A 57,671-nucleotide genomic window follows, 5' to 3' on the forward strand; every position below is an offset into this window, starting at 1 on the left:
GGGAGGGGATGGCACCCGGCACCGTGAACCGCGAACCGCGAACCTGCCCCCGGCACCGTCCGCTTCGCTTCGCTGCATATTGCTGCGCACTGTCCCTAACCGTCGCGCGACGCCGCGCTTACAGTCGAACGTGCCCCGAGATGAGTGCCCTCACATGCGCGCCTATTGCGTCCTACGAGCGCACTCATTAACGCCCGCCGCGCACCGCTTTTGATTGCGTCGATGGGGATGATCGTCATATCCCGTGCGGGCGGTGTTGCGTCGCTCAACAAGGAGTCGTCATGACGTATAGCGCATTTTCCACGCTGTCATACCCGGCTGGTGGCAACATGGGCGCAGCCGACCCGTCGTCGCAATTCACGCGCTCGATTGTTGCGCAGCCGAACGCGTGGACAAACGCCGGCACGGGCACCGCTTTCGACAGCGGCAATAGCGCGGGCTGGAATTCGTCAGACGGCTTTGGCGACAACGCGCTCGAGCAACTCTTCCTGCAATTCCTGCTAAGCATCACCAGTCCGTCGCAGGAATCGTCGGGCATGCCGATGCCCTCCATGCCATCGCTTCCCAGCAGCGGCGGTGGCGTCGCACAGGCGAGCTACCGCCGCTCGTCCGGCACGGGCTCGGTCAGCTCGGGCGGCGCCGTGGAGCGGGGCGATCCCAATGTGCGGCCGGCCGGTTCGGGCAATGCGGCGGGCGTCGCGCAGACCCAGTTGCACAAGTCCGCGGCGAGCATCATGGCTGACCAGGGCGTGCCGATGGACAAGGGCGTCGATACCACGGTGTGCTGCGCGAACTTCGCATCCGCGTGCCTGGTCAAGTCGGGGAAGATCTCCGAGTCGCAGCACACGAACCTCGTCTCGACACTGCACAGCGAATTGAAGGGCGACGGCTGGCGCACCGTGAGCCGCAGCGAAGCCAAACCTGGCGATATCTGCATTGTGGGCGCCGACGAGCATGTCGAGATCGTCGCAAGCAACGAAAACGGCCGCATTACGCTGATCGGTTCGAACAACACGCAAGGCGGCAGCGGCCCACAGGTCGTGTCGTACGACACGTACACCGGCAACCGCGGCGATGTGACGTTCCTGTCGGAGTGAGGGTGATGAGCGATGCGTGGGCATCGCTCACTGCGTGATTGAATGCGCCGTCGCGCGCGGCCGGGCGGCGGCGGGAGACACAACGACGGCCGGGCGCATGCGCAACAGACAACGACGCCAGAACGGTGACACAACAACGCCACCCCAACAACGCCACCCCAACAACGCCACCCCAGACACCACTACCGCTCCACGATCAACCTGTCATACCCATGAAACGAGCCATGCTGCTGCCGCGGCTGCCAGCCTGGCGCGAGTCGCAGCTCAGGCATGCGCCGCAATAGCGCACGCAGCAGCGACTCCAGTTGCATACGCGCAAGCGCGACGCCCATGCAGCTGTGCGGGCCCGCGCCGAAAGTCAGCGCACGGGCGGCTTCACGCTCGAAGCGAATTTCATCGGGCGCGGCAAATACCGTAGGGTCGCGATTGGCGGCACCGATGAGCGGCATCACGCTCTCGCCGCGACGAATCCGGCAGCCGTCGATCTCGACGTCGTCCCATGCGTAGCGAAACACGGACTGCACTGCGGGATCGTACCGATACAGCTCGCGCACCGCTTGCGAAACGAGTGAGGTGTCGTCCACGAGCGCCTGCCAGGCGTGCGGCGCGCGCAGCAGCGCGGCGATGCTGTTGCCGATGGACAGCAAGGTGGTGCCGTATCCGGCAATGAACAGGAACAGAACGTTGACAAGCATTTCGCGCCGGCCGATTCCGCCTTCCTGTTCGAGCCGCAGGAAGCGCGAGGCTGCTTGATCTGGGGCGGCGTCGGGGTCGACTTCGCGCAGGAACGCGTCGACGTTGCCGATGAAAGTCTCGGTCTGCACGGCCGCGAGCGTGCGTTCCTCGGCGGACATCGGCGCGCCGCTGATGAGTTGCCACGCGCCCGTCGACGCTTGCAGATAGCTCGCGCCGTGTGCATCGGGAAAGCCAAGCAGGCGGCAGATCGTGCGCACCGGCAACACACTCGCGATATGCGCGACCAGATCGAAGCGCGGCAGGGCTTCGCATTGATCGAGCAGACGCGCGACTTCACCGTCGATAAACGCTTGCAGCGATAGCAGCGCCTTGCGCGAAAACAGCGGCGCGAGAAGGCGCCGAAGCCGCTCGTGCGCTTCGCCGGTCTCGAACACGACCATGTTCGTGTAACCGAGCGGGTCGTCGAGCGGTTGCGCGCCGGGCGGCGGCCGTGCCGAAAAACGCGCGTCGTCGAGAATACGCGTCACCAGCGCGTGCGACGACGCGAGCCAGACTCCGCTCGCGTCGCGCCACAGTGGCCGTTGCGCGCGCAACCATTCGTAGAGCGGGTAGGGATCGCCCGAACCGGTGCCGATAATGGACGGCAGCACGCTGTGCGAGCCCGGGTCCGCGATCGCGCAGGTCATCTGGCAGGTCATCTGGCAGGTCATGGCAGGTTCTTCGGCGCACAACGGCATGCCCGCACCGGCAACCGGCGGCTCAGACAGCAAGACCGTAGTTGCCCGGCGACTGGACTGGTTGCTCGACGGTCAACGGCTGCACGCGGTTGTTCGGCGTGCCGTTCAGGTTCAGGTCGCCCGCGCCGATGTTCACCTGGTCCGCCGCGAACTTGTACGTGCCGTCGCTCTGTTTCTCGCCTGTGACGAGGCTACCGCTCATGATCAGGTCGAAAGGCGAGCGGCCGTTGGTCATCAGTTCGTTGACTTCTTTCTTGCCGTCGGCCGTGAAGCTGACGCTGCCGTCCGCGCCGATGGTGCCGACCGATTTGCCGGACTTGTCGTACAGATTGCCCGACGGATCTTCGAGCAGGCTTACTTCGCCGCCGGAGCGCGTCGACAGTTTGACCGAACGCAGCGGTGGGTTGCCGTTGGCAGGCATGCCGGGATATTGGCCCGTCGAACCGGGAAACTGGCCGCCGGCATTCTGACTGCCGCCCGGATACTGGCCGCCTGAGATGCCGAGGTCGTTGAGCAACTGCTGGATATCGGCGTCGATCTGTGCCTGATTCGCGCCGCCATACGACTGCCCGCCGGGGTACTGGAAAGTCGGGCTCTGAAAGTACGCGGAGTTCACGTTATTGGTGGTCATGGTTCCTCTCTCAAGGTTGATTCATGCGGATAACGAAGACTGATGAGGTCGCCAGATCGCGCCGACTTCAACACAGACAGACTATGGAAAGCGCACGGGCCTGCGCGAGCGAATGCGAAGCAGGGAGTGGGCGTGCGAAACCCGCGTGCAAAACGTGCGTGCAAAACGTGCGTGCAAATCCCGCGTGCGAGAGCAGCGTGCGCCCTGCACCCGCACAACGCCGCCAGCAACTCCAGCGCCCATCGCGCGCATGCTTCGCGACCGCGCTCCATGCTTCGTGTGTGCGCGATGCCGGCGCGCGACGAGTCCGACAATGCAGAGTGTCGCCTCTCGCCATCGTTGGCCCTGGTACGTGCACATGAAAAACGATCAATGCAGTTTCGCGGTGCTGGGTGTGCTGCTGACGATTTTCTCCGTAGGACTACGGATCGGCGCGCATGCCGATCTGGAGGAACTGCTGCTCGTGTTGCGTCAGCTTCATCCGAATCCGGCGGTCGTCGACATCTGCGAGGTGAGGCTGCTCGTGAATTCGCGGCGCTGGATCGACGCGTTGCGTCTATTGCGACAGATCGACGAGCAGGGCTACGGTTCGCCCGTCGTCACCGCGTTGCAGAGCTGGTGCCTGTACATGCTCGCGGATCGCGACTGGCGACGCTGCGCGGCGGCCGTCTTGCATAGCGGCGATCCGACCGCGCTCGCGATCGTCGCGAAGTTTCTGGGCATAGGCGGGGAGCCGAGTGCCGCGCGCATTGCCGCGGTATTGGCCAGCGAATCGGGCAATCTGCTGGGCAACACGCTCGGCAACGAACTGGGCAGCGAATACAGGTGAAAACGCAGGTGACAACGCAGGTGCCAACGCAGGTAACAACGTTGTTACTCGATTTGCTCCGGGCGAGCGGCGCCGAGGGGCCCGCGAGAGCCGCGCGTTCAGCGCGCCGCAGCGCCGTTGCGCGCCTGAGAGGCTCTGACGATGCGGTCATAGCGGGTCTGCAATTCGGCCGCGCGCCGTGCATCGCCCGCCTCGCTGCAGCACACGATGAGGCCGGTCAGCGCGCGCTCGCGAAACGCGCTGTCGGCACACGCGTTGGCGAGTTCGTAGACGGTTTCCCACGCGGCGATGGCCTGCGCGACAGGCGCGTGAACGAGCGGCAGCGCGCTTGCGAGAATCGCATGAAGGCGCATCTCGTCGCGACGTCGAGGCGTCGCGACGGCCTGCACGCCGGCAAGCACGGCACGGCCGCGCTGCAGATACTCGCGCTCCAGCGAAAGCCGCGCCCACAGCCACGCCGAGCATTCGAGCAGCGCGATTGCCGTGTCAAAGCGCCCGCATTCGACGCACCATTGAAGCGCTGCGCGCAAGTCCTCGAGATCGCTCATGTCGAGCGCGTCGATATGCGCGCGCTCGCCGCGTTTGCGGTGCGCGTTCAGGCGCACGGGCAGGCCGACCGCGAGCGCATGCGCGGTGCGGTCGAGTTCGCCGGCGTCACGCAGCATGTCGCGCGCGAGATGGCGGATGGGCCGCCGGATGTGCAGCATCCACTGACCGCTGCTGTCCAGTTCTTCGACGAGGCCCGCTTCGGTCAATGCGTCGAGCGAGGCGTCCGCGAGCGCGTCGCCTCGAATCGCCTCGCTCATGGCGTTGTGTGTGTCGCTCGGCGTGTCGCCGGACCACTGGCCGCTCGCGGGTGGATCGCATGCGGTGAGCAGACCGATGGCCGCACAGCGCGGGAATTCGCCTGCGAACATGGCGAGCCGCAGAAGGTGCAGGCGCGCCCGTCGGTCGAGCCGCGCGACGTGCAGATCGAAGGCGAGCGCAATGGGTGCCGAGCGCGGATGCGCAACCCCCGGGGTTTCAATGCGCGGTCCGATGAGCGCTTCGAGACACTGCGCGTAGCGGCTCATGGCGGCTTCGAGCGGCTCTCCAGCGCGCAGGTCGTGGTCGATCGTCGCGGCGGCCAGTTCCAGGGCGAGCGGCACGCCGGCAAGCAGTTGCGTGATCGACACGGCTGCGTCTATCGCGGCTTGCGGCATCGTGCCGCCGTCGAGCGCCGCGAGCGGCGCGTTACCGCTCAGGGGGCGCGGCGACGCAGGTGCTGCCATGCGTTGCCGGTCGCGACGCGCGGACAGAATCGAGAGCCGTGCGAAGAGCAGGCGCAGCGCGTCGTATTCCGGTGCGAGCGTCGCGTTGACCTGGGGCTGTTCCGGAGTGCGCAGCGGACCGAGCGTGACCACTTCCTCGTTGCGCAAGCCGAGCGGCGCGCTCGCGGTGACAATGGCACGTACGTTCGGTCCGGCAGTCAGCACTGCGTCGATAATTTCCGCTGCGAGCGCGCGGTTTCGCGCGTGCTCATGCCTGCCATCGTTGCACGCGTTGCAATCGATCACGAGCAGCACGTCGCGCTCGCGCGAGCCGTCGAGCAAACGGGCAAGCGGAGTCTGCGCGGCACCCGCCGGCACGTTCAGTGCGAGCGCGAGGGCACTGGCGAAAGCTTCCTCCGACGCGAGCGGGGATAAGGCGACGGGCACCGCGCCGTCACGAAAGCGCGCGGCGAGGCGCCGCGCCGCTTCGTGCGCGAGGCGCGCCTTGCCTGTACCGGTTGCGCCGACGAGCGTAATGAGCCGCGCGATGGACATGAGGCCTAGCACCTCGGAAAGCTCCGCATGCCGGCCGATGAACGGCGTGAATTGCTGCGGCGTGCGCGCAGTGCCCCCTGAAACGCCGCCTGAAGCGCCGCCTGCAAAAGCCGGCTGCGCTGCACGCGGCGCGCCCGCGCCGGCCGGTTCGCCCGGCAACCGTGAGCCTGGCCGTGGCGCCGCTGCCGCGGTGGTTGTGGCGGCCGCGGCCGCTGCTGTGACGGGTTCCTGCGCGTGAGCCAGACTATTGGTATGAACCTCGGCGGCAAAGCGATAGCCGAAGCCCGGCACGGTGACGATCAGATCGCGGTCGTCGCCGAGCGCGCGCCGCAGCGCCGAAATCTGCACCTGAACCGTATTGACGTCGACATTCAGGTCAGGCCAGCCGCGGCGGCCGAGTTCGGCCTGCGCGACAGGTCGGCCGCGCGCTTCGACCAGCGCGATCAGCAGCTCGAGTGCGCGCGCACCGAGTTCGACCTCGAGGCCGTCCGCCACGAGCCGCGGCGGCTCCTGAGACAGCGTGAAGCGACTGAACGCTATGACCGTTTCGTTCGGTCGTAATGACGGCATTGTGGATCTCCAGCGGAATCGGCAAGCCCAACGCTTCTGGGCGGTGCCGCGTGCGGCGGATCAAATGCTCACCGGCGATCGTCGTCGGGGCGGCGTGCGCAGCTGCGCGCTCGCGGCGCCCGCATGCTGCGGGTAACCGCGCTCAACAGTTTCGCCGGGCGATGGATTCGTCAGCTTATTGCGAGTTGCATGGTTCGGCAATAGGGTGCAGCGCGCGGGTCTACGAACAACCGGGTGTTTCGCGCGAAGCGCTGACAACGCTTGCAGTTCCCTCCGACATGTGTTGCGCCGTGCGAATCTCAACAGTTCTCAAATCGCCCTCAACGCTCAGATTTGTTGAAGATGTGCGCCGCATATCTGCATAGATTAGGGGATGCGCACGATGGTGGCATACGCAACCATCGGTTTGCAGCAGGCGTGCGCCCCGTAGCCGTGGGCCGCGCGCGCATCGACGAGGAGTAGCGCAATGTTCGTGACGCTTTACTTTCCCCTGGCGGCTTCGTTGTCCGTTCACGATCTGCCGGACGGCTTTCTCAACAAGGTACGCGACGGCGATCTGCAGCCTGCGGGCGCGCAGGCGAGCCGTTGGTCCGAGCTCGCGCGCGGGGCCGCGGGTTCGTCCGAATTGCTGCGTCTGCATGCCGACATGCAGATGACGCTCGGCATCTGCGACGAGGCCGAGGAACAATATCGCCGCGCGCAGAAGGCAATTCGCTCGCCGCGCCACGCGATCCGCGCGGCGTCGTGCCGCAATGCCGGCTGGCAGGCGCTGTTCAGGCACCGGCTTGCGACGGCGCTGTCGTGCTTCGCCCGGCTCGTCGACGAGCCGGACGTGGACATGGCGCAACAGGTCGAGGCGCGCCTCGGCATTGTCGGCGCGCTGCACGAGCTTGGCCGTTCACGCGATTCCGGCGACGCACTCGACGAACTCGCGGCCGCCACCACAGACCCGTCGCTCGGTCAATGGCGCGAGCTGGTGGCCACCGTGCGCTTCGACATTGCCGTGCAGCGCGAACTGCGCGGCGCGACGCTGCTGAGCGATCACGCGTACTGGCAGTCCGGTCTCACCGAGCACTCACTGCGCGGTGTAGGCGCCGCGGGCGGCTTTCACGCGATGGCCTCGGCAAGCGACGCCGCCGATCTGCACGAAGTCGAGGCGTTGAACGTCTGCACGCCGCTGCTGCGACAGCGCGTCGACTATTTGCGGCAGTTGCGAGCGCTTGCACGTGGGGAACGCACAGCGCTCGAGGGCATCACCGCGCATCTGAACTGGGCGCAGCAGCGCGGCTTCGGCGATTATCTGCGCAGCACGCGGCTCGAGGTGGTTCTCGCCGCGCTCGCTGCCGATGCACCGCAATTGGCCGAGATGCTGCTCGAGCCGCTGCATCGCATCGACCATGCGGGGTCGACCGGGCATCGGCAACTCGAATATCTGTATGCGGTCGCAAAGACGCATCAGGCGCTTGGACGCAGCCGCGAAGGCATGCTGTTTTTCGGCCGCTACGCGCTGATCGCCACACAGTGTCTGCGCGACGATTCCCAGGTGCTGGTGTCGTATGCGGGCAAGGCCGCACGCCAGGCGCCGCAACTCGACGACGTCGCCGCGCGCCTGCCTGCGCGTTACCGGCGTGCGTATCGCTACCTGCAGGAAAATCTCGACCGGCGCGACCTCTCGGTGCGTGAAGTGGCGGCGGAAGTGGGCGTGACCGAGCGCGCGTTGCAAAGCGCGTTCAAGCATTCGCTCGGTCTTTCCCCTACCGAACTGATTCGCCGGCTGCGCATGGAGCGGATTCGCGCGGATTTGCTCGACGATTCGTTCACCGGCGAGCGCACGGTGCTGTTGACAGCCAACAAGTGGGGCGTGCAGAACCGCTCGACGCTCGTGAGCGGCTATCGCAAGCAGTTTCATGAGGCGCCTTCGGAGACGCTGGAGCGCTGACGCGTCCGTGCCGCAGACGCGGCATGGATTCCGCGTGGATCCGCGGGCCGCTCACGCGCCGCGGCGCGTCACGCCGTCAGCACGTATTGCAGATCGGCGAGGCGGCTCGACATTTGCGGGTCGCCAGGGCGCTCGAAAGTGTTGCAGAACACGACGGTGGCGTCCTGCGCGGACTGCGTGTTCCTGATCGCATCGATGGCGCCGGACTGCGAGGTCTGCAATTCGTGCTTGAGGAAGCCGTAGTTGGCTTGCTCGCTCGACGGATCGAGGTGGTTCGCGGAGCAATAGTCGAGATAGTCCTGCTTGCGCGAGCCTGTCCATTGCGCAATGCCGAAGCCGGATTGCAGGTTCGAATTGGGCGCGCCAATCGCGCCGCCCTGGTTGATACCCGGATTCATTCCGCCGCTTTCGTGCCACAGGTTCGCGACAATGCCGGCGGCCTGGTTGCGGGTGAGGCCGAAGTCGCGTTGCAGGTTCGTCATGAAGTATTGAACGGTTTTCTTCGCTTCGGGCGTGCTCGCGGAAGTGGATTGGCCCGAGCCGTCGCCGGCCGGCACGCCCGCTGTCGAGGCCGTGCTTCTATAGCCGGCGGGGGAGGCGCGGCCCGCGCTCGAAGACATGGCGGGCATGGCGGGCAGCGAAGGCATTGAGGGCATGCCGGAGCTCGACGATCCGCTGTCGCTGAAGAGCTCCGCGAGAATCTGCTCGATCTCGCGTGCTATGTCCTCGTCGCTTGCGCTACCCGAGCCGGAGCCGCTCGGGCCGAGTTGATGAATGAGCTGGTCCAGTCGTTTGAGTTCAGCGGCATCGATCATGGTGGTCTCGCTCGGGAGGTGTAGGACGAGATCGGTTGGGCAGGCAGGATCGAACCCACTCTAGCAGCGCGAATTGGGCGGCTGACGCGCGGGTCGGAAGTTGGCGCTGAGGGAGCGAAGCGGTGAGGAAGTGAAGCAGTGAGAAGTTGAGAACGCGAAAGGCGCAAAGGCGCAAAGGTCCAATGGAGCAAAGGCCCAAAGGCCCAAAGGCCCAAAGGCCCGGCGCGGCGACCATGCGCAATCGCCGTCACCGCCTGGCTGCCGCACAACTGCCCCCTACGGCCTCGTGCGTTTGCCCAGCCCGAGCTTTTCCATGCCTTCATGAGCGTCGATCACGATGGTCGCAATTTCGCCGACCGTCACACGCAATTCGGTCGCGCGCGAGCGCATATGTTCGTACGCTTCGCTCTCGCTCAGCCGATGCGCGTCGATCAGGATACGCATGGCCCGCTCGATGTGGCGGCGCGCCTTGATGGCTTCCTCCAGCTTGCCGATCTTCGCGTGCAGCCGTTGCTGGTAGCCCGACGACGCCCGCGCCAGTACGAGCGTGCTGAGCACGCCGGTGGAGCGGTACGGTTTGGTGATGACGCCGTGCGCCTGCGTATCCAGCAGCATTTTCAGCGCAGTGGGGTTCTCGTAGTCGGAGAGCGCGATCAGCGTGGCCTGCGTGTCGGCGGCGCTCCAGTTGCCCGCGTTCCTGATCTCCGGGCCGACCAGAAAGAAGATCACGTCGGCGTCCGTCGGCAGATGTGCAGGCAGCGGCCAGACCGCGCGAACCGGGCAGCCTATGCGCCGCAACTGCTCTTCGAGCACGCTGCGGTCGTCGCCGGGCGGATGGATCACCACCACGCGCAGCGTGCGCAGATCGTCGAAGATGCGGCGGGCGCCCGCGTTCATACCGGCTCTCCATCAAGCCAGAATTCGGCGAAACCGTATGAAGTCAGATAAGGGTCGGGCTTCACCGGATGACGGCCTTCCCACACGATGTCGAACGCGCCGTCCGGCCGGCACACGGCAATGCGCGGCGTGAGAATGGCGTGATTGTTCGCGCGGTCGATCCGCAGCATGCCCTCGGGCGAATCGAATTCCACCTCGTACACTGCATCGACCAGCTTTGCCGTATCGAGGCTGCGGGTACGCGCGAGCGCAAGTGCAAACAGGTGCACCTGGTTGTACGCCATTTCCGACCACATGCTCGCGGGCTGTTCGCCAAAGCGGGCGCGCCATGACTTGAGAAAGCGCTGGTTGCCATGCAGTGGGAGCGTGTTCACATAGCTCGCTGAAATGATATGGTGGCCGCACAGTTCAGGACCGATCATCCGCGTTTCGCCCTCGGTCATCGTCAAGCTTGCAATCGGGATACGCGCGGGATCGATCCCGTGCTCGCGATAGAGCTGGTAGAACGCACGCGCGCCCCGGCCAATCAACGTGGAAAATACCACGTCAGGCTCAACGGCCCTGATCTGCTGAACGACTTCACGCAACGCGGCGGGCTCGGCGTCGCTAGGCAGATAGACCTCTTCGACAATCTCGCCGCCATGCTGCTCGACCATGTCGCGCATGATCCGGTTCGATTCTCGCGGATAAATGTAGTCCGCGCCAACCAGAAAAAAACGCCGGCCATGATTGCGCAGCAGATAAGCGGCGAGCTGCATGCTGTTCTGATTGGGCACCGCGCCCGTGTAGATCACGTTCGGCGAGTACTCGAATCCTTCGTAGATCGAGCAATACCAGAGCAGCGCGTTATAGCGCTCGATAACCGGCAGCACCGCTTTGCGGCTGGACGACGTCGAGCAGCCGAAAATGACCGTGACCTCGTCTTCCTGCAACATGCGCGAGGCAAGCCTGCGGTATTCGTCGGGATCGCTTTTCGGATCGTAGACGACGGGGTCGAGCAGACGCCCGTCGATGCCGCCCGCCGCGTTGATTTCCTCGATTGCGAGAACGGTGCCGAAAAAATGCTCGGACTCCGTCGCCGCCGTCACGCCCGTGCGCGAGAACAGCACGCCGACGCGCCAGCCGGCTTCGGCCGGCAGCGCTTTGGCGGACTGTAGCGGATTCGTCTCCATTCAGTGTTCTCCTCGCTGCATTTCGCGACCGGCTAATGTGTCGCGCGCCCGCCCGGCGCAGCCGTTGCAATGATTGCCCGCTCGACGAACGCGGCCGCCTCGAGGCAGTGCGCGTCGTCCCACGGCCGGCCGATGACCTGCACCCCCACTGGCGCGCCGCGCGCGCCGGTGAGACCCGGCACATTCACGCACGGACAGCCGAGCAGGGTCCAGTTGCGATTGAAAGCCGGGTCGCCCGTCGACGCGAGTCCTTCCGGGGCTTCGTCGGGGGCGCTCGGGGTGAGCAGCATCGTGACGCCCTCGAACAGTTGTGTGAGCCTTGTTTTCGCGTGATTCATCGCGGCGCATGCGCTTTCGTAGGCCGCGGCATCCACGTTCGAGGCGCGCGCGAGAAACGCGAACAGCATAGGCGAAAGTTGTGCGCGATGACGATCGTACTCGAAGCCTAGCGTCTGCCATGCTTCATAGCTTTGAATCGTGTCGTGCGCGGCGATCAGTTCGGCCATCCACGGCTCGAAGCGCACCGGGCGCACGCGGCCACCCGCGCGTTCGACGGCGCGTACTGCCGTCTCCAGCACGTGGCTCGCATTGGCCGACGGCTCGGTCCATGGGTAACGCTCGGGTACGCCGAAGACGGGCGGCTGCTCGTTGCCTCGAATTGCGAGCGCGCGGCCGCTCAACACCTGCGCGAGCAAGGCTGCGTCGCGCACGCCGGCGGCAAAGAGGCCCACCGTGTCGAACGACCAGGAGAAGCATTTCATGCCCGCCGTCGGCAGCATGCCGAAGGTCGGCTTGAAGCCCGCGACGCCGCAATACGACGCGGGACGTATGGTCGAGCCGCCGGTCTGCGAGCCGATCGCGAACGGCGCGATGCCGGCCGCGACCGCCGCTGCCGAACCCGACGACGAGCCGCCCGCCGTGCGGTCCAAAGCGGCAGGGTTGTGCGTGACGGTGGGCGCCATATACGCGAACTCGCTCGTCACCGTCTTGCCGATCACGACCGCGCCGTTGCGCCTGAGCAAGGTGACGATGGCCGCGTCTGACTTTGGCTGATGGCCTTCGTAGATGGGCGAGCCGTACGAGGTCACGAGGTCGCTGGCGTCGAAGATGTCCTTCACCACGACCGGCAGGCCGGCAAGCGGGCCTGCCGCGGCAGCGGCGTTGGCGAGCGCGGTGTCGCGCGGCGCGACGGCGGTCATCGCGCGAATTGCGGCGTCGACTTCGTCAATACGCGCGAGCGATTCGGGCACGAGACGGCTGCGTTCGGCCGGATCGCGGGCCGTGCGCTCGAGCAGCGCATGAGCGGAAAGTGGTCGATAGAATGATTGTGCAGTGGTCATGACATGAGTATCGCGAAACTGCGGCGCGTCAGACGCGCAAATGTTCGTAGATCGATTCCGCGGCGGCCGCGTCTTTCGCATTGCCTTCGTCGACAATTTCGCCTTGCTTGAGCACTGCGTAGCGGTCGGCGACCTTGAGCGCGAACGGCACGTTCTGTTCGATCAGCAGCAGCGTGGTGCCGTGGCGGCTGCGCTCCCACAGCAGTGCGTCGGCCAGCCGGTCGATTACCGACGGTTGCAGGCCCTCGGTAATCTCGTCGAGCAGGATGATGGAAGGGCGCATCATCAGTGCGCGCGCCACCAGCAGCATCTTCTGCTCGCCGCCCGAGAGCGTGCCCGCGTACTGACGCAGGCGGCTGCCGAACACCGGAAAGATCGGCTCGATCTGCGCAAAGCGCTCGTCGAACACGGAGGCGTTCGCAAGCCCCAGCCGCAGATTGTCGCGAATGCTGAGGTCCTGAAAGAGCGCATGTTCCTGCGGCGCATACGCGATGCCGGCCCGCGCGATGCGATGTGGCGGCACGCGCGTCATGTCCTCGCCATGCACGTAGACAGCGCCGCTTTGCTTGGGCAGATAGCCCATGATGGTTTTCAGCAGCGTGGTCTTGCCCATGCCGTTCTTGCCGAGCAGCGCGACGGCCTCGCCGTTGGCGACGCTCAACGACAGCTTGCGCAGCACGACGGACGCCTTGTATCCGCTCGTCACGTCCTTCAGGTTCAACGCGATCTGGCTTTCGTTCACGAGGCCTCCCGTTGTGTTGCCGCGCCGACGGCGCTATCGCCTTGCGCGGTGCCGGCGTAAATCGTCCGCACGAGTTCGGAGTTGACCACCTCGTCGAAATTGCCTTGCATGACGATGCGCCCTTGATGCAGCACCACGATGCGCGTCGCAATGCCGGCCACGAAGTCGAGGTCGTGTTCGACCAGCAGACAACACAGGTTATACCGGTGTGCGAGCGCTGCAAGCACGTTGCCGATTTGCGTGCGCTCGGTCTTCGTGAGACCTGCGGTCGGCTCGTCGAGCAGCACGATGCGCGGTTCCAGCGCGAGCACCATCGCGAGTTCGAGCGCCTGCTGTTCGCCATGCGAAAGGTCCTTTGCCACGGCGCCGAGCTTGCGCTCGAGGTTGGTCGCGCGAACCACCTCCAGCGCGTACGGCGGTAACGCGAGCGTGCCTGAGCGTCGAACGAACGAGGGCCGCTCGATCAGCGTGCCCGCAATGCGCAGGCACTGCGCCACCGTGAGCGTCTCGAAGATATTCGCGTTCTGGAACTTGCGCCCGAGACCGAAGCGCACGCAGCGGTCGGGCGGCAATTGACGGATGTCGTTGCCGCACAGCATGACCGTGCCCGCCGAGCGCTCGGCGCCGTCGCTCATGCAGCGCATCAGCGTAGTCTTGCCCGCGCCGTTCGGGCCGATCAGCCCGACCAGTTCGCCGGCCTGCGCGTCCAGATCGATGCCTTGCAGCACCTTCAGGCTGCCGAAATGACGCGCCACGCCGCTCATGCGCAACGCTGGCGCGCCCGCATCCGGCGCATGGCCTCTCTGCACCGGCCGCTCGACGAGCTCCGGTTCGCGCGACTCGCCCGCGAGATGACGCAGCGGCGTGAGGAGCAGCGGCACGAGACCTTGCGGCAACAGCACGATGACGGCGACGAACGCGGCGCCGAGTATCAATTGCCACGCGAACGGCATGATGCCGCTCAGATACGACGTGCCGACGTTGATCAGCAGCGCGCCGATCACCGGTCCCCACAACGTGCCGCGTCCGCCGAGCGCGACCCAGATGATGAGTTGCGTGCCCAGCACGAAGCCGGTCAGTTCGGGGGCGACCACGCCGCTGAACGAGCCGTAGCCGAAGCCGGCGAGCCCCGCGACCGCCGCGGTTGCAACGAGCAGCACGATTTTCACGAGCGAGGTGTTGATGCCCAGATACAGGCAACGCGATTCGTTGTCGCGAATCGCCGCAAGCACGCGGCCGCCGTCGCTGCGCACGAAGATCCACGCCAGCCCCACGACCACGACGAGCGCCGCGCCTGCGATCCAGTACCACGCTTCGAGCGAAAGATCGAACGTCTGGTATCCGGTCAGCCCGGAGCTCGAGCCTGTCCATTCGCCGCCCGAGAGCAGCAGCTGACTGAGCACGATGGGCAGCACGAGCGACATGACGGTGGCGAAAAACGGCGAAGCGCCGCGATAGAACGACAGCCAGCCGAGCAGAGCGGCGACTCCGGCCGTCACGGCAAGCGTTGCCGCGAGCGCGAGCAGCACATACGCCGCTGAAAAGCCGCCGTGCGTGAACACCAGTCCCGCCGCGTAGGCGCCGAGTCCGAAGAACGCCGATTGGCCAAACGTCAGATAGCCGGTGTAGCCCCAGAGAACATCCACTGTGACCGCGACGATCGAGAAGAAGAACGCCTGGATCAGCACATTCAGCAGATACGAGCCGAACAGGAATGGACCCGCCGCGATCAGCAGAACACCGAGCACGCCGATTGTTGCGAGACCGCGTAACGGCCTGGACCGGCTGCGTTGCCGCTTGCCGGCGGGCGACGGTTCGCGCCCGCCGGCATGCCCCAGCGACGCGTTGACTTTAGCCATGAGAGAACCCCTGCGGACGAATACGCAATGTGAGCGCGGCGAGCACCGCGATGGTCAGCCCGCCGAGCACCGGGCTCACGAACGTGCTGACGAGCACCTGGCACGCGCCGAACACGAAGCAGGTGACGAGCAGGCTCAGCATCGAATGGCCCGAGACCATGACCAGCATGAAAGCGCTCACGAGCCACGGCAAACCCATGTCGGGGTCGACGCTCGATAAAGGCGTGATCAGCACGCCGGCGAGCGAACCGAAGGCCGCGCCGAGGCTGAAGGTAATGAAGCGGATGCGGCCCGAGTGAATGCCTAAGCCGCGCGCGAGGTCTTCGTTCATGATGACCGCGCGTGTTTTGACACCGAAGCGCGTGCCCGTCAGAAGCACCGTCATGATCGCGCAGATGCCGAGCGCGACCGGGATCAGCAGCAGGCGGTAAGCGGAATAGTCGGTGCCGGCAACCGGGACGACGCCCTTGAGCGGCGTTTCGACGAACTGCACTTCGCGGCCGAACGTCATCACAATCAGTTGCCCGATGACGATGCCGAGGCCCCACGTGGCGAGAATCGCGTCGAGGGGACGCTTGTACAGAGGCCGCACGATGATCCACTCGACCAGCATGCCGACCACGGTGCCGACCACGACGGCAAGCGGCAGACCGAGCCACGGGTTGAGCTTTAACTGCGTGACGACGAAGCTTGCATACGCACCCATCGTCAGCAACGCGCCGTGTGCGAAGTTGACGATTTTCATCACGCCGAAAATCACCATCAGGCCGGCCGTGACGATGAACAGCACGGCCGTGGTGGTCAGAATGTCCAATGCGAGAACCATGGTTGTCTCCAGTCGCATCCGCCAGATCGCGGGGCATCGCGCGGCGGCGCCGCGCTCAGGCGAATGTCGTGTTGCCGGTAGCGCCTACTTGATGTTCGGGCACTGCGCACCCGGATCGACGTCCGGGAAAGTCTGCAGGATCTTCACCGAGCCGTCCGACTGGATCTGGCCGAGACGCATGGCGAGCGGCGTATGCCGGCTCTTGACCATTTCGATCTGACCGCGCGGACCATTGAACGATACCTGATCGAGTGCCTTGATGACCTTCGCGGAATCCGTCGAGCCTGCTTTTTCCACCGCGGCCTTGTAGAGGAAGAACGCCTCGTACTGCGGCTCGGAAAGCTCGTTCGGAGTCTTGACGTCCTTGCCGAAGCGCTTGTCCATCGCGGCGAGAAACTTCTTGTTCGCCGAGGTATCGATGCTCGTCAGATAGGAGCCCGACATATAAATGCCGGTGGCAACGTCGCCCATGCTCTTCGCCGTGCCTTCGTCGATGGCGAGGTTGCCGTACGGCAGCGTCAGGCCCGAGCCTTTCAACTGCTTGGCGAGCGACACGTTGGGCGCGCCGCCCGCGGTCGCGCTGATCAGCGCGTCCGGATGCGCGGCGCGGATCTTCGAGAGAATCGGCGTCCAGTCCGTGCCGTCGGTGGGCAGATACTCTTCACCTACCACCTTGCCGCCGTGCGCCTCGATGTATTTGCGCGTGAACTGCAGCATGCCGCGGCCGAATGCATAGTCGTTGCCGACCAGATAGAAAGTCTTCGCGCCCTTCGCCTTCGCGAAGTAGTCGACCACCGGTGCAACCTGCTGCTCGGGCACCCAGCCGTTGACGTACATCCACGGATTGCACGAACGTCCTTCGTAGAACGATGTGTAGATGAACGGCTTCTTGCCGCGCGCGACGATGGGCAGCGCCGCATTGCGCGCCGCGCTCGTTTCCATCGAGATGATCGCGTCCACGTTCTTCTGGAATACAAGCGTGTCGTACGCCTTTTGCGCACCGACCGCGCCCGATGCGTCGTCGGTGATCTCGAGCTGGACGGGCCGGCCGAGGATGCCGCCCGACGCGTTGATTTCATCGACGGCGAGTTGCGAGGCCTGCACCACCGCAGGCGCGACCACGCTGTTCGCACCGGACAGCCCGACCGCTACGCCGATGCGGATCGGCTCGGCGGCGAACACGCCTGCACCGGTCCCGGCGCCGGCGATTGCCGCGACGGCGGCAACCAAAAAGAATTTGATGACTGGTCTCATGATGTCCTTCGCAGTGGTTGTGAGTAAGGTGAAGCTGCCACGAGCGCGGTAGCCCTCAGGTCTGGAAAGCAGGCCAGCGCGCGCCCAGCATGGGGTCGTACACATCTGCGCGGCGATCGCGCAGCACGTGATTGAAAGCGTTGAGCGTACGTCCGGCGCGAGTACGCTTGACGTCGATGCTTGCGTACAGCACTTCTTCGCGGTCGGTGCTCGCGGGACCGGCGAGCGGCCAGCCGTCCCCGCCCACGATCAGGCTTTGACCGATGAAGAGTTGCCCGCGCTCGGTGCCGATGCGGTTCGCGCAGGCGATCGCCATGCCGTTGCTGTGCGCGGCCGCCATTGTCAGCGTGGCGGCCATTGCGGAGCGGTTTTCCGGCTGCGAGGGCATGGGCACCCAGTTGGTCGGCACGCACACGATGTCCGCGCCCTGCATGGCCGCGAGCCGGTAGGTTTCGGGAAACCAGCCGTCGTAGCAGATTGCAATCGCAATGCGGCCGAGCGGGGTGCCGAACACGGGCACGCCGCGATCGCCCGGTTCGAAAAAGCGGTTTTCGTTATTCCACAGATGCAGCTTGCGATAGATGCCAATGTGACCGGAAGGGCCGGTGAAGAGTGCCGAGTTATACAGGCGTTTGCCGGCGCGTTCGGCAATGCCCGTGACGATATGAATACCGAGGCGCTGTGCGGTATCGGCGAAGAGCCCGGCGGTTTCGCCATCGGGCAGACCTTCGGCCAGCGAGAATGCCTCGTCGCGGTCCGCGAACACGTAGCCGGTGGTCGCCAGTTCGGGCAGCACGACAAGCGACGCGCCTTGGCTCGCAGCGGTTTCCACATGCCGGATGAGGCGCGCCACGTTGGCGCGCTTGGCGCCGATGTGCGGCTCCATCTGCACGCACGCGATGACGAGTTCCTCCAGGCCGGGCTTTGCCAGGTCATAGTGCGACATTGCTGTTTTCGTCTCCCAAAACAAAAAGCCCCCTGACCAGCGTTGGAAACGCAAGTTAGGGGGCTGCATAGCCTTCCATGTAGCACGGCAACGTTGCCGTGTGCCGCCACGAACATCCATGACGACAGACTGGGAACGAATTTATGAAATCAAATTTCCCATGTCAAGCAATAAGGCCGCTCATAGGGAAAGCACTTGTTTTACGGCGGACCGTGCCTCGTTACAGCAACTCCTGATAGTACGGCGAATTCGGCGGCAGCTTGCCGCCCTGGCGGCGCACGAACTGCTGCACGCCGTGCGTTGCCGACGCCAGCGCGCCGCTTGCGAAGCCGCCCTCGAAGGTGAGTTCCTCGCCAATGGCAATTGCGCCGTCGCTCATTCGCAGCAGCGCCGCATACAACGTGCGCGTGTTGTCGAGCTGGTCCGGTCCGTCCATCTTGAACGCGCCCCACTGGTGACGCTCGAGGCCCCAGTGCGTGTACGCAATGCCGTCGCGGCTCTGCTCGACGACGTCGGCGAGATTGGCGAGCTTCTGATGAGCCGGGTTGTCCGGATCGCGCGAGGCCACGTCGCGAAGCGTCCGAACGTACAGATCCATCTGTTCGCGGCCCGTCATGCCGGCGACCTTCGTCGAGTTGTCGCCGAGGGTGTAGCTCGGATAGACCACTGCGCCGCCGTCGCTAGCCGGCACCACGTACGACTGCTGGAATAGTTCGTCTGCCTGGACGTTGCCGGGCAGATCGCGATCTTCCATCAGGTCCGCGGCGATCTTCACAGCCATCTTGGTGGCGCCCACCACGCGAGCGTCCTTGATGGCGGCAGCGAAATCTTCCGGCAACAGCGGCTCCGAACCCGCCTGTGGACCCGTGAGGCCAAGACGCACCGCCTCGCGTGGACCACCGGCGAAAAACAGTTCGTCGTACTGTTCGGTTTTCGTTTCGTTGCTGGTCTTGTCGAGCCACGTCACGTGATATTTGCCGTCGACTTTCTTGATGCTCGTGACTTCGGCGTTCAGTTGAATGGCATTCTGTTCGGCAAGCGATACCGCACCTTCCGGCAGACCTTCGCTGTCCTCGATCATCTTGTGCAGCGGCGCGTCCGCACCGTCGACGAGCGCAACGTGATCCTCCAGGCGCTCGTCGACGAGAAAGCGGAACTCCTCCAGAAAGCCCGTGCTGAAGTAGCCCGAATAGCCGCCCACGCCAATGCCGGTCGCGCCGAATGTGCGCCATTCGTCCCGGTTCCAGGTAATGCCTTTTTCCTGCAGCAGCGCCTTCAGGCCGGACTGGAACGTGTGGCTGTCGAACTTCTGCTTGGCATCGTCGCAAAGCTCGCGAAAACGCGCGGTGTCGCCCGCGTCGCGAGCCTCGCGAATCGGCGCGAGAAGCGGCTCGGTCATCGAGCGCATGACGTCTTCGGCAACCTTGCGCATCGTCGCGTTTTCCGGCGGTTCGCCCGGCTGCGCTTCATAGACCTTGCCGCCGATAATGTACGAAGTGGGCACCGAGCTCGAATTCGGAAACGGCACGTGCTCGAGCCCGTAGTGCTCGGCAATGCTCCAGTAGAAGTTGCCGCGCGTTGTGTGAAAACGCATGCCGCCTGGATGGTATGGCGTCGGGTCGCCTTCCCAGCGCCCGGAGGCAATCCGTCCGCCTATGTGGTCCGCCTGCTCGAGCACGTTCGGCTTCACACCGATGCGGTTCAGCGCATCCGCTGCCATGATGCCGGCCGGGCCCGCGCCGACCACGCAGACCTTGAGGTTCTCGGCCACGCCTTCCGGCAAGGTGCCGACCTGGCGATTGTTGTCCCACCAGAACCCGGTGTAGTCGTACATGTGATCGAGCGGCATGGTCATGCGCAGATCGGTGAAGCGGTCTTTCAGCAGCGCTTTCAGGTCTGCGTCGTCGCCCGCGGCCTTCATCGGCATCGCGAGCTTCTCGCGGGCCTCCGGCGTACACGAAGTGAGCAGTTTCGCGGCGAGCTCGGGCTTCATGAAAACCGCTGTGTGCTCGAGCCAGTCGCGCACCGGCGTGCGGGGCAGGTCGGGTGCGGCCTGGCGTGACGTATCGCCGAGAAGTTCGGACTGCTGTGCACCGAGCGTGTTGAGCACATCGCCCTGTTCGGCTTCGCAGAGCGCATGCCATTGCAGCGTCGTTTCAAGGTGCAGTTGCTCGCGCTGCGGTCCCGCTTCCATGCTCGCAAGCCGCGTCAGGTTCTTGTTCACCGCGGGGCCGAGCTTGTTGCGATCGCGCGGCCAGTCGCCCACCGGCTCCCTGAAGTAGCGGCCGACCGATTGCGGCGTGAGCGGCGGCAATGCGCGGCCAACGGTCGACAGCGTGTTGTCGCGAGCGAGCGCGCCTGAGCCGTTCGCCCGCAGATACTCGCCCATGAACTCCTTGCCGGATGGCCACTGGTTGCGCGAAGCCGGCGTGGCTGTGTCGGTCTTCGCTGCGGGCAGCGCCTGACGCGGGCGCGCCGTGGGTGCGGGCTCGCCCGATCCTTGCGCGCCGCGCGCCCGCGTGGCCGGCAGCCCCGGCACATGCGGCTGCGGTGTCGCCGCCGGTTTGGCGGGTTCAGAGGGAATACCGCCAGGCGGCGGCAGATGCGGGTTGCTACCTGATGCGGAGGAGCCTGGTTCGATAGTAGGCATGTTGTGTTCCCTGTTGAGTTGTCTCGCGTCACGACAGCGCGAATCGACCGGCTCCACAGCATGTGTGAGCGCAGGCCGGCGGCGCATAACGGATGAAAAGCGCGCGGCAAGCAATGCATGAAGTGCCAGGGGCGGACATCGCCGGAAAGCCGGATGCGGCGGCCGATAAGCGCCCGATAAGCGACCCATAAGCGGCCAATAAGCGACTGACATAGTCGAATGGCGAGTCCGGCCGCATGCGGCGGCGACGGCAGCGTTGCTGCGCGAACGTTGATACCGCTAGGAACGTTACTATCGCGGGCGCGGTCCGCGAGCAGGGAAGCGAATCGCGTGACGGAGAAACGAACAGGGAAGACTGAGTTGTCAGCGTTTGGCCATCTGTGTGGGCGAACGCATCACCGTGCGTTCGCCACACGTGGGAACACGAGCGTGCGGACGACTTCGTGGACGATGTCTTCTGCCGGGCGTTTGCCCGCCATTACCCATAGTCCGTTGAGCTGCGCCGGCAAGCGGCGCGCATCGCCCGAAAAGATCGCCACGTTCAGAACAGCGCCATGTCGAGCGCCGTGCATCGCGCGGTTCGCACCCACGCAGTTCCAGCAAAAGGAACCGAGTGCCGTGGCAGACGACCGCACAAGATGGATCACGACATCGACTGCATCGTTATCGGGATCGCGCATGATTTCCCACGCGAGGCGGCCGCCGAGCGTCGGTAGATTCTCGCCCCAGTGTCGCACTTCAAGTCTCTCGAAACCCCATAAACGCAGGCCGATAACAAGCGGCGACGCATTGGTGTAGATCCGGTTGCGCCGGTTGAGAACCTCGGCGTCCGAAGCATTGAATGAAGAGCGGCGGGTAGTCGGGTAGATCATGGTCGGAATGGCGGGATCGGTAACAGCCGGTGCTGCCGCTCAAGTTGCAAAGGGCAAGCTGCAAAAGCGAGTCGCAAAAGCGGGTTGCAAAAGCGGGTTGCAAGAGCGCGTTGCAAAAGCGGCGCAGCCGGTAATGGGCGAACAGAAGGTAGCGCAGTTGCTGCGCCCGCTCAGGACAGATTGGTCAGCGGGGCGCCTTTGCTCGTCCGATAGTCCGATGGCGTGGTTGCCAGGTACTTCCTGAATAGCTTGGCTAACTGACCGCCGCTGCCGATCCCGCAACGACGCGCAATCTTGTCGACGGGCAAGCGTGATTCCACCAGCATCCTGCAGCTCATGTTCAGGCGCGCACGCAGCAGATAGTCCGAAGGCGTCATGCCCATTTCGCTTTTGAAGCGCCGCAAAAAGTTGCGCTCGCTCATTGCGGCGACCTGCGCGGCGGCGTCAATCGAAATAGGGCGATCGACGTTCGCCTCGAGCCAGCGCACCGACGCCATGATCTTCTCGCTGACCTGGTGCGAGGCACGCGTCATGTCGTTGCTGAACGGCGTTCTGTGCTCCGGGGCGATAGACTGCGCGATCTGCCTCGCGAGGTCGGGCCCAAGATGTTCCTGGACCAGACGCAGTGCCGTGCTCACGGCTGTCGGCGCTTCGGTCAGCGAGCGCCTCGAATAGGGCTCATGCGCGTCCTGGTCGCCATACATGAGCGGGCAGTAGCGGCTTGGCAGCCCGGTTGCCTCGAGAAGCTGCCGCCCTTCGGCGATGGGGTGAACGATTTCGCTGAAAGGATGGCGCCGGCGCAGCCAACTGCTCAGACGTTCGTCGCGGCACGCCTGCTGCACGCCCGCACCGCCTGCAATGAACAGCAGATGGCGGTCGTTCGTGCCTCGGTGCGTCTCGACGCTGTCCGTCCAGACGAATACCGACGAAGAACTGGCGATCCGGCCGCCCGCGGCCGATAGCAATGAGATGTCGTAATACACGCGGCCGTTGCGCTGCGACGCTGTTAGCGCATTGGCTTTGTGAAAGACTTCGATGATGGCTGCTACTTTCGGCAACGCGAAACCGTTGAACAGTGCGATGTCGACATGCGCGACCTCTGTCTTGTGCGCTGACTCTGAATTTTGCGGCGTGCAGCGCGGTAGAGTTTCTATCAGCTCCATCTTTTTTCCCCGGAATATATCGGCCCGCAAAGCCTTCTGGCTCTGTCTTTAGTTGTTGTGAACCAATGCTATACGATCGGCTTGCAGTGAATTATTACATGGCTGAATCAGCCAACAAATTGGCCGTTGGCGACATCAACCGATACGAAATATGCATGGTGACGGCGCATTTATCCAACTCACATTCCTGACTTGGCCAATGAGAAGGCCAGGTGATTTTTTTTCAGGTTTTTTTCTGCGAAAGCGCGGCCTGTCTATATAGCACTCTTTGCGTCGATGCGCAGCAAATTTAGATATGTCGTGAGAAAGTTGCGGCAAATTACAACGTATTCGTGCATGGCTGTATGCGTCTTCAGTGTCGCGAAAAAACTTTGGAGCCGTTTTTGTGCGTACTCGGCGCGATTTGCACCTGAATAACGCACGTGGCGGGTCGCTCCGGGACGCAACGCCCCGCCCAGCGGCGAGTCCAGTACACAGCCGCCGCAGCAGCGCGCGCATTTTTTTTCGCAAACGATTGCGGAACAGACTAAATAAGTCGAGACGCCGGTCGTTAACGCAGCTATGCACAAACAATACATTCAGGCTATCGTCGATGCGGCCTGCGAGACCGCCGACGCCATCGTCGGCGCACGCGAGTGGAATACAATTGAAGACGCCACCGCTATGCACGAACTTATTTTCTGGGATATGATCGCCCGGAAGTTGCCGGATTTGAGCGCGGCAGAGCTGTTGGCAGCGCTCGAAATAAGCAACGGCAGGCGCGTTTCGCGCACGGGTTAGGCCGTTATTCGAATTGGATGGATTGCGAAGGCGCGAGAATGTGGCCTGATTGAAACAATGAAGTCAAGCCACTGCTATGTTATTCGTCACTTACACGCCATTGCAGAGGCGCTTTCCATTTCTATATATATTCTTATATTCGTCGCAGGTGTCACTGACACGAACTGACGGCGGCGCGAATCACATAGCCAATTAGCATGGCCCGAGGCAGGCCAACTTGCTGTCACGACGGGTTTCGCAGCCCTTGGCGCATCATCCGGTATTCGGTCGGCGTAGTGGAAAGGTGCTTGCGGAACAATTTGGCGAGCCGTCCGCCACTGCCGATTCCGCAGCGGCGCGCTATCTTGTCGACGGGCAGGCTCGTGCTCGCAAGCAGCTTGCAGCTCATTTCCAGTCGTACGTGAAGAAGATAGTCTGAAGGCGTGACGCCCATCTCGTTCTTGAAGCGCCGCAGGAAATTCCTCTCGCTCATGGCGGCGACCTGCGCTGCCGCTTCGATGGAAACAGGACGCGTGCCGTTGGCTTCCATCCATCTCGCCGAAGCCTGAATCTGTTCGCTGACGTGCGGCGCCGGCGTTGCACGAATGTGCGCATCCGTCTTGAGCCTCTGCCGCGGCGCGGCCCACTCTGCCACCTGGCGTGCGATATCCGCGCCGACGTCTTCTTCTACGATACGTAAAGCGATTTGCAGCGGACTCATCGAATGATCTATCGCGCGCGCGGCGCCTTTCAGCTCTGCGCGATGTTGTCCGTCCATTCGGCCGTTTCCGTCAGTCGTGAGGCCTGCCGCGTCGAGCAGCAAGCGACCTTCGGCGATAGCGTGAACGAGCGCGCTCGTCGGAAACACGCGTCGCAGCCATACAATCAGACGATCGTCGCGAAACGCTGTTGTCGCGCCAATACCGCCTGCGATAAAGAGCGCATGGAAGTTGTCGGTACGCCGTAGCGAATCGACGCCATCGGTCCAGATAAAGACCGACGACGAACTTGCTATACGTCCACCCGACGCCGACAGAAGAGAGACTTCGTAATGCGCACGCCCGGATTGATCCGGGTCACCCAATGCATTGGCCGATTGGAATACTTCGATGATGGACGCAACGTCCGGAAGCGCAAACCCATTGAAGAGTGCAACGCCAATGTGCTTCGCGCTGCCTTCATGTGTTGAGGACTGTGTATCAAGTGCGTTCTCGTGAGCTTCACCGCTGCGAGGCCCCATCGTCGTACGTTCCCGAAGATATGACTTTCTTGTTTTTTCGAAGTGTCTTCAATCGCTCGAACGCATGCTACCCAGTCTTTTTGTCGCCAATTGACGCGTGGCGGATTTCGCCAACATGTTGGCATCCGATGGTAAGTGTCGACCTGCGAATCTGATTGCAGGACCAACAGAACAAATGTGGCGGATTTCACCAAACGTTATGACGGAATTGATTCGAGGCCGATGCTAACATCGACCGCTTGAATCGCTAACCGTGCCGCGAGAAGCTGCGTTAATCGATCAACGTCATCTGACAGTCGGGAGCTCACATGTTGTATTCGGTGCAGGTATTGCGCGCCTTGGCGGCTGTCCTTGTCGTTGTCTGCCACGCTATACACAAGCAAGGGCAGATCTCGGGCACGGGCGCAACGTGGGAGTTCGGCGGCTCGGGAGTGGATCTGTTCTTTATTATTTCCGGCTTCATCATGTGCTACGTCACGATGAACCGGCAGGTTACCGCGCGCGATTTTCTCAAGGCCCGAGTACTTAGAATCGTCCCGCTGTATTGGACGTTGTCGCTGGTCGCGCTGGCTGTCTATCTTGCGAATCCGGCAATAGTGAACAGTAGCGGCGGTACGACGACCATAGTCAATTCCTTCACGCTTATTCCAACCGGCGACAAGTTCCTCATCCAGACCGGCTGGACGTTGAGCTATGAGTTTCTGTTCTATCTTGTGTTCGCCGCGTCGTTGAGCTTTGCTATGGGCAGGCGTCTCGCTTTTACGTGTGGGGCGTTGCTCGTTCTGGTTGCAGGCGGCGTGCTGCTGAGTCCCTCCAATCCCACATTGAAATTCGTGACTTCGCCTTTGTTGCTCGAGTTCGTCATGGGCATTGCCGCGTATCTCTACGTGCGTGAAGAATCCAGACTGTTGCCGTTGAGCGTCGCGCTGGTCGCGGGCGGCATACTCGCTCTTTGTGTGATGCCGCCCGCCATCACCGCCGATGCGCGAGTAATCAGTTACGGTTTGCCCTTCATGATGATCTTTGCCGGCCTGGTGAAGATGGAACTGCTGGTTCGCCAGGCGTGCGAGACGATTCCCGGCAGACTTGCTACCGCCATAGGCGCAGCATCGTATTCACTCTATCTCGCCCATCCTTTCGCACTGGCCGCCGCTGCGATGATCGTGAAAAGGAGCGGCATCCAGCACTACCCGGTGCTTAGCGTCGCCATCCTCGTTGCGAGTGCATTGGTAGCCGGCTACGCCTGCTTCTCGCTGATTGAAGTCAATCTGAACCGATGGATCAAGAGCGCTTCGCGCAAACGTACTGCACGGCTTTCCAAAACGGTACATGAAGCGGTGGAGCAGCCAAAGACAACCCGGACGTGGCCACAATGATCGCGATCAAATCGAGCGGGCGTACGCCCGCGCCGCCGAACAGTCTGAAAGCAGGATGGCTCGCTCTGATCGCCGGAGCAGTGAGTGCCATAGTACTGGTGGTACTTTATACGGCACGCGCGCATACGTTGACTATCATTCTGAACGGCATTCTGATCGCGCTCATTTTGTCGATTAAGCCGCGCAATCCGACAGTCCGGTGGTTCCGGGTCTTTCTTCTGTTCTTTTTTGGCGTCTTCCCGCTTTGGCAATTGCTGGTTGGGGATGAGATCTATCTGAAGCTGTTTCCTCAGGACAGCGCACCCGTGGTCGCATGGTACCTGTTGAGTATCGCAGGGATTGCGTTGACCAAGATCGCTCTGGACATCAATGGGAAAGCGTTGACTCAATGGACCGCGCCCACGGATACAACGGCGAGAGCAGGAGGGCTCGCCTATCTGTTTGCGGCACTTTCGTTGTGTGCGCTGGCGTTCATGTATGTGAAGCTCGGCGGCTATTCGCATGTCGTGCAGCTCTACAACACTCGTGTGGAGAGCAATGGAACCGACTACGATCCATTTCGTGGGCTGGGTGTGATCCAGGCTTTCGCCAACACATCGCCGCTTTGGGTGTTCGTTTGTCTCACCATGCGCAGGCGCCGGAATGTACTCTTTACAACGATCGCATTCGTGCAACTGGGCGCCTTGGGGTGGCTTTCCGCAGGCGTGGCAGGTAGCCGCCAGGGAATTGTATTCGTGCTCGTGTTTGCGCTCTTCATCTATCACGGCTTTGTCAAACCTATCAGCGCGAAAAAGGCGCGCACCTTCGGCATCGGGGTGGCGCTCACAGGCATTCTGCTCATACCGTTGAAGCTCGGTCTGGGCTATTCGGATCTCGCCAGGTTGCCGCAACGCTTTGCAGAACAGCGCGATCTGGAAGTGAGCATGGGACCGCTGAGCGCGTTCCTGTTTCGCGATCTATCGCGCTTCGACGTACAGGCCGTCGCCATCAACGAGGTAGAAAAACCAGCCTACGACCTCGCAATGGGCCGCAGTTTTGCCGGCGCGCTCGCGTCAATTGTTCCGAGCGCACTATGGCACGACAAGCCCGAGACGTTCGCGCAGGAAAAGAGCGAGATCGTGCGGGCACTCGAGCGCGGCACGATGGATAAGACCACCTTGCTGTTCGGCATGCCGGGCGAGTTCCTGATCAACTTTGGGCTGGCGGGATTCGTGCTGTCGTTTGCGATACCAGTCTGGCTTCTCGTCACGCTCAACCGCGTGGGACGGCATTCGTCGAGATGGACGGCGCTTCGAACGGTGCTATGGCCTTTGCCGTTCCTGTTCTTCCTGTTCGATTCGAATGTGCTTGTCTACTACGTCGTTCGCTGGGTCGTGCTGTTCGGTGTGCCAATGGGCTTTGCATTGAAATGGCCCGGTGGCAAACGGGCGCCTTCTATCTCACGCGAAATGCATGATATTGCCATTAGCGCAAAGCCGTGATTATTGCGCAAGCGCTACATCGAAACCGGCTGCCCGCTCGAAAACAATTCATAAAAAAGTGACCCGACGCGGCGGGCAATGAAGCGGTAATCAATCTGTCACGTTCTTTTTTCCTCTCCAATCACCCCCGCACTGTCACCGTCGCGCTGCGCATGCACGTGTCGGGCTTGCTGCTGCAACGTACGTCCCATGCAGGTGCCGCTATCGCGTCGATCAACGCTCGCGAGGCTTTATGCATCACGATGACGCGGCTTTCTCCGAGTTGCTTGTTTCCGCCAACACTGTGTTCGTATCGGACGCGGATTAATTGGCGTTCATTGCTCCGAATATGATCCGTTTCATCAAACGCAATTGCATTTAATCTGGCGATCCGGCATTAAAGAAGTGCAAACGAATTTCTGCGGTAATTCATGCGCGCGCAACGATAAAGCGAGTTGCGCCTGATTGCCGCGATCTGGAGAAGATCACTTCACGCCTTGCATTCGCGTTGCACTCACGTCGCATTCAGACACGACACGCAGTGCTGCGTGACTTTAATCGCCGACATGGTTACCGCCCATCTGGAGAGGCCCGATGAAGATCGTTCTTGCTCGACTCTGCGATATCGCGATGACACTACTGGGCGCTGCAATTGCAGCGCGACTCTGCTTCGGCGAGGCCGTGCCGCATCCTCTGCTGCATTGCTTCAGCGCTGTGATGGTGGTGGCACTCGTTGCAATGGCGTTTCCGGGCTATTCCATTTATCTGTCGTGGCGCGGACGGCCGCTTCGGCCGCTGTTTCTGCGCGTGCTGGCTGCGTGGTTTTCGGTGCAGGCACTGGCTTGCGCGCTGGTGTTTCTGCTAGGCGGTATCCACACGTTGTCCGGCCGCTGGCTGCTCGTGTGGACACTGCTTACCGCAGTACTGCTGGTAGCCACCCGAATGGCCGTGTACTCGATGCTGCGCCGGTACCGTCACGCCGGTCACGACTTGCGGCACGTTTCGGTTATTGGCCATGGACGCTATTTCGACCGCGTATCGCGCGACACAGACGGAAACGCCGCCGCAGGCTTCAAGGTTGTCGACGTCGTGAAACTGGCTGCTGTCAGCGCGGATGCGGACCAATCGGCCGTTGACCATGATATCGACGCACTGAGGCGGGTCCACGATTCAATTGAGGCCAACGCAATTCGGGAAGTCTGGCTGGCACTGCCCATGACAGCGGAAGCATCGCTGCAGCGCTGCGTTGACGCATTGCGCGGTACGCTGATCGATCTGCGTCTGCTGCCGGACGTGGACGCGCTTGGCGTTCAGGAGCATGGAGGCGCACTCGCGTTCATTGGCCGGCCCGCAATCAGCCTGTCGCCCGTGGCGCTGCCGCGTGAGGCAATCACCGGCAAGGAAGTATTCGACCGCGTGTTCGCAGCGCTCGCGCTGCTTGCGCTGTCGCCATTGATGCTGGGCATTGCGCTATGCGTGAAATGTTCGTCGCCGGGTCCGGTCTTTTTCCGGCAACGCCGCAAGGGGCTGAACGGCCAGACGTTCTCTATCTACAAGTTCAGGTCCATGCGGCTTCACGCGCCCGAACATGGCGTGGTCAAGCAGGCCACGCGTGACGATCCACGCATCACGCGGGTTGGACGCTTCCTGCGTCGTACCAGTCTGGACGAACTACCGCAGTTCATCAATGTGCTGCGCGGCGAAATGTCCGTGGTTGGGCCGCGTCCTCATGCGATCGAACATGACGAACTTTACCGGACACTGATTAGCGGCTACATGGACCGCTACCGCATCAAGCCTGGCATCACCGGATGGGCGCAAGTAAACGGTCACCGTGGCGAGACCGAACGCGTCGAGAAAATGGCCGCCCGGGTCGAACATGATCTCTATTACCTGCGCCATTGGTCGTTCGCATTGGACTTGCGAATTGTCGTTGCCACGATTCTGCGCGGCTTTGTCGGCCATCAGGCGTACTGAAGCGCGGCACGAGGCGCGAGCGGCTGCGGGAATTGCTATCAAACGAGTTGGAAAGGGGATGTATGCCGAAGCGGGATAAACAGATTGCGCGTGCAGCGGGCAATCGTCAGTCGGGACGTGCGCTGTTCAACGCAGTAGCGCTAGCGCTTCCCGTTGTGTTGGCGGGATGCGCTGCCGCGCCCGGAATGAAGATGGCCAAGCCCGCCACCATCGCGGTCTCTCATGATGCACAGGCGCGCGCCGAAGCGGCGCCGGTGCCGATCGTCAACATCGACGCCACGCTGATTCATCAGCTGCGGGTTACTCGCAGCAAGGATATCGATCAGGCAGTGCGCGAACTGTCCACCAAACCGTCGCCGTATGTGGTTGGAGCGGGGGATGTACTGCAGATCACGGTTTGGGATCATCCGGAACTGGCCGTTGCACAAGGTGCGCCGGGACAGGCCGCGACGCGCACGTCCGACCCGGTACCAGGATTTGTGGTGGACCAGCGCGGCAATCTGCAATTCCCTTACGCGGGAACGCTGCACGCAGCAGGAATGACGACGGACCAGATTCAGCAGGCACTCGCGCTGCGTTTGACGAAGGCATTCCTCAATCCGCAAGTGACGGTGCGCATGGCCTCGTTTCGTGCGAGACAGGTTTTTGTGGACGGTGAAGTGCATGCGCCTGGTGCGCAGCCGCTGAACGACATCCCAATGACGCTCTATGACGCAGTGAGCCGCGCGGGAGGCTTCTCGTCGACAGCGGATCAAAGCCGGCTGGTTCTCGTTCGCGACGGCCGCTCGTATCCGCTTGACATGACCTCCATGTTCGAGGGTGGCTTCAATCCAGCGAAGATCATTCTGCGCGATGGCGACCTGCTGCGCGTGCGCGCGCGCGACGACAGCGGCGTGTACGTGATGGGTGAAGTGTCGAAGCCGTCGACCGCGCTTCCCATGCGTGACGGCACGCTATCGCTTAGCGAGGCCATTTCGCAGGCCGGCAGCATCAACAGCAATTCCGCCGATCCATCGGAAGTCTACGTAATACGCGATTCATTGAGCGCAAGCCCACAGGTCTATCACCTCGACGCAAAGTCGCCGGTGTCGATGGTGCTCGCCAATCAGTTCGCGTTGCAACCGCACGACATCGTCTACGTGGACGGTAACGGTTTGGTGCGCTTTAGCCGCGTGCTGAACCTCTTGCTGCCCGCGGTTAATGCGGCACTTTACGGAGCGATTGCCGGGAAATGATCAGAAGCATGCTGGTGGTTTGCGTCGGCAATATTTGTCGAAGCCCGATGGCCGAGTACCTGCTGCGCCGTGAACTCGAGGGAATCGCGGTCACATCGGCAGGACTGGACGCATTGGCGGGATATGCCGCAGATCCTGCTGCGGTTCAGGTCTGTGCTGAGAACGGACTGGACATTACTCAGCATCGTGCACGCCAGTTGAATGCTGCACTGGTGAGCGCAAGCGACCTGATATTAACGATGGAAGATGCGCACAGGCAGGAAATCATGCGCAGGCACCCGTCGGCCCGAGGCAAGGTGTTCCGGATCGGTGACGCGCACGACTTCGATGTTCCCGATCCTTACCGCAAACCGCTCTCGCATTTCTACGGGGTCTACGAGTTGATCGCTCGTGGTGCCGCATCCTGGACATCGCGCATTAAGGCACTCGCTTAAAGAGACGTTGACACGATGAACAATAGAATTGATATGACCGTGGGTGATCCAGTCGATGACGATGCCGACCTGATCCGTTACGTGGACGTGCTGGTCGGCAGCCGGTGGTTGATTGCCGGTATTTGCGCAGTGATCCTCGCGATCGGAGTCGCGTACGCGTTTCTGGCTCGCCCGAATTACGAAGCCAACATCATGATTCAGGTGGAGGAAGACAATCCGACCAGCGCTACGTCGCTCCTCGGCGATGTTTCCTCGCTTTTCGACGTGAAGACGCAGGCGGAAGGAGAAGTCGAGATCCTGCAGTCACGCGCGGTGGTCGATCAGGCCGTGAACGATCTTCGTCTTTATATCGACGCCGCGCCGCGCCGTTTTCCGCTGATCGGCTGGTTGATAGCCGATCACGATAAATCGCTCTCCAATCCGGGCCTGTTTGGTATGGGCGGTTTCTGTTGGGGAGGCGAATCGATCTCTGTCGAGCAATTCGAGGTGCCGTCTGATCTGGTGGGAAAACGCTTCAAGCTCACGCTGCTCGACAACAACCGTTTTCGCGTAACGCAGTCGGATCTGGACGCGCCGATAGAAGGCGTGGTAGGGGAGCCGGTTGTTTCCAACCAGAGCATTGGCCAGTTCCGCCTGCTGGTTTCGCACGTCAGCGGTAAGCCCGGCGCAGTATTCTCGCTCACCCGATACTCGAAGCTGCTGACACTGGAAGCGTTGCAAAAAAAGTTGACCGTCGAGCAGAAGGGCAAGCAGAGCGACATCATTACCGCATCTCTACGCGGAAGGGACCCGCAACAGATCACGGCGATCCTCAATTCGCTAGGCAGCGCCTATGTCGCGCAGAACATCAAGCGCAAAGCGGCGGAGGCCGACAAGTCGGCGGCGTTTCTGGAGGGCCTGCTGCCTGGTCTGAAGCATGACGTGGAGCAGGCCGAGCAACGCTACAACGCTTTTCGCAACTCGAAGGGCACGTACGATCTCGGCCTTGAAGCGCAAACGCTTCTCCAGGAGACGGTCGCGTGGCAGACCAATCTGTTGACGTTGCAGCAGAAACGCGCGGAACTCTCCAGCGGCTATTCGCCGGATCACCCTTCGGTGCGCGCGGTCGAGCAGCAGATTGCTGCCATGAAGGCGCGACTTCAGGCAGTGGACGGGCGGATGAAGTCACTGCCTAATCTGGAACAGGGCACGGTCGCGTTGATGCGTGACGTACAGGTGAACACCGACGTTTACCTTGGCGCGCTGAACAATCTGCAGCAATTGAAACTGGTGTCCGCCGGCAAGGTGGGCAATGTCCGCCAGGTCGATACCGCACGTGTTCCGGAAGAACCTGTACAACCGAAAAAGCCCTTGGTAATCGGACTGGCGTTGATAGCCGGCCTGATGATCGGTGTCGCAACGGCCTTTGCACGCGAGCATTTTTACGGCGGCATTACGGACGTCCAGGATATCGAGCGCTATGCGGGCCTGAATGTCTATGGTGCGATTCCTTACTCGGCCGAGCAGCGCACGCTGGACGAAGCGATTCGCACTCGCCGTTCGGGCCTCGCATTGCTGGCTGCAGCTCGGCCCGACGAACCCTCCATTGAAAGTTTGCGCAGTCTGCGTACCGCATTGCGTTTTGCGATGCTTGACGCGCCCAATAATCGCCTCCTGCTCACAGGTCCCGGTCCAGGTGTAGGCAAATCGTTCATCGCCTCGAATCTGGCCGCGATTATGGCAAGCAGCGACAAGCGCGTGATACTCGTTGACGCCGACATGAGGCGCGGTTACCTCAATCAGTACTTCGGCGTTTCGCGGGGGAAGGGGCTGTCGAACGTACTGTCGGGGGAGGCGACGCTCGACGAGGTGATCCGGCGCGATGTGGCGGAAGGACTCGATCTGATCACCACCGGCAGCATTCCGCCGAACGCGGCCGAACTGTTGATGAGCGAAACCATGAGCCGGCTCATGGAACGTCTGAGCGAGCGCTACGACCTGGTGGTGATCGACGCGCCACCGGTACTCGCCGTTGCCGACGCCGGCATTATCGCCGGCAATGCCGTCACCACGTTCCTTATCGCACGTTTTCAGCGCACGGTGATCGGTGAGCTCACCGAAAGCGCGCGGCACTTGCAGCGGGCCAACGCAACGTTGAAAGGCGTGATCTTCAACGCGGTCGACGCACGTGCGTTTGGTTATCGCTCGAAGTACGGCTCGTATCGCTATGTCGCATATCGCTATGACCGCAAATTGACGAAATGATCCCGATGCAGCCTCGTTTTCTCGCGCTCTTGCGAGGGCTGCACTGTATTCGAGTCGGTTGGCTTTTTATCCGGTTTCTGTTGGCTGCGGTTTCGCCCCGCAAAGGCGAGAGCGTCCGTACTATCCCTTTTGCTTCGGTGAGTTCGACATGAAGATCGTACATGTGGTTGAAACATGGATCGGCGGTGTGGCGAATTACGTTCGTGCGCTGATGATCGAGCAGCGAAACATGGGGCACGAGATCGTTCTGTTGTGCGATCCAAGAAACCTGAAGCTAGCCGATATTGGGGTCGACGGAATAATGGTGGTGCACTACCGGTCGAGCCGTAACCCGGTTCTGGTTCCCGCTATTGCCTACAGGCTGAAGAACATGCTCACCGACATGAATGCGGACGTCATTCATTGCCACAGCACTTTTCCTGGCCTGTACGTGCGCTTGAATCGCTTCGGTAAGGAGAAGATTCTCTACACGCCCCACGCATGGTCGTTCATGAAGCGGGACATTCCTACGGCTATGCGTCACGCGTTTGCGTTTGTCGAACGCGCGTTGTCGAATCGTTGCACGCGTATTCTGTGTATGTCGTTTGACGAAGTTCGCGCTGCAAAGCGCCATCGCATCGGTCTGCACAACATCGATCTTGTCTATACGGGCATAGCGTCCGACGCGCTGAGCGAGCGTTCCATCGAAGCCGCTGCGGTGTCGGCAAACCCGGCGGCGACCATCCATATCGGTTATTTCGGCAGACTGGATTATCAGAAGGGCTTCGACATTCTGCTTAATGCAATTCCGCTACTAAGAGAAGGGCTGCATGTCCACGTGTTCGGCACGGCGGTGCGAGGCGGCGTCAATGTCCGCGCCGACGACCCGCGCGTGACCTATCACGGCTGGGTGGGCCCCGACGAGACACGCCGCGCGATGCTGGAAATGGATGTGATCGTGGTGCCCTCGCGGTGGGAAGGTCTTGCGCTCGTTCCTATCGAGGCCATGCGGGCCGGAAAGGTGCTGGTGGTGTCAAGCGAGGGCTCATTGCCGGAGCAGGTCATTCACGGCTACAACGGGCTGATGTTGCGGGAGCTGAGCGGTGCATGTCTTGCCGAGCAACTCAACGCGTTGTCTCTCGAGGAATGTCGCCGCATGGGCGCCAACGCACGGCATGTGTTCGACCACGCTTTTCGTGCCGACCGTTTCTTCAAATCACTAATGAGCTGCTATGAGAACGCCTGAGGTCTTCCTGTTGCATGCGTACAGTCCGCGCAATAGCGGCGATGGCTTGCTGGTGAAGCTGAGCTTGCGGGCGATTCGCGCCGCTGGCATACGGGGTCCAATTACCGTTGTCTGTCTGGACAAGGCAGCGTTCGCAGGCTACCTCGACGACAGCAACGTGGAACTCGTGTCGCTTTCCCAATTCGTGTCGCGAATCGTGCGACGTATCGGCTCCGTGCGCCCAGCGATATTTTTTGGCGTGGGCGGCGGCTATCTGAGGTCCGGCACTTTCAGCGAAGGGTGGAAGGCGCTGATCGCACACGGTACGCAGATTGCCGGAACCGCATTCGGCGGCCGCAGCAGCAGAACTGTCTACTTGCCGCAAAGCGTCGGCCCATTCCGGGGGCTCTCCGGTTTCGTGCTCAAGGCGTTGATTCGCCGGCACGTCGACACTATTTTTCTGCGCGACGACAAGAGCGGCGAGGAACTGCAACACCGCAAAGGCGTGCGAACCGGCGACCTTGTCGTGCTGGAAATCGGCAGGAACCTGCAGATTCCCGTCACTGCGCTGAGCGCACAGGCACGCCGCAAGGTCTTTTTCGTGTTTCGCGACCTGAGTGGCAAGCCGTATTCCGACGTGTATCTAAAGAATATCAAACGCCTTGTTGAACTGATTCCGGACGCTGAATTCGCGCTGCAAAGTTCCGGCCGGGGCAACAGCGACGACGTCTTTTACCGGCGCACTTTCGGAGTCGAATGCACGACCCTGTTGCGCGATATTGTGCAGAGGCGCGACGCCATCATTGTATCGGTGCGGCTACACGGCAGTCTGGAAAGCGTGCTGGCGGGTGTGCCGAGCGTGCATCTGTCGTATGAGCGCAAGGGGCACGCTGCGTATAGCGATCTCGGGATAGACGACTACGTGTTTCATGCGGGAGACTTCGACCCGCAGAAGGTGGCCGACGTGGTCGATGGTCTGAGAAACGATCCGTCGCCGTTCTGGAACAGCCTCGATAAGGCATCGGCAAACCGTTACGACGAACTGGTGGAGTACATCAAACATGAAGTACAACGCTTCGATCACTTTGCTGATGGACGGAAACTTCTCGCGCGTCGGAACTGAGATCTACAGCCCGCATATGGGCTACGAGCAGTTTGCCGTGAGGTTCACGCAGAGCTTTGATGAAGTCAACATTGCCGCGCGTTCTTTTCCCACCGCGAAAGCGCTGGGAAAAAGGGTGACTGGCGCGAAGGCCGCATTCGTCGATCTGGGCGCCAATCGGGGTGCGGGCGCGCTCGTTCTCGGCATTCCACGCCTGCTGCAACGCCTCTATCACGTCGTCAGGCGGGCAGATGTGTTGCTGATCCGTTTTCCAGGCAATATTGCCATGCTCGCGATGCTGATCTGCAAATTGACGGGAAAGCCATTTTCCGCGGAAGTCGTCGCTGACCCTGCGGATTATTTCAGCGACGCGGCGTCGAGCCATCCGTTGAGGCGCGTGGCACGCAGCGTACATTGCTGGGCCACCCAACACGCGGTTCGCCGGGCGCAAACCGTGCGGTACGTCACCGCGCGCTCATTGCAGCAGCATTATCCGCCAGCGCGGATCGACCGCAGCTTCGGGTTCAGCGATGTGTATCTGCCGGATGCGATGTTCGAGCGGACGCACGTCGCCACAGTCGGCGAGCAGGTCGGTTTTCGCATCGTCAATGTCGCGATGATGCATAACGAAAGCAAAGGGCATGACCCGTTGATACGCGCCATTGGACGGTTGCGCGCACGCAAGCTCGACGTGCGTCTCACCCTGATTGGCGACGGTGCGCTGCGCGAGCGCTTCGAGCGCCTCGCGCAGGAAGAGGGCGTGGCAGACGCGGTGCATTTCGCCGGTGCAATGGACGGCGACGAAGTGCGCCAGCGAGTGGCGCAACACGCGCTCTTCGTGTTGCCCTCGTTTCAGGAAGGCATGCCGCGCGCAATGCTTGAGTCAATGGCACTCGGCGTTCCTGTAGTTGCAACGCGAGTAGGCGGAATCGGCGAGGTTCTGGACGAGCAGAGCCTTATCGAGCCAGGCGATGTCGATACTCTGTGTGAACGCATTGAACGACTGGCTACAGACCCGGCATTCAGGCGAAGCGAGGCAGACAGACAGCGGGCAATCGCAGGCAGGTTTCGGTTCTCGACACTGCAGGAGCAATATCAGATCTATTGCGATGAACTCAAGGCGGTCTCGCAGCGATGAAAAAGGACTTTCTCTATGTGGTGCTTGCGTCCGCGCTGCCGGCGCTCGGCAACTTCATTGCGGTTGCCGTGGCGCTGCGCCATCTGGATCCCGACTGGCTCGGCAAATCGTACGCGCTGCTCGCTTTCTTTTACGTGACTATTGACCTGTTCAATTTCGGGTCGCCGCGCATCTTCACGGTCGAGCGAATCCGCTCGCGCGTGTCGACTCTGATATTCCTCGATTTTGCGAGCGCAACCGGTTCGACCATCGTTTTCGCCTCCCTTGCCGGATGGCTTGCGCGAACCGGCCTGTTCGCCGAGCCGCATTATGTCTGGACGCTGATTGCCGCGCCCGCATGCTATGGCCTTTCGCACTTTTCGCTCGGCGTGCTGAGGCTCTATGGACGCAGCGGATTGGTCTGCCTGGTTTCGACAATCTCCGCGTTGAGCCGCGTCGGTGTCGTGCTGTTTGTGATCGCTGTGCAGCATCTTAGGCCTATGCTGCCCGACCTCCTGCTGCTTGTAGAAGCCGCGTATGGCGCGATGCTGCTGCTGGCCTATCTGGCGACGGCGCGCGGCGGCAATGCGCGTCCGGCGGACTTCGCTTCCTATCCGAATGCCGAGCGCTTTAATCTGTGGACCTTTCGCTATCGCGAGTTCCTCAGCGAAAATCGCAAGGAAATTCTGGGCAGCTGGTATTCGAATGCAATCTTCTCGGGCGCGAAACACGTGGACATCATGATTGTCACGTTCATTCTTGGGCCGTCTGCCGCCGCGCTCTATCGCGGCGTCAAGAGTGTGCACAACCTCGCGTTCAATAGCGGTCAGGCATTTGCGCTCGTCGTGAGCGGCAAGCTGACCCGCGCGATTGCGCCGTTGCTTCGCATGCGTGCCGCGGCGGCACTCGCGGGATCGGCCATCGCGATAGCGTTGTTGACATTGAGCAGTTGGATTGCGCTGCGTATTCATCTCTTTCCGACCAGTTTGCTCGGTGCTCCTGTCGCACAGTTCGGCTTTCTGTTTGCGGCATTCCTTGGTGCAGGAGTGATTTTCGTCTGCAGGATCTTTTCGTTGCACGTGTTCTCGATCGACAGGCGTTCGTTTGTGAGAATTTCGTCGCTGGAAGTGGCGGCGTCGCTTCTTTTCGTATCGGCGCTGTCGTATGTGTTTGGCCTCATAGGCGCGACTTCGGGTATTGCACTCGCCGGCGCCATTGTGCTTGTTTTGTCGACCCGAATCCGCGCCAAACCGACAACGGCTTGCGCATAAGTGAAAACGTCTCCACAACGGTGAGAACGTATGAACCGTCGAAACCTGCTGAAAGGGTTGGCGCTCACGGCGATGCTGCCGGGCCGGTCGGCATTGGTGCACGCGCAGCCCTCGGCAATGCGCTATGTTTTCGCGCACTACATGGTGGCGTGGCCCAAAGGCGGCCCGAATGCGAGCGTAGACGACTATGCCGCGGAATTCCGTGAGGCAATGGCCCGAGGCATTGACGGTTTCGCGCTGAATTGCGGAGGGTGGAGCGTCAGCGAGCCGCTGTACAAAGCGCGCGTGCTGCAAATGTACCGGGCGGCGGAGCGCTTTGGTGGTGCGTTCAAACTATTCGTGTCGGCGGACGGCAAGGCGCAGGACGAACTTGCCGATATCGTCCGCACAACGAGTGCACAGAAAGCGCAGTTGAAGCAAGACGGCAAAACCGTTGTGTCGGCATACGGACTGGGTGGCAGGGACTCCGGGCGTTGCGAGACGTTGATGCGCGAGGCGAATGGCCTCGGCGCGTGGTTTATCCCGCACTTCTCGCCAAGTAGCGGAGAGGCGACAATAGGCGAAGAGCAAGCCGCCGAGATTGCCGCCCGGTCCACTTCCGCCGACGGCTATTTCTACTTCGGCGCGGCTGCACCGCCCGACGTTGTGGCCCGCTCCACCATGCTTCTGTCGTCGACGTTCAAACGTATTGGCAAGACGTTGATGACGAGCGTGACTCCGTACTACCGAGGTCTTTCGAGCGGCACCAACTATCGCGCGTTCGAGACGGGTGGTTTCAGCGGTATGGCAAAGGAGTGGCGGGCAGCCATCGACTCCGGCGCCAACTGGGTGCAGATCGTGACATGGAACGATTGGGCCGAGTCGACCTATGTTGCGCCGATTGGGTCGGCATTGAAAGCGCGCGTGTATGACGCGAGATTCGGAGAACTTCTGAATCACACCGCGTATCTCGATGCGAGCCGGTATTACATCAAGTGGTTCAAGACAGGGGTGCGTCCGGCAATTGAAAACGACGCGCTCTATTACTTCTACCGCTTGCACCCGGTCGATCTGGCGACGGACCTGGCGAGAGCAATGACCGATCCGTCTGCCGTGCCGCCCCGTGCGGCCACTGCGTTGACCGCGCAAATCCATGTCACCGCATTCATGACACGACGCGCGACGCTGACAGTGACATGCGGTGCCAATAGGGCGGTTTTCGATCTTGTTGAGGGAGTCAACGAGGTCAGCATGCCGTCGGCGCCGGGGCGGCCCGTTTTCGAGCTCGTCAGAAACAATGCGGTCGTGCTGCAGAAAACCGGCGAGGCCGAGATCACGAGAACCGACTTTAGCAGTGCGTTCAACTATTTCAGTGGAAGTCTGTGACCGGCGGGCGGCCAGTGAACAACAGATCAGAAGGGGCATCCACCATGCAAGACCTCGAAACGCTCAAGACACAGCGGGAAATTCTGCAGGCGCAGCTCGCCGATATCGAGAACACGATACACGTTCACAAGGTGGCCGAGAAAGTGCAGGTGATTGCGGCAATCAAGTCAAAGATGGCGGCTTACAACATCACGCTCGAAGAACTGCGGCGGGGACCAAGGAAGCCCCCTCGGGCTGCGCCCAAAGAGAGTCGCCCGGTACGGTACAGGAATCCGGAAACGGGCGATACATGGAGCGGCCGCGGCCGGCGCCCAAAATGGATTTCGGGCAACAAGGACATCGACAGGTTCCGTGTCCACTCGTGAGGAGCAGTGCGGCCGGGGCGGCCTGCAAAAGAGGGCGGAGATCGCATGCGATGTCACTCCCGGTTCTCGTCATCCCCCAGACTCAGCGTGAGCCCTGCTGCCGGCAAAGGTAACGCCGTGCGATAGCGCACCTGCTTGAGCGCAAAGCTCGAGCGGATGTTGGCGACACCCGGTATTGTCGTCAACTGCTCCAGAATGAAGCGCTCGAGACTCGGCATGTCCGGCACCACTACGCGTAGCAAATAATCGGCGTCGCCCGACATGAGGTAACACTCCATCACCTCGGGGCGCTTGTCGATAGCCTCCTCGAAGTGGCGCAGCGCCTGCGTCACCTGCTTTTCCAGACTCACCTGAATGAACACGTTGATGCGCAGGCCCAACGGCTCGGGATTCAGCAGTGTCACCTGCTGCTTGATGAGACCGAGCTTTTCGAGCGCACGCACGCGATTGAAGCACGGCGTAGTCGACAGATTGACCGCGCGGGCAAGTTCGGCGTTCGTTATGCGAGCGTTCTGCTGCAGTTCATTGAGAATGGCGATGTCGATCCGGTCCAGCTTTCGAGTCACGGCGCTCATGGTCCAAATATTCCAGGAATGGAAGATTGGCAGTATAGAAGGAACTGTGTGATCGCAATTGCGAAGTGCAAGGGATATCGACTAGCCAACGGAAAAGAAAACCCGCGTTGCTGCACATCACGTCGCGTCGCGCGACTGTGAGGAGCGTTTAACGAGCCCCAAGCCTTGCGATTGACCGATTAGTGCCTCAACGCGGTCACCTGAAAGCGGCTTCGATAGATAAAAACCTTGGCACTCGACGTGCGGTTGTTCACGAGCCCATTGATACTGCGACTCTGTCTCGACTCCTTCGAGCACAATGTGCTTGCCGAGACGCTGGCCGAGCCGCACCAGCGTTTCCAGAATGCAACGCGCCTCTCCGTGGTCCGGCACATCCCTGATTAGAGAGCGATCCATTTTGAGGATGTCTACGGGCAACTGATGCAAGAGAGTCAAGGACGCGAAACCGGCACCGAAATTATCCAACGCCACTCTTACACCTGTGGCTCGCACAGCATTGATCGCGTTCTCGAGAAAGTTCAGTCTCGCCGGTTCGACCACTCCTGTCAGTTCGATCGTCAGTCGGTCCGCAGCGAGTTGATGGTCGAGCAGCAGCTGGTTGAGCCTGGACGGCAAGTCCGGTCTCGATAGCTCGGAGACAGAAAGATTCACCGCCAATGTGAGGAAGTCATGCCCTCGCGCTTTCCACTGCGCCAACGTTGCCGATGCGCCAGCGAGCAGAAAATCGGTGAAGGCGCCCGCCAGCCGCGAATCCTCGACAACGCTGATGAACCTGGATGGCTCGAGGACCCCGTCCGACGGATGACGCCAACGCATCAAAGCTTCGAAGCCGCAGATTTGCGCTTCAGGCAAGAGAACGCGCGGCTGATATAAAAAGAAAAATTCGCCACGCGCCAGTGCGCGTTCCATATCAGCAACAATGTGAGAAGCAGATGCCGGCTCGGGGTTTATGTCCATGATGAATTGGCCGATTGACAGCTCGCAAGCCGTTGAATGGTTTTCTCAGGAGGGGCAGTAAGTGCAAGGGCACGCGCAGAAGAAGCATTGGATGACTGGAACGTCGCCCCAGTCACTTCCTTTGGCGGCTCGTCAGAAGTATCAGAACGCGGCCTGCTCTAAGCGGAAGCACTCTTCTATCACGCGTTCCGGTCACGAACGCCGGCAAAAGGTTCGCTTTGAGCCTGCGGCTCGCGAACCTTGTGAATGCCGTGGTCCAGGGCAAGGCAACCGCGCCCCGTTTGCCCTGGCCTTTGAATCATAGAGCCACGCCCGCTACGAAAGGTGAATTTTTCACAAATGGAATCTTGTTTGGCGGACTTGGCCAGGCGCGCAACCTGCACGAACCGCAAATCTGAACTGTTCGGCCGCGTGGCAGCCGGGCGCTTGGCGTGCGGCCTTGCGTGCCCGGCGGAGATGCCCACAAGTTGGACGATTATGCCAGACGAAGCCCATAAGTTCCCCGCCGTGACAATTGGTCACAATTTTCGATATGTTTACACTTAATATCTGATAATCATCTTATGAAACCGGTACCAGATCCTGTGTGTTTCCAGCGACGCAGCGGCCTCACAGGGCGCGGTAACGCTTGCGGCCATTTACTACCACCGATGAAAAGCGATGCGCGTATTGATCGTAGAAGATGATCCCGTTCACGCGGGCGCGGCAGCGAAAGTATTAGAGCAGTCTGGGCATCAGATTCTGATCCTCGATGACGGGGAAAAGGCAGTTCGCTTTCTCAGATCTGCGACGGTCGATCTGGTCGTTCTTGACTGGCAACTACCCAAGATGAGCGGCTTCGAGGTTCTTCATTGGATTCGGGCGAACCTGGGTTCAACACCGCAGGTCCTCTTTCTCACGAGCAAGGTACTCGAGGTGGACGTCGTGCTTGCCCTGGAGGCCGGCGCGAATGACTACGTCGTGAAGCCATTCCGCTTTGCCGAACTGGGCGCGAGAGTGAATGCGTTACTGCGCCGGACCAGGGCGGAAATGGACGAAACGGGAATTGTGCGTGCAGGGGACTATGTCCTTAACCCGCGCAACCGGACAGTGACCCTGCGAGGTACACCAATTGAGCTGACGAGCAAAGAGTTTCAGTTGGCAGCGCTCTTTTTCACTCATATCGGGAAACTGCTTACCCGCGAGGTGGTGTGTGTGAGCACCTGGGGGCGCGAGCTCGACTCTTCCAGAACCCTGGATACTCACGTTTACCGTATCCGCCAGAAGCTGTCACTCACACCCGAGAACGGATTGCGACTGAGCTCCATCTACACGCTCGGATATCGGCTGGATGAAGTGACGGAAAGGGCGATGAGTACCGAGCCTCTCGATTAGATTGACCGGCGCAACCAGTGCCTGCGCTACCCATTCGGGCCCGGAATCGGCAGGCAATCCGCTTTGTGCGTCGCTGCAGCGGATGAACTTCTCACGATGAAAAGCTGGAATTCATTCAGGAACCTGAATTCAGATGTCACGCATTGCCTCGGACTTTCTTTCTGGCACGTTGCGCGATTGGCTCGTCGTTTGCGCTCTTCTTGCGACCATCTGTCTGGCATCTGAGTACACGAACGCATTGCGCCGGGTCGACCTGTCGTTTCTGGATGTCGTCACGTCATCGTTGCAGCGGCCCGCCGAAAGAAAAGTAGTGCTGGTCGCGGTGGACGATGCAACCCTGAAGTCGCTTGGGGGCTGGCCGCTGAAGCGCAGCATCTATGCTGCCGCCATTGATCGTTTGACGCAGGCCCACGTCGCTGCCGTAGGGCTGGACGTCGCGATGACGCACCAGGGAAGAATCGAAGCGGGAGGAGACGAGCGGCTTGCGCAGGCAATGACCAGGAATGCGAGAGTCATTACGCCGGTCTTTTCCGCCGCAGTAAACGGCCACGTCGACGCCTTTTTGCCAGTCAGCACAATTGCAACGGCCAGCTATGGAATGGCTCAGGTCAACGCATATTCCGGCGCGGACGGCGTGATCCGTAGACTCCAACTCGTAGAGGGAAATGCTCGCGCTGCCTATGAGCACATGAGCGTATCGCTGCTCAGGGCGAGCGGCATGAACCCGGCCACCTGCGACTTTTATCCGGATCATGAAATCGGCCATTGGGCCGGAGGTTGCATCCGCTTCCTGCCGATTCCGAAACAACGCGCGTTTCATGTCGTGTCGTTGATCGATCTCATCCAGGACCGGGTTCCTGCTTTCGCACTGGAGGGCGCTGTCGTCATCATCGGCGCTACCTCGAGTCTCGCCGGAGCGCGCATGGTGGGTCCGCAAAATGCCCGCTACCCGGTAACGAGCGCGGAGTTCCTGGCGACTGCAACGACGGCACTGGCGAGCGGTGGGCTGATACGGCAGGCGTCAGCGGCGTGGCAATTGGCCTTCGATATCTGCGTGGTCCTTTTGCTATGCTGCAGCCTGTTGGTGTTAGGGCCGAGGGCCAGCCTCGTCGCCTGTGGGTTGCTTGCTGCTGCGGCCTGTCTCATTGCCTTCGTGCTGCTCCGAACTTCGCACGTATTCGTGTTCCCGAGTTCGGCCGTCGCCGCATGTGCCGTTGCCTATCCGCTATGGTCGTGGCGCCGCCAGGAAGCACTGATGCGCTGTCTTGGAACTGAAGCTTCCGCGGCGGAGAACGAGCCGTTTTTGCCCGACGACGTACCGCTTCGAAGGTCCGGACCCGATCCCGTGAGTCGTCAGATCGCCAAGATCGAAGCGGTGGTTTCGCGCATGCGCCGGTACCGTCACTTTATCTCGGACTGGGTGGACAGCCTCCCAGAGGCGACCCTCGTGACGTTGTCGTCAGGTGCGGTGGTCACGGCTAATCGCAGGACAGCTTTGCTTTTCTGCGCGGGGTCGTCGCCGCCCGTGGGAAATATCGCTGGCCGCCACGTGGCGCATGTACTGCGAGACCTGACATCGTCACATAGAGCGAGTGCATTCGTCGATCATGCGCTACAACGATTATCGGCAGATAGCGAGGCCGGGTCGGAGAGCGCCGCGGCACTGGACCAGGGAATCGAAATAGTTGACGGCGCTGGGCGGTCGTTGCTTATCAAATGCGGGCAGATACATCGTGCCCCCGGTTCGCCCCGAGGCCTGGTCTTCCATATTGCCGACGTTACCCAGTTGCGGATGGCCGAGCGACAGCGGGACATCACGCTGAGATTCCTGTCGCACGACATGCGATCGTCCCAGACCGCAATCCTTTCGCTGGTGGAGCATCGGCGGCAAATACCGTCCGACATCCCGGACCAGAAGTTTACCGAGCTGATCGGGCAGTACGCATCGTCGTCACTGTCGCTGGCCGACGACTTCCTGTTCCTCGCGCACGCCGAGAGCCGGCCGCCCAAACTCGTCACTCTGGATCTGGCGCTCCTGCTGGGAGATGCAATCGACGATCTTTGGCCGCACGCGCGTACCAAGCGGACGACCGTCCGCCTCGATGCAGCGCCGGGGATGCTGGTGTTAGCCGATGTTTCACTGCTGCGCAGAGCGTTCGCCAACCTGATCAGCAACGCGATCAAGTTTGGCCCGGAAAAGGCGACAGTGGAAGTCGTCACCGGCGACGAGGGAAAGTATTGGCAAGTCGTGGTGATCGATCACGGTATCGGCATACCTTCGGATCATATTCCGAAGCTTTTCAAGGAGTTCGTCAGGCTGGGCGAGGATAGGGAGCGCCCCGGTCATGGCCTTGGACTCGCTTTCGTTAAAAGCGTCGTTGACACGCTAGGCGGACAAATTCATGTCCGCAGTTGTCCCGAGGACGGTACCTCCTTTACCGTTCTCATACCGAAAGCTCCTTCAGCGGATGCTTCGCGGCAGCAACCATAAGCTCGGACGCTTCAAGCCCAGGATAGTCGCCTGGGCGGCGCCTGCCTGAGCGCTGTTTATTCCACCGGTTCGCCAACTTCCCCCAGTTTCCCGAGCTGCGCTGCATTGAGCGCCGCTGACCGTTTACCGGATTCGTGCATGAAGTGCGAGCTGCATCAGCCGTGTCACATTTCCGTGACAATTGTTCAGAATTCGCTGCTTACGATCTATTACGCTGTGTTTCGCATCTGATAAGTCTTATCGAAAAGGATGAGGTGATTGTTTTATCCATCAGATCGGAATTAGCGCCGACTTTTAACGCTTTCCGGTGCGCCGATTTGTAACGGCTGTTCGGAGAAACGGTATAGAGCAGGCCGATGGCAGCGCCGGCCCATTCGGCGCATTAACGTTTAGATCGTTTCGCCGGCTTGTCAGTTGGCTTCTCAGTGTCATTTGCTGAAGAGGAAAAGGCGCTTTTTACGTCGCATAAATTGCGCTGACGAAGATTTCCTGTTTATCAGGCGAAGATCCATCGGTAGTAAGTGATGAATTTGAAGAAAAACGCGTCATTACCAACGCAGGTCATCCATGAATAAAATTTACCGCACAGTTTGGAATGCATCGGTTGGTGCATTCGTTGCAGCGTCGGAACGCGATAAGACACGCGGCAAAGGCAAGGGAGAGCTTTTGCTTGACCTATGTGACGGGCTCCCGCGCCACGCCACGGCAGTCCATGCGGGGAAACCGTGCGGGTCATTGGCACAAGTATCGATAGCCGTCGCGCTTGCATTCAGCGGCAGCGCGCTGATTTCCAACGATGCACTTGCGCAGTATGTCGAGATTCCGGGCACGGGTTGCACTGGCACGACCACGGCCAACGGCTTTAATGCCGTCGCTATAGGGTGTGCGACGTCGGCGTCGGCCAGCGGTTCAACCGCGGTGGGCGCCAACGTGCTCGCCGCCGGAACAAATAGCACTGCAATGGGCTATCTGTCCACCGCTTCGGCGACCGGTTCCGCAGCGTACGGCACGTCGTCGCGTGCGCTGGGGAGCAACTCCGCCGCATATGGACCGGGGTCAAACGCATCAGGCGCCACGAGTGTCGCCGTTGGGCCGTTCGCTTCTTCCAGCGGTGACAATTCGTCGGCGATTGGCGTGGGTGTGCAGGCGTCCGGCTTGTACTCGAGCGTATTGGGCTACCGGTCAAGTGCTAGCGGCACGAGCTCGATCGCCATCGGCTCGTCGGCATCGGCGTCGGCTCTGTTCGGCATTGCGATGGGCAATCTCGCTGTCTCGTCCGGCATTTCGGCTGTTGCTATTGGCCCTGGTGCAGCTGCAAGCGGCGATAACTCCAGTGCGGTAGGCATCAACTCGCTGGCCTCCGGGGTGACGAGCGTGGCAATGGGCGGTGGAGCGACAGCGAGTGCAGGCAGCGCCGCGGCGTTAGGCCCGAATGCGGCAGCCACTGCCGCTGCCGCAACTGCAATCGGTAATACATCGCAGGCGCTGGCGGCTTCTACTGTCGCGGTGGGCGACAGCAACGTCGTTGCGGCGGCTGCGGGTACCGGCTCCGTTGCCATGGGCCACAGTTCGCGCGTGCAGAGCGGGATCGGTGCGGTAGCGATCGGGGAGGGCCAGACAGTGAGCGGCAACGGCGCGGTCGCTATCGGCGATCCGAACGTGGTCGCCGGTACCGGTGCGGTGGGTCTCGGCTCGAATAACACGGTGAACGGAACCGGCGCTGTGGCGATCGGCAATACGAATAACGCGCAAGGTACAGGCTCGATTGCGATGGGCAACACATCCAGCGCGACCGGTGCCGGATCGATTGCTATGGGCAACTCTTCGAGCGCAACCGTGGTCAACGGCATTGCGCTCGGAACGAACGCAATTGCCGCCAATGCCGGCGATATCGCGCTGGGCTCCGGCTCAGTGTCGGCCGCACCTCATACCGGGGCATTCGACCTGACAGGCGGGGTCGCAGCGGGCGTTTCGCCTGTTTCGGTGCTATCCGTCGGTTCTGGCGGTGCAGAGCGCCAGATACAGAACGTAGCTGCCGGGGTGGTCTCGTCCACTTCTACGGACGCGATCAACGGCTCGCAGTTGTTCTCGGTCGCCAGTGCGAGCAATGCGACTGGAACGACAGTGGCCGGCGCCCTGGGAGGCGGGGCAACCTATACGCCGGGAACGGGCATCTCGGCACCGACTTATACGATCCAGGGCTCGACCTACAACAATGTCGGCGATGCGCTTGGAGGAGTCGACACCAACATTACCAACCTCACCAGCGCGGTCAATGGCGGCGGCATCAAGTATTTCCACGCTAACTCGACCGCTGCGGACAGCCAGGCGCTTGCGACCGACAGCGTTGCGATAGGTCCGCAGGCAGTGGCGTCCATTGCGACTGGTGTCGCGCTGGGCTCAGGAGCGGTATCCGATCGCCCGGTTCTCAGCGGGACAGGAACGATCCCTGCCGGAACCGCCGCGATCCCGTTCAACACCACTGACCGAACACTTCTCGGCGCGGTGTCCGTGGGGAACGCGACGACCAACACCTATCGCCAGATTACGAATGTGGCCGACGGCACTCAGGCGCAGGACGCGGTCACCATCCGTCAGTTGACGGGAGCGCTCTCGTCATTTGCCGTGACGGGGACACTGTACTTTCACGCCAACTCGACAGCCGCCGACTCTCTGGCCGTGGGTGCGGAATCGATCGCTGTCGGACCGACGACGGTCGTGAACGGAGATAACGGCGTAGGCATCGGAAATGGTGCGTTGGTCGACTCCACCGCGCCGGGCGGTGTTGCCATCGGGCAGGCCGCCTCGTCCTATCAGGCAGACGCGATCGCTGTCGGCAGCGGTTCGACTGCGAGCGGTGCGCAATCCATCGCCCAAGGCGCAAACGCAAGCGCGACAAACGCGGCGGCCATCGCCCTCGGTTCCGGCGCGCAAAGCTCTGGCTTGAACGCGCTGGCACTCGGTGCAGGCTCTACCGCATCTTTGGCCAACAGCGTTGCGTTGGGCGCCGGTTCTGTAACGACCGTGGGCGCGGTGAGCAACTACATCGGCTATGGACTCAGCACGCCGCAGTCATCAGTCGGCGAGGTGAATATCGGTAACCGGCAGATCACGGGGGTCGCTGCGGGCGTTGCGGCAACTGACGCGGTCAATGTCAGCCAGCTGGAGGCGGTCAATCAGCAGTTGACGAACTTGATCAACAATCAGACGCAAAACAGTGGCGGCGGATTCCCATCGACGGGGACGACGACCCCACCCGCGGCGACCGGCTCGAATTCGTCTGCGGGCGGCCAGGGCGCAGTGGCATCGGGCTCCAACAGCACGGCTGCGGGCACTGGGTCGAATGCAGCGGGCAACAGCTCGACCGCGGTGGGCTCCGGCGCCACGTCATCCGGTCAGGGTTCGGTCGCGCTGGGTGCCGGCAGTAACGATGACGGCCGCACGAACGTCGTCTCGATCGGCAGCGCAACGACGTCGCGGCAGATCACCAACGTGGCTGCGGGCACGGCACCGACAGACGGAGTCAACGTGCAGCAACTGAACTCCGCGGTCGGCAATGCGGTAGCGCAGGCGAACAGCTATACGGACAGCCGCCTGCAAGGCCTCCGGCGCGACGCCGACGGTGGAACAGCGAGCGCAATGGCGGTGGCCGGGCTGCCGCAACCGTCCGGACCGGGTAAGAGCATGGTCTCGATTGCGGCCAGCGTGTATCGCAGCCAGTCAGGGCAGGCGCTCGGTATTTCAACGATCTCGGAAAACAATCACTGGATTTACAAGGCGGCCGTGACGACGAACACGCGCAACGATTACGGCGCGGTTATCGGTGCCGGCTATCAGTGGTAGTGAAAGGCGCAATTCCAGGCAGGCGTTGACGGACCGTGCGACGGTCCGGGTGCCGCGCGACTGCGCGGCCGCCTGTCCCAACACTAGACGAATGGCGTGAACATGAAATTTCAAACTTCTATCGCTTTGCTGGTGGCCCTGGTTGCCGGGCTCACGTTGCAGGGATGCGCGACCCCTCAAACTCCGCCGAAGTTTCCAGACCCCGAGGCGGCGACGCCGGCTCACGGGACCTTTGTGAATGTTGCCAATCTGCGGAACGTGGATAAAGGCCTGAACAAAGGTCAGATGTTCGAACTACTGGGGCCGCCGCATTTTCACGAATGGTTCGTCGGTAACCATGTATGGAACTATCTGTTCAATTTCCGTCGCGGTAACGAGGTGGTCAGTTGCCAGTATCAGGTGCAGTTCGACGGTGACATGAAAGTCAGCAATACCTACTGGCGCGACCCAGCCTGTGCCGACATGGTCAAGGCTTCTGCCTCGGAGACTCAGGTGGCAAAGAAAGTCGCGCCACCGCCGCTCGAGTCGTTCTCGATGCAGAGCGAAGCGCTGTTTCCGTTTGGCAAGTCGAGCCTGGGCTCCATGCTGCCGGCAGGTCGCGCGCAACTCGACGCGGCCATCGCAAAGATCCGCACGCACGACGAGCTGACCAACATCGAGGTGGTCGGCCATACCGACCGTATCGGACCCGAGTCCGTGAACCATGCGCTTTCGGTCGCGCGTGCCGAGACCGTCCGTCAATATCTGGTCAGTCATGGGTTGGACGCACAAGTGATTCACGCGACGGGCGTCGGCTCGAGTCAGCCAGTCACTCAGTGCCCGGACGGTGAAAGTGCGGCGGTGATCGCATGCTTGCAAGCGGACAGGCGAGTGACAATCACTGTCTTTGGCCCACGGTGACTCTGGCGCATTGTTCAGTTGCGGGCGGACGGCGTGTGAGCGGCTGCACTGTCGACATGACGGCGATGGCTGCGTCACGGCCGTCCGCTCACTGCGGAATGTCGACGCCTTGACCAAACTTTAGTGCGCTGGTGGGTTCGATCGCGATGCCAGCGCGCTCAGATCTTGTGCGACCTGGTCGAGGACCGGCCCCCACCGGCCGAACGTCGGCTGCCTGTACAGGGTGGCAGTGGGATACCAGCAACTGTCGCTGCGGTTCAGCAACCATGGCCAATGGGGATTCGTGTCGAGAAGCACCCATGTTTTCCGACCGATGGCCCCGCTCAGATGGGCTACTGACGTGCAAACTGTGATGACCAGATCCAGTTCGCCGACGAACGCGGCAGTGTCGTCGAAGCTCGTGAGCCAATCTGTGTAATCGGTGACGGCAAGACCGGCGGCGCGCATCGCCGCAACGTCATTCGCAGCGCCCGGTTGCAATGAGTAGAACGCTACGCCGTCAATATCATGTAGCCCGCGTGCATATCGTTCCCAGCCCACACTGCGAAACGCGTTGCGTTGATGCCCTGCGCTGCCAGTCCACGCTAGCCCGACCTTGAACCTTTTCTCTGCGTTAAGACGGTCGCGCCACACCGCGCTAGCGGCGGGGTCGGGCCGCAGGTAGGGTACAGCCGAAGCAAACGTCTCTGCGCCCGTGCCGAGCGCGAGCGGTACGCTCAGCAGTGCGATCTCGTAGTCGAAGCTGGGCAGACTGTCGAGATCGCCACCGCAGGCATATTCGTCGACGTGCGCACCGAGGCTGCGATGAAGAAGCGCTTGCATCTGTGGATACGTGTTCCAGACGACGCGGCCGCCTTCGTTATGGACCCGCGCCGCCAGCGCCGGAATGTAGCGCGAGAACTGGAGCAGATCGCCCATGCCTTGTTCGCCCCAGACAAGCAGCGTCTTACCGTCGAGCGGTTCACCTTGCCATTGCGGCCGGGAGAAGGTTGGGCGATTGCCGCGCATCTCGGACGATCCGTGCCAACGTGCTTCGTGTAGCTGCCAGCCCTCGTCGTAGTTGCCTTGCAGAAGTTGCAAGGTTGCAAGATTAAAGCGCAGCGAGGCATCGTCCGGGCAACGTTCCAATGCTGCCTTGGTGTAGCGTTCTGCCTCGTCCCACCGTTGCGCCTCTTTCAGCGCAAGGGCGTAGTTGTTCAATGCCAGTGGGCTGTCGGGAGCAATCTGCAGCGACATGGCGCCTGCTTGCAACGCTCCGTCAAGGTCGAGTGCGAGGCGCCGCACGCCTGCGAGGTTGATCCAGGGATTGCTGTCTTGCGGGTTGGCCTTTATCGCACTTTCGAGCAGTCTGATTTCTTCGGTCAGATCGCCCCCCGCCATTCTGAGCGCCACGGCAAGGTTGTTGCGTAGCTGCGCAAGGTCGGCATCGATCGCTAATGCGCGACGGTACGGCTCGAGCGCGTCGTGATTCCTGCCCGCCACTTGCAGCGCATAGCCGAGATTGAAGTTTGCCTGCGCATTATCTGGCTGAAGCTCGGCCATTGCGCTGGTTAGTGCAACGGCTTCTGCGTGCCGCTGTTGCTGGCCTAACGTCACCGCCAGAGAGCCAATTGAACCGTGGTCGAGATCGTAAAGATGCGATGCCGCCTCTAACCAGATGGAGCGCGCTTCAGGGTTATTCTTGCGCTGCGCGGCCAAGGCGTTCTTCAGAAAGGCCAGCAGCGGCTGCAGCAGTGGAACGGACAAATCGAAGGATGAGCAGGGCATTACGTTAGGTGCCGGTATCGGACAGCCGTGATTGGCTTTTATTCATAGCAGGACGTGGCCCGCGACAGTTCGCAACAGCTCCTTGGCCGGAGTCATTCTAACCGGAGAATTGCGCGTATTTGCGAGGGCGCTCCTGCAAGTGTTCATCGCGAGGCGACTGTGAGCGCAACGACTCGTCCCGTTGCAGCTTATATACCCTGGCGTCGGGTATGCGTTGCTTTACCTCGCGGTATGGCGGCGTGGCTTCGTCAGCTACTCGCCCCTGAAACGGGCGGTTTCACGCGCGCGCCCATTTAATATAGCCTCCGACGGCCTGATTTTCGAACTCGACGTCCCCGAACCGAAGGTCCAGAGTATCCCCGTTAAGAGTGCAACTGCGGATCGAATAGCCATTTCTGTCTTCCGGGTTACGTTGGCTTGAGCCTTCAGCGCTGATCATTCGCGCGCGGTTTTCTCGGATGCTGCGTTAGAAGTGCACAGCAAGCCATGAACGAGCGGCATGGAAGTTTGCAGTCGAGACGGTTGAGAAAGATCCGCTCAATACGGCTCGGGACTCGGCCAGCGCACGGCCTTGGAGCGACGAGCCCAGTGTAGCGGCGGCCATTTCGGCAGTTTATGAACAATTGTCACGGGAGGCCGGGGGCTTTCGAGACCGGAGGCTTTCGGATGCAGGGCTGCAACTAGCTAGCTGAGCCCCACGGTTCGGCCGGACGAGCATGCGGACCAAAATTGCATGCCGCGGGCATAGGGCGGCAATAAGTCAGCGCCCGATGGAAGACCCGTCACTTCGACGCACTACTTCACCGCGCATCCACCGTCCCTCTGGACATGGCGAGCCCATGTCGCGCAACCAGGTCGCGCAAGCGCGTCTGCGCGAATGCAACGGCCATCGAATCGGCCAAGCCGATAAGCGGGACGATGCGCCGCCGAACCTTCTCGACATGATTGCCGGCAATGTCGGACAGGCGGTGATCGAGGTACGGATTGAGGAACCGCTCGCGCACGCTCGCGACATAAGCCTCGGCGCGCTCGCGCAAACCCATTGCGTCGAACACGGGCAACACTTCTTCCGTCCATACGGCCTCAAGACTCTCGCGCAGCGCCGCATCGTTCATCGCATCTGCTACCGTTTCGGTGGCGCTTCGGCCTTGAGCGAGCCATTGATCGGCGAGCCACGTATGCCCCAGATTGAGGAAGAACAGCTTCTGCTGTTCGTAGCTGCGCAAGTCGTCGGTAACGACAATGTCTTCATGCAGGCAGGGCAGCTCCATGCCCTTGCGTCGCTCGATGGCCCACAACGCATACGGTTCGGCCACTGCGCCCACAGGCTGCAACGGTTCCGACACGATCCGGTCCACAAGCGAGTTCACCCATATGCATTGCTGCGACAGGTAATCGAGGAACAGCGCGGGCTGCTGCCAGTCCTTCGCGAGGCCAATCACCAGATCGCGCAGAGTGTCGGCGTTGCGCGTGACGAGTTCGCACGGAAGCAAAGTGACGCCGCTATCCGGACGCACGCTCCAGCGTGCGTGCAGCAGGGCGAGCAGCTTGGCGGGGAAGCTGCGCGGCACCTGTTCCGGCTGGGCGAGCAGGGCGGCCGAGTCGCGCTCGTCGAGCCGGTAGCCAGCATCGCCGGTATTCGACACGATCACCCGTACGTCGTGGATCGCGGCATGGCGGATTGTCGCCCAGTCTCGGTCGGCGATCCATGCTGCTTGCACGGCGCGACATTCAATGACCTTGTCCACGATCTCGCCGTCCTGCCTGCCGCGAATCATGACTGGATAACTGCCCTGGCGGTTCAGCGCCGCAATGCGCGCTTCGCTCGCGGGGTTGCTGGTCGTCTGCACGACGCTGATGCCGCCGAGCGCGTCGCCGCGCTCCAGCGCCTGCGAGACAAACAGCGCGACGTGGGCCTGAAGGAAGCGGCTGGTGCCGAATTGGAGAATCGGTTGCGTCATCTGGAACTGCTCCGGCGGTTGCGTCTTAACATTCGACCAGCGCTTTGACGACGGTCTGTCCCGGCTCCATCAGCTTTGGAAATTCGGTAGGCACGTCGGCAAGACTCATCCGGTGAGTGTTCAATGCCTTGTCGGGAATGCGGCCCGCGCGCATCGCCTCCAACACGGTTTCGAAGTCTTGCGCGGTGGCGTTGCGGCTGCCGAGCAGCGTCGCTTCGCGCTTGTGAAACTCGGGGTCGGAGAACGTCACTTCGCCCGGCACAATGGAGATCAGTACGTATTTGCCGCCGTGCGCAATGAACTCGAAGCCACGATTCATCGCCTTGATATTGCCGGTCGCGTCGAACACGACGTCGAAGAACTCGCCGTCCGTGAGCGCCGACAGTTCGGCGGAGTCGGCCGGCCCGATTGTCACCGTCGACACGCCGATGTGCTCCGCGCAAAACGCGAGACGGTCGGCGCGCGTATCGAGGCAGGTGACGACCGCGCCGCGCAGCTTGGCGAACAACATCGCCGCCATGCCGATAGGACCCGCACCTACGACGAGAACGCGCTGGCCGGCCGACACATCGGCGCGTCGAACGGCGTGGGCGCCGATCGCGAGGAATTCGAGCATGGCCGCCTGGTCCAGCGTCACGCCTTCGGCCTTGTGCACGAACTGCGCGGGCACGGATAGATACTCGGTCAACGCTCCATCGCGATGCACGCCGAGCACCTTGATGTTCACGCAGCAGTTCGTCTTGTCCTGCCGGCACGCTATACACGTTCCGCACGACAGATACGGCATCACGTAGACAGCGTCACCGGGTGCGACGTGTGCGCCAGGTTCGGCTTCGGCGACGATGGCGGACAACTCGTGCCCCATCACGCGCGGATACTGCAGGTACGGCTGGTTGCCGGTGTAGATATGCATGTCGGTCCCGCAGATTCCCACGCGGCTGACGCGCAGCAGCACTTCGCCGGGGGCGCGGCGAGGCGGTGTGCTGTCCTGGTGGCGCAGTACGCCGGGCGATTCGCAGATAACGCTGAGCATGGTGACGTCCTCAAGATAGGGCTGGTCGATCGCCGGACGGCTGATCGATGGAGTAGAAACTGCGAGTAGGGCTCGACGGCAGCCACGTCATGCACGGCAACGGCTTGCGGGCACAAACGCGGGCGCAGGCGACCTTCGGCAACGCGGCCAGCTCGCGTGTCGCGGCATGCCACGTGGCGCTCCAGGTCACGCGCAGCCCTCCGGCACAGGTGACGCTTCGTCGAGCAGGCCGTCGCGTTGCAATGCGTGCCAAAGCTGCCGCGGAATAGGCGCTTCGAGCCACGTGATGTTTCTTTGCAACTGGTCGATGCTGCGCGCGCCCACCACGCACGAAACGACGGCGGGATGCGCGAGCGGAAACTGAAGCGCCGCTGCGGCGAGCTGGACATCGAAGCGCGCGCAGGCATCGGCGAGTCGCGCAACTTTGCGCGCCACGTCGGGCGGCGCGTCGCCATAATTGAATTTGCCGTTGCCCGCCAGCACGCCGGAATTGAAGACGCCCGCGGCGACGATGCGCGTGCGCGTGCCAATGCATCGATCGAGCAAAGGCGTGAGGGCGTGTTGTTCGAGCAACGTATAGCGGCCTGCCAGCATCACGAGGTCGAGATCCGCTTCCTGCATCGAGTCCGCGGCGACTTGCCATTCGTTGACGCCGAGTCCGATCGCCGAGACGGCTCGCGAATCGCGCAGTTGCGCAAGCGCACGAAATCCGCCGCCGCGCGTCAATTGTTCCCAGTAACGTGCGTGCGCATCGCCATGCGTGGCAGCGCCGATGTCGTGCACATACAGCACGTCGATCGTGTGCATGCCAAGACGCTGCTGGCTGTCCTCATACGAGCGCATGATGCCGTCGAAGCTGTAGTCGTAATGAGGCCGGAAGGGCAGGGGCTGCGCCCATCCGTCGTCGCCTGGGCGAACCGTGTCGTCGGGTCGCATCAAACGCCCGACCTTGGTGCTGAGAACGAAAGCATGGCGCTCGCGTGCCTGGAGCGACTGCCCGAGGCGCCGCTCCGACAGCGTATAGCCGTAGAACGGCGCCGTGTCGAAGTAACGTATGCCGGCGTTCCACGCCCCGTCGACCAGCGCATTGGCATCGGCCGTCGACATCGGCCGGTACAGGCCGCCCAGTTGCGAACAGCCGAGCCCTAGCGTGGTGAGCGTCAGTCCGCTGCCTGGCAGCGCGTGCGTTTCAGTTGCTTTCATCGAAGATTCGGTGCTGGGAAAAGATGCGGGCAAACGGCCGTTGCTGTGCTGACTGCCGGCCGTCGCTTGCCCGTTTCTTAATAGAGGACGTTCTTTGCTTCGGACGAGTCGAGGTTCTGCTTCTCGACCAGCAACACGCCGGTGTCTACCTGCTTGGGTACGGGCTTGCGCTCAATGACGTTGACCAGCGTCTGAATACCCTTGTAGCCCATCTGATACGAGCTTTGCACCGCGATTGCCTGGATCGTGCCGTCGCGCACGAAGCCTTGCAGGTCCTGGTTGCCGTCGAAGCCGATTGCAATCACCTTGCCGCCCTTGCCTGACTGTTGCAAAGCGCGCCCCATGCCGACGGCAGTCGGTTCGTTCGCGCCGAAAATGCCTTTGAGGTCAGGGTTCGCGGAGAGCACGTCGGTGGTCTGATTCAACGCGTTCGCCATCTGCGACTGCGAATAGAACGGGCCTACGATCTGCAGCTTCGAATGCGCGGCGATGTATTTGCGGAACCCGCCGACGCGGCCAATCTCCGAGCCCGCGCCCGGCACGTACGACATGACGGCGATCTTTCCGGTCTGGCCGACGCGGTCGATCATCGCCTTCGCACAGAGTTCGCCAGCTTTTGCGTTGTCGGTCGACAGGAACGACTGGTAGTACTGCTTGCCCGAGTCGGAGACGGTCGAATCGATCAGCACCACGGGAATGTGCGCTTCCCATGCTTTCTTCATTGCCGGGACGAGGGCGTCCGGATCGGACGGCGCGAGCACAATGCCGGCGACGTGCCGGTTCACTGCGTTCTCGACCATGTTGACTTCATCGGCGATAGCGGATTCGGCGGCCGGGCCCTGGAACGTCATCGTGTAGCCCTTCGCATCGGCCATTGCGGCGGTGGCGCCTTTCTGCACGTTCTGCCAGTAGTTGGAGTTCGCCGTCTTGACGATCACTGCAATCTCGCCGCCGGCAGCCTCTGCGTACGCGCTGAACATTGCGCACATCGCGACGGCTGCGCTCAGGATGCTTAGCTTCTTCATGTCTCACTCCTTTGATTGTGGTTTGCGGTTTTTTCCCACGCGGTCCACGCGTGGCATGTGCGCGTTGCTGGTTACGACTTACGGTTGCGAAGCTGATCGATCCACACGGTGCCGAGAATCACGACACCAATGATGATCTGCTGGATGAAGCTGGAAACGCCGTTCATATTCAGGCCGTTGCGCAGCACGCCGATCACGAACGCGCCGATGGCCGTGCCGGAAATCGTGCCGACGCCGCCCATCAGCGAGGTGCCGCCGATCACCGCACTGGCGATGGCGTCGAGTTCGTACATCACGCCTTCGTTCGGCTGCGCGGTCACGAGTCGCGACATCAGCACGCAGCCTGTAGCGCCGGCGAGCAGTCCCGACAACACGTAGGTGAAGAGCTTGACGCCCTGCACGTTGACGCCCGACAGCCGCGCGGCTTCCGCGTTCGATCCGACTGCGTAGATGTGCCGGCCGAGCGACGTGCGCGACAGCAGCACGGAGACCGCGACGAACAGCACCACCATGATCACGACGGGATATGGAATGCCCGGAAAAACGGTATCGG

The 57,671-nt window shown here is 61.7% G+C and carries 44 protein-coding genes (1 of these 44 running past the window's edge); 20 read left to right on the forward strand and 24 right to left on the reverse strand.

The window, feature by feature from the left end:
• Window positions 1-281 precede the first annotated feature (281 nt).
• A complete protein-coding gene (locus JNB89_RS23745) occupies window positions 282-1,097 on the forward strand; it encodes a hypothetical protein (RefSeq protein ID WP_220363809.1) in 816 nt (271 codons plus the stop codon).
• Window positions 1,098-1,279: 182 nt separating this feature from the next.
• Here the strand turns inward: JNB89_RS23745 and JNB89_RS23750 are convergent, their stop codons facing one another.
• Window positions 1,280-2,503, reverse strand: a complete 1,224-nt coding sequence (locus JNB89_RS23750) for a cytochrome P450 (protein WP_223216842.1) — start codon at window positions 2,501-2,503, stop codon at window positions 1,280-1,282.
• Between the two features lie 49 nt (window positions 2,504-2,552).
• The gene (locus tag JNB89_RS23755; RefSeq protein ID WP_220363810.1) at window positions 2,553-3,161 is read right to left on the reverse strand and encodes a hypothetical protein; all 609 of its coding nucleotides are present in this window, start codon (window positions 3,159-3,161) and stop codon (window positions 2,553-2,555) included.
• 358 nt (window positions 3,162-3,519) lie between these two features.
• Between JNB89_RS23755 and JNB89_RS23760 the strand changes: the two genes are divergently transcribed.
• Window positions 3,520-3,990, forward strand: a complete 471-nt coding sequence (locus tag JNB89_RS23760; RefSeq protein WP_220363811.1) for an HrpB1 family type III secretion system apparatus protein — start codon at window positions 3,520-3,522, stop codon at window positions 3,988-3,990.
• Between the two features lie 98 nt (window positions 3,991-4,088).
• Here the strand turns inward: JNB89_RS23760 and JNB89_RS23765 are convergent, their stop codons facing one another.
• Complete coding sequence (locus tag JNB89_RS23765) at window positions 4,089-6,365, reverse strand: winged helix-turn-helix domain-containing protein (RefSeq protein WP_220363812.1); 2,277 nt, start codon at window positions 6,363-6,365, stop codon at window positions 4,089-4,091.
• Window positions 6,366-6,831: 466 nt separating this feature from the next.
• Between JNB89_RS23765 and JNB89_RS23770 the strand changes: the two genes are divergently transcribed.
• Entirely contained in the window at window positions 6,832-8,304 is a 1,473-nt protein-coding gene (locus JNB89_RS23770; protein ID WP_220363813.1) for a helix-turn-helix transcriptional regulator, read from the forward strand.
• A 68-nt stretch (window positions 8,305-8,372) separates the two neighbouring features.
• Here JNB89_RS23770 and JNB89_RS23775 read toward each other — a convergent pair whose 3' ends face one another.
• The 12 genes from JNB89_RS23775 to JNB89_RS23830 form a co-directional block, all read right to left on the reverse strand.
• A complete protein-coding gene (locus JNB89_RS23775; protein WP_220363814.1) occupies window positions 8,373-9,119 on the reverse strand; it encodes a phage tail tip lysozyme in 747 nt (248 codons plus the stop codon).
• Between the two features lie 276 nt (window positions 9,120-9,395).
• A complete protein-coding gene (locus tag JNB89_RS23780) occupies window positions 9,396-10,016 on the reverse strand; it encodes an ANTAR domain-containing response regulator (protein ID WP_220363815.1) in 621 nt (206 codons plus the stop codon).
• Complete coding sequence (locus JNB89_RS23785; RefSeq protein WP_220363816.1) at window positions 10,013-11,188, reverse strand: transporter substrate-binding domain-containing protein; 1,176 nt, start codon at window positions 11,186-11,188, stop codon at window positions 10,013-10,015. The genes JNB89_RS23780 and JNB89_RS23785 overlap by 4 nt, the downstream gene beginning before the upstream one ends.
• A 32-nt stretch (window positions 11,189-11,220) precedes the next feature.
• Window positions 11,221-12,528 (reverse strand): amidase, encoded by a 1,308-nt coding sequence (locus JNB89_RS23790; protein WP_220363817.1) that lies wholly within the window; start codon window positions 12,526-12,528, stop codon window positions 11,221-11,223.
• A gap of 28 nt (window positions 12,529-12,556) precedes the next feature.
• Window positions 12,557-13,270, reverse strand: a complete 714-nt coding sequence (locus tag JNB89_RS23795) for a branched-chain amino acid ABC transporter ATP-binding protein (protein ID WP_220363818.1) — start codon at window positions 13,268-13,270, stop codon at window positions 12,557-12,559.
• Window positions 13,267-15,129 (reverse strand): ABC transporter permease subunit, encoded by a 1,863-nt coding sequence (locus JNB89_RS23800; protein WP_220363819.1) that lies wholly within the window; start codon window positions 15,127-15,129, stop codon window positions 13,267-13,269. The genes JNB89_RS23795 and JNB89_RS23800 overlap by 4 nt, the downstream gene beginning before the upstream one ends.
• The gene (locus JNB89_RS23805; protein ID WP_220363820.1) at window positions 15,122-15,955 is read right to left on the reverse strand and encodes a branched-chain amino acid ABC transporter permease; all 834 of its coding nucleotides are present in this window, start codon (window positions 15,953-15,955) and stop codon (window positions 15,122-15,124) included. The genes JNB89_RS23800 and JNB89_RS23805 overlap by 8 nt, the downstream gene beginning before the upstream one ends.
• Window positions 15,956-16,039: 84 nt before the next feature.
• Window positions 16,040-17,209 carry a substrate-binding protein gene (locus JNB89_RS23810; RefSeq protein ID WP_220363821.1) on the reverse strand — a complete coding sequence of 390 codons (1,170 nt, stop codon included), beginning with the start codon at window positions 17,207-17,209 and terminating at the stop codon, window positions 16,040-16,042.
• A gap of 55 nt (window positions 17,210-17,264) precedes the next feature.
• Entirely contained in the window at window positions 17,265-18,155 is an 891-nt protein-coding gene (locus JNB89_RS23815) for a nitrilase family protein (protein WP_041729244.1), read from the reverse strand.
• A 220-nt stretch (window positions 18,156-18,375) separates the two neighbouring features.
• The gene (locus JNB89_RS23820) at window positions 18,376-20,805 is read right to left on the reverse strand and encodes a flavin monoamine oxidase family protein (RefSeq protein WP_220363822.1); all 2,430 of its coding nucleotides are present in this window, start codon (window positions 20,803-20,805) and stop codon (window positions 18,376-18,378) included.
• A 395-nt stretch (window positions 20,806-21,200) separates the two neighbouring features.
• Window positions 21,201-21,677 (reverse strand): hypothetical protein, encoded by a 477-nt coding sequence (locus JNB89_RS23825; protein ID WP_220363823.1) that lies wholly within the window; start codon window positions 21,675-21,677, stop codon window positions 21,201-21,203.
• Window positions 21,678-21,847: 170 nt separating this feature from the next.
• Window positions 21,848-22,840, reverse strand: coding sequence for a GlxA family transcriptional regulator (locus JNB89_RS23830; RefSeq protein ID WP_218741337.1), 993 nt, complete (start codon window positions 22,838-22,840; stop codon window positions 21,848-21,850).
• Between the two features lie 561 nt (window positions 22,841-23,401).
• Between JNB89_RS23830 and JNB89_RS23835 the strand changes: the two genes are divergently transcribed.
• A complete protein-coding gene (locus JNB89_RS23835; protein WP_135892170.1) occupies window positions 23,402-23,620 on the forward strand; it encodes a hypothetical protein in 219 nt (72 codons plus the stop codon).
• Between the two features lie 223 nt (window positions 23,621-23,843).
• On the opposite strand, the gene JNB89_RS23840 is transcribed toward JNB89_RS23835, so the two are convergent.
• On the reverse strand, window positions 23,844-24,839 hold the full coding sequence (locus tag JNB89_RS23840; RefSeq protein WP_220363824.1) for a GlxA family transcriptional regulator: 996 nt from the start codon (window positions 24,837-24,839) through the stop codon (window positions 23,844-23,846).
• 308 nt (window positions 24,840-25,147) lie between these two features.
• Between JNB89_RS23840 and JNB89_RS23845 the strand changes: the two genes are divergently transcribed.
• The 12 genes from JNB89_RS23845 (at window position 25,148) to JNB89_RS23900 (ending at window position 39,989) form a co-directional block, all read left to right on the forward strand.
• Complete coding sequence (locus tag JNB89_RS23845; protein WP_220363825.1) at window positions 25,148-26,215, forward strand: acyltransferase family protein; 1,068 nt, start codon at window positions 25,148-25,150, stop codon at window positions 26,213-26,215.
• Window positions 26,212-27,696 (forward strand): hypothetical protein, encoded by a 1,485-nt coding sequence (locus tag JNB89_RS23850; protein WP_220363826.1) that lies wholly within the window; start codon window positions 26,212-26,214, stop codon window positions 27,694-27,696. Before JNB89_RS23845 ends, JNB89_RS23850 begins: the two co-directional genes overlap by 4 nt.
• A 573-nt stretch (window positions 27,697-28,269) precedes the next feature.
• The gene (locus JNB89_RS23855; protein ID WP_220363827.1) at window positions 28,270-29,652 is read left to right on the forward strand and encodes an undecaprenyl-phosphate glucose phosphotransferase; all 1,383 of its coding nucleotides are present in this window, start codon (window positions 28,270-28,272) and stop codon (window positions 29,650-29,652) included.
• A 62-nt stretch (window positions 29,653-29,714) separates the two neighbouring features.
• A complete protein-coding gene (locus JNB89_RS23860) occupies window positions 29,715-30,887 on the forward strand; it encodes a polysaccharide biosynthesis/export family protein (RefSeq protein ID WP_220363828.1) in 1,173 nt (390 codons plus the stop codon).
• Window positions 30,884-31,321: a low molecular weight protein-tyrosine-phosphatase gene (locus JNB89_RS23865; RefSeq protein ID WP_220363829.1), complete on the forward strand. Its 438-nt coding sequence runs from the start codon at window positions 30,884-30,886 to the stop codon at window positions 31,319-31,321. The genes JNB89_RS23860 and JNB89_RS23865 overlap by 4 nt, the downstream gene beginning before the upstream one ends.
• Before the next feature lie 15 nt (window positions 31,322-31,336).
• Entirely contained in the window at window positions 31,337-33,565 is a 2,229-nt protein-coding gene (locus JNB89_RS23870; RefSeq protein WP_220363830.1) for a polysaccharide biosynthesis tyrosine autokinase, read from the forward strand.
• Between the two features lie 148 nt (window positions 33,566-33,713).
• A complete protein-coding gene (locus JNB89_RS23875) occupies window positions 33,714-34,790 on the forward strand; it encodes a glycosyltransferase family 4 protein (RefSeq protein WP_220363831.1) in 1,077 nt (358 codons plus the stop codon).
• Entirely contained in the window at window positions 34,777-35,892 is a 1,116-nt protein-coding gene (locus JNB89_RS23880) for a polysaccharide pyruvyl transferase family protein (RefSeq protein ID WP_220363832.1), read from the forward strand. Before JNB89_RS23875 ends, JNB89_RS23880 begins: the two co-directional genes overlap by 14 nt.
• Window positions 35,831-37,009 (forward strand): glycosyltransferase, encoded by a 1,179-nt coding sequence (locus JNB89_RS23885; RefSeq protein ID WP_220363833.1) that lies wholly within the window; start codon window positions 35,831-35,833, stop codon window positions 37,007-37,009. Before JNB89_RS23880 ends, JNB89_RS23885 begins: the two co-directional genes overlap by 62 nt.
• Window positions 37,006-38,259: a hypothetical protein gene (locus JNB89_RS23890; protein ID WP_220363834.1), complete on the forward strand. Its 1,254-nt coding sequence runs from the start codon at window positions 37,006-37,008 to the stop codon at window positions 38,257-38,259. Before JNB89_RS23885 ends, JNB89_RS23890 begins: the two co-directional genes overlap by 4 nt.
• A 30-nt stretch (window positions 38,260-38,289) precedes the next feature.
• Window positions 38,290-39,624: a glycoside hydrolase family 71 protein gene (locus JNB89_RS23895; protein WP_220363835.1), complete on the forward strand. Its 1,335-nt coding sequence runs from the start codon at window positions 38,290-38,292 to the stop codon at window positions 39,622-39,624.
• A 44-nt stretch (window positions 39,625-39,668) separates the two neighbouring features.
• Complete coding sequence (locus JNB89_RS23900) at window positions 39,669-39,989, forward strand: H-NS family nucleoid-associated regulatory protein (RefSeq protein WP_135892182.1); 321 nt, start codon at window positions 39,669-39,671, stop codon at window positions 39,987-39,989.
• 53 nt (window positions 39,990-40,042) lie between these two features.
• On the opposite strand, the gene JNB89_RS23905 is transcribed toward JNB89_RS23900, so the two are convergent.
• Window positions 40,043-40,564, reverse strand: a complete 522-nt coding sequence (locus JNB89_RS23905) for an Lrp/AsnC family transcriptional regulator (RefSeq protein WP_013341070.1) — start codon at window positions 40,562-40,564, stop codon at window positions 40,043-40,045.
• Window positions 40,565-40,681: 117 nt separating this feature from the next.
• Window positions 40,682-41,521 carry an EAL domain-containing protein gene (locus JNB89_RS23910; protein ID WP_220363836.1) on the reverse strand — a complete coding sequence of 280 codons (840 nt, stop codon included), beginning with the start codon at window positions 41,519-41,521 and terminating at the stop codon, window positions 40,682-40,684.
• Between the two features lie 660 nt (window positions 41,522-42,181).
• Between JNB89_RS23910 and JNB89_RS23915 the strand changes: the two genes are divergently transcribed.
• From JNB89_RS23915 to JNB89_RS23930, 4 genes are all read left to right on the forward strand, one after another.
• Entirely contained in the window at window positions 42,182-42,895 is a 714-nt protein-coding gene (locus tag JNB89_RS23915; protein ID WP_218741334.1) for a response regulator transcription factor, read from the forward strand.
• Between the two features lie 133 nt (window positions 42,896-43,028).
• The gene (locus tag JNB89_RS23920; RefSeq protein WP_220363837.1) at window positions 43,029-45,386 is read left to right on the forward strand and encodes a CHASE2 domain-containing protein; all 2,358 of its coding nucleotides are present in this window, start codon (window positions 43,029-43,031) and stop codon (window positions 45,384-45,386) included.
• Between the two features lie 567 nt (window positions 45,387-45,953).
• Window positions 45,954-49,229: a YadA-like family protein gene (locus JNB89_RS23925; RefSeq protein ID WP_220363838.1), complete on the forward strand. Its 3,276-nt coding sequence runs from the start codon at window positions 45,954-45,956 to the stop codon at window positions 49,227-49,229.
• Window positions 49,230-49,331: 102 nt separating this feature from the next.
• Window positions 49,332-50,129 (forward strand): OmpA family protein, encoded by a 798-nt coding sequence (locus JNB89_RS23930; RefSeq protein ID WP_135892188.1) that lies wholly within the window; start codon window positions 49,332-49,334, stop codon window positions 50,127-50,129.
• A gap of 120 nt (window positions 50,130-50,249) precedes the next feature.
• Here the strand turns inward: JNB89_RS23930 and JNB89_RS23935 are convergent, their stop codons facing one another.
• The 6 genes from JNB89_RS23935 to JNB89_RS23960 all read right to left on the reverse strand — a co-directional run.
• Window positions 50,250-51,896 (reverse strand): tetratricopeptide repeat protein, encoded by a 1,647-nt coding sequence (locus JNB89_RS23935; RefSeq protein WP_220363839.1) that lies wholly within the window; start codon window positions 51,894-51,896, stop codon window positions 50,250-50,252.
• 800 nt (window positions 51,897-52,696) lie between these two features.
• Window positions 52,697-53,857 (reverse strand): mannitol dehydrogenase family protein, encoded by a 1,161-nt coding sequence (locus JNB89_RS23940; RefSeq protein ID WP_220363840.1) that lies wholly within the window; start codon window positions 53,855-53,857, stop codon window positions 52,697-52,699.
• 25 nt (window positions 53,858-53,882) lie between these two features.
• A complete protein-coding gene (locus JNB89_RS23945; RefSeq protein ID WP_220363841.1) occupies window positions 53,883-54,890 on the reverse strand; it encodes a zinc-binding alcohol dehydrogenase family protein in 1,008 nt (335 codons plus the stop codon).
• Window positions 54,891-55,076: 186 nt separating this feature from the next.
• Window positions 55,077-56,093, reverse strand: a complete 1,017-nt coding sequence (locus JNB89_RS23950) for an aldo/keto reductase (RefSeq protein ID WP_220363842.1) — start codon at window positions 56,091-56,093, stop codon at window positions 55,077-55,079.
• 77 nt (window positions 56,094-56,170) lie between these two features.
• Entirely contained in the window at window positions 56,171-57,118 is a 948-nt protein-coding gene (locus JNB89_RS23955; RefSeq protein ID WP_013341064.1) for an ABC transporter substrate-binding protein, read from the reverse strand.
• A gap of 71 nt (window positions 57,119-57,189) precedes the next feature.
• Window positions 57,190-57,671, reverse strand: the 3' portion of a protein-coding gene (locus JNB89_RS23960) for an ABC transporter permease (RefSeq protein WP_041729242.1). 550 nt of this gene lie beyond the right edge of the window; only the last 482 of its 1,032 coding nucleotides appear in the window; its start codon lies beyond the right edge, outside the window; the stop codon is at window positions 57,190-57,192.

The sequence above is a fragment of the Paraburkholderia phenoliruptrix genome, assembly GCF_019511605.1.
Lineage (GTDB): Bacteria > Pseudomonadota > Gammaproteobacteria > Burkholderiales > Burkholderiaceae > Paraburkholderia > Paraburkholderia phenoliruptrix_A.

Bases quoted from the DNA above. Each gene is read 5' to 3' on its own strand.
- JNB89_RS23745 (WP_220363809.1), top strand. From the start codon at position 282: ATGACGTATAGCGCATTTTCCACGCTGTCATACCCGGCTGGTGGCAAC.
- JNB89_RS23750 (WP_223216842.1), bottom strand. From the start codon at position 2,503: ATGACCTGCCAGATGACCTGCCAGATGACCTGCGCGATCGCGGACCCG.
- JNB89_RS23755 (WP_220363810.1), bottom strand. From the start codon at position 3,161: ATGACCACCAATAACGTGAACTCCGCGTACTTTCAGAGCCCGACTTTC.
- JNB89_RS23760 (WP_220363811.1), top strand. From the start codon at position 3,520: ATGAAAAACGATCAATGCAGTTTCGCGGTGCTGGGTGTGCTGCTGACG.
- JNB89_RS23765 (WP_220363812.1), bottom strand. From the start codon at position 6,365: ATGCCGTCATTACGACCGAACGAAACGGTCATAGCGTTCAGTCGCTTC.
- JNB89_RS23770 (WP_220363813.1), top strand. From the start codon at position 6,832: ATGTTCGTGACGCTTTACTTTCCCCTGGCGGCTTCGTTGTCCGTTCAC.
- JNB89_RS23775 (WP_220363814.1), bottom strand. From the start codon at position 9,119: ATGATCGATGCCGCTGAACTCAAACGACTGGACCAGCTCATTCATCAA.
- JNB89_RS23780 (WP_220363815.1), bottom strand. From the start codon at position 10,016: ATGAACGCGGGCGCCCGCCGCATCTTCGACGATCTGCGCACGCTGCGC.
- JNB89_RS23785 (WP_220363816.1), bottom strand. From the start codon at position 11,188: ATGGAGACGAATCCGCTACAGTCCGCCAAAGCGCTGCCGGCCGAAGCC.
- JNB89_RS23790 (WP_220363817.1), bottom strand. From the start codon at position 12,528: ATGACCACTGCACAATCATTCTATCGACCACTTTCCGCTCATGCGCTG.
- JNB89_RS23800 (WP_220363819.1), bottom strand. From the start codon at position 15,129: ATGGCTAAAGTCAACGCGTCGCTGGGGCATGCCGGCGGGCGCGAACCG.
- JNB89_RS23805 (WP_220363820.1), bottom strand. From the start codon at position 15,955: ATGGTTCTCGCATTGGACATTCTGACCACCACGGCCGTGCTGTTCATC.
- JNB89_RS23810 (WP_220363821.1), bottom strand. From the start codon at position 17,209: ATGAGACCAGTCATCAAATTCTTTTTGGTTGCCGCCGTCGCGGCAATC.
- JNB89_RS23815 (WP_041729244.1), bottom strand. From the start codon at position 18,155: ATGTCGCACTATGACCTGGCAAAGCCCGGCCTGGAGGAACTCGTCATC.
- JNB89_RS23820 (WP_220363822.1), bottom strand. From the start codon at position 20,805: ATGCCTACTATCGAACCAGGCTCCTCCGCATCAGGTAGCAACCCGCAT.
- JNB89_RS23825 (WP_220363823.1), bottom strand. From the start codon at position 21,677: ATGATCTACCCGACTACCCGCCGCTCTTCATTCAATGCTTCGGACGCC.
- JNB89_RS23830 (WP_218741337.1), bottom strand. From the start codon at position 22,840: ATGGAGCTGATAGAAACTCTACCGCGCTGCACGCCGCAAAATTCAGAG.
- JNB89_RS23835 (WP_135892170.1), top strand. From the start codon at position 23,402: ATGCACAAACAATACATTCAGGCTATCGTCGATGCGGCCTGCGAGACC.
- JNB89_RS23840 (WP_220363824.1), bottom strand. From the start codon at position 24,839: ATGGGGCCTCGCAGCGGTGAAGCTCACGAGAACGCACTTGATACACAG.
- JNB89_RS23845 (WP_220363825.1), top strand. From the start codon at position 25,148: ATGTTGTATTCGGTGCAGGTATTGCGCGCCTTGGCGGCTGTCCTTGTC.
- JNB89_RS23850 (WP_220363826.1), top strand. From the start codon at position 26,212: ATGATCGCGATCAAATCGAGCGGGCGTACGCCCGCGCCGCCGAACAGT.
- JNB89_RS23855 (WP_220363827.1), top strand. From the start codon at position 28,270: ATGAAGATCGTTCTTGCTCGACTCTGCGATATCGCGATGACACTACTG.
- JNB89_RS23860 (WP_220363828.1), top strand. From the start codon at position 29,715: ATGCCGAAGCGGGATAAACAGATTGCGCGTGCAGCGGGCAATCGTCAG.
- JNB89_RS23865 (WP_220363829.1), top strand. From the start codon at position 30,884: ATGATCAGAAGCATGCTGGTGGTTTGCGTCGGCAATATTTGTCGAAGC.
- JNB89_RS23870 (WP_220363830.1), top strand. From the start codon at position 31,337: ATGAACAATAGAATTGATATGACCGTGGGTGATCCAGTCGATGACGAT.
- JNB89_RS23875 (WP_220363831.1), top strand. From the start codon at position 33,714: ATGAAGATCGTACATGTGGTTGAAACATGGATCGGCGGTGTGGCGAAT.
- JNB89_RS23880 (WP_220363832.1), top strand. From the start codon at position 34,777: ATGAGAACGCCTGAGGTCTTCCTGTTGCATGCGTACAGTCCGCGCAAT.
- JNB89_RS23885 (WP_220363833.1), top strand. From the start codon at position 35,831: ATGAAGTACAACGCTTCGATCACTTTGCTGATGGACGGAAACTTCTCG.
- JNB89_RS23890 (WP_220363834.1), top strand. From the start codon at position 37,006: ATGAAAAAGGACTTTCTCTATGTGGTGCTTGCGTCCGCGCTGCCGGCG.
- JNB89_RS23895 (WP_220363835.1), top strand. From the start codon at position 38,290: ATGAACCGTCGAAACCTGCTGAAAGGGTTGGCGCTCACGGCGATGCTG.
- JNB89_RS23900 (WP_135892182.1), top strand. From the start codon at position 39,669: ATGCAAGACCTCGAAACGCTCAAGACACAGCGGGAAATTCTGCAGGCG.
- JNB89_RS23905 (WP_013341070.1), bottom strand. From the start codon at position 40,564: ATGAGCGCCGTGACTCGAAAGCTGGACCGGATCGACATCGCCATTCTC.
- JNB89_RS23910 (WP_220363836.1), bottom strand. From the start codon at position 41,521: ATGGACATAAACCCCGAGCCGGCATCTGCTTCTCACATTGTTGCTGAT.
- JNB89_RS23915 (WP_218741334.1), top strand. From the start codon at position 42,182: ATGCGCGTATTGATCGTAGAAGATGATCCCGTTCACGCGGGCGCGGCA.
- JNB89_RS23920 (WP_220363837.1), top strand. From the start codon at position 43,029: ATGTCACGCATTGCCTCGGACTTTCTTTCTGGCACGTTGCGCGATTGG.
- JNB89_RS23925 (WP_220363838.1), top strand. From the start codon at position 45,954: ATGAATAAAATTTACCGCACAGTTTGGAATGCATCGGTTGGTGCATTC.
- JNB89_RS23930 (WP_135892188.1), top strand. From the start codon at position 49,332: ATGAAATTTCAAACTTCTATCGCTTTGCTGGTGGCCCTGGTTGCCGGG.
- JNB89_RS23935 (WP_220363839.1), bottom strand. From the start codon at position 51,896: ATGCCCTGCTCATCCTTCGATTTGTCCGTTCCACTGCTGCAGCCGCTG.
- JNB89_RS23940 (WP_220363840.1), bottom strand. From the start codon at position 53,857: ATGACGCAACCGATTCTCCAATTCGGCACCAGCCGCTTCCTTCAGGCC.
- JNB89_RS23945 (WP_220363841.1), bottom strand. From the start codon at position 54,890: ATGCTCAGCGTTATCTGCGAATCGCCCGGCGTACTGCGCCACCAGGAC.
- JNB89_RS23950 (WP_220363842.1), bottom strand. From the start codon at position 56,093: ATGAAAGCAACTGAAACGCACGCGCTGCCAGGCAGCGGACTGACGCTC.
- JNB89_RS23955 (WP_013341064.1), bottom strand. From the start codon at position 57,118: ATGAAGAAGCTAAGCATCCTGAGCGCAGCCGTCGCGATGTGCGCAATG.